Here is a 55,900-nt window from a genome sequence, read left to right on the forward strand (position 1 = left end):
TCTTCCCGACGCCTTCGGGCTGTCACTCGGCACGCTGTTCATGGGCGGCATCGCCATCGTCTGGTGCTTCGATACGCTACTGGCGCTGTGGATATCCTTTCCCAGCCGACGCAACTGGCGCCAGTCGTTCGCCTTCCGCTGGCGCGCCGGCGGCTATCGCCGGCAGTTCGATCTGCACCGCTCCGGCGGCGTCTGGCTATTCCCGCTGCTCATCACCCTTGCCGTCACCTCGGTGTCGATGAATCTGCGCGACGAAGTCATGCGCCCGCTGGTCAGCTGGTTTTCACCGCTGACACCGGCGCCAGCCTCCCTGCGCGTGCCCCCCGCAATCACCGACGAGCCACACCGCGACATCGGCATGCGCGCCGTCCTCGACATCGCCCGCCGTGAAGCCTTGGCGCGCGGCATCACCGCCCCCGCCGGCGGCATCTATCACGACCAGCAGCAGAACGTGTACGGCGTCGGCTTCTTCGCCGCCGGCGCCAGCCACGGCGATGGCGGCCTAGGCAATCCCTGGCTGAGCTTCGACGCGGCCAGCGGCCAGTTTCTCGGAGCGGACATTCCCGGCACAGGCACGCCGGGCGACATTTTCATGCAGGCGATGTTTCCCCTGCACTCAGGCCGAATCGCCGGCGTGCCCGGCCGCGCTCTGATCTCGGCGAGCGGCCTATTGATCGCCGGCCTGTGCCTGACCGGCCTCGTCATCTGGGCAAAAAAACGGCGCGCCCGCCACCTCTCCGGTCGCGAACGCGCTTCTCTGGTACGCCCCCTCGGCAAGCCGCGTGGTGTCTAGCAAGGGAAAGCCACCGCGGCGGCCCCAGCAAATCCGGGCCACCGCCCCGTCGCGCTTAGCGCATGCCGGGCATCATGCCTTTCATGCTGCGCATCATCTTGCCGATGCCGCCACGCGAAAACTGCTTCATCATCTTGCGCGTCTGCTCAAACTGCGTGAGTAGGCGGTTAACCTCCTGCACCTGCACACCGGCGCCGGCGGCAATGCGGCGCTTGCGCGAGGCCTTGATGAGATCGGGATGCGCGCGCTCCAGCGGCGTCATCGAATTGATGATGCCCTCGATGCGCGCCACCGCCTTGTCCGGCGCACCGGCGGGCATTTGCCCGGCCGCCTTGGCAAACTGCGCCGGCAGCTTGTCGATCATCGCCGTCAAGCCGCCCATCTGGCGCATCTGCGCCACCTGATCGCGGAAGTCAGAGAGATCGAAGTCCTTGCCGGACTTGAGCTTCTTGGCCAGCTGAACGGCTTTTTCCTGATCAACGCCCTTCTGCGCCTCTTCGATCAGCGACAGCACGTCGCCCATGCCGAGAATGCGCGACGCCATGCGTTCCGGATGGAAGGGTTCCAGGCCGCTGAGCTTTTCGCCGACGCCGGCGAACTTGATCGGCCGCCCCGTCACATGCCGCACCGACAGCGCCGCGCCACCGCGCGAATCGCCATCGAGCTTGGTCAGCACGACGCCGGTCAGCGGCAGCGCCTCGTTGAAGGCACGCGCGGTATTGACCGCGTCCTGACCGAGCATGGCGTCGACGACGAACAGCGTCTCAATCGGTTTCAGAGCCGCGTGCAGTTCGGCGATCTCGCGCATCATCGCCTCGTCGACGGCCAGACGACCGGCGGTATCGACGAGCAGCACTTCGTAATAGTGACGCTTGGCCCAGTCGAGCGCAGCACGGGCAATATCGAGCGGCGTGTCGCTGACCGAGGAGGGGAAGAAATCGACGCCCGCCTGCCCGGCGACGGTCTGCAACTGGGCGATAGCGGCGGGACGATAAACGTCGCACGACACGACCAGCACCTTCTTCTTCTGCGTTTCGCGCAGCAGCTTGGCCAGCTTGCCGACGGTGGTCGTCTTGCCGGCGCCCTGCAAGCCCGCCATCAGGACAATGGCCGGTGGCTGCGAGGCGAGATTCAAGCCTTCGTGCGCAGCGCCCATCAGGCGCGTCAACTCGGCGTGCACGACGCCAATCAGCGCCTGTCCCGGTGTCAGGGAACCGACCACCTCCTCGCCAACGGCCTTCTCGCGCACGGCGGCGATGAACTCCTTGACCACCGGCAGGGCAACATCCGCCTCCAGCAACGCCAACCGAACTTCGCGCAAAGCGTCGGCAATATTGTCTTCGGTGAGGCGTGCCTCGCCGCGTAGCGTTTTGACGACGCGACCGAGACGCTGTGTGAGGTTGTCGAGCATTTGGCTTCCGGCTTGGTGTAAACTTGAGCGATGAGCGACATTCTACTGCAACTTCCGTACCCCATCGTCGCGGCGCTCCTTTACGCCGTGCTGGGTTATCACTTCTGGAACACGCGCTGGCGGGAAACAGACAAGCCGCTGATCGCCCTCCCCATGCAACCGTGGGAACGTGGCGCCATCCTGGCGGTACTGCTCGTGCATGGCACCGGCCTCTACGTCGAGGTCTTCGGCACTGGCGGCATGCGTTTCTCCTTCAGCCTCGCACTCTCGCTGATGCTCTGGCTGGCGGTCCTGATTCACTGGCTGGAGAGCTTCCACGCGCGCATGGACGGTCTGCAACCCATGGTACTGCCGCTCGCCGCCGTCTGCGCCTTCCTGCCAGCAGTCTTCCCCGAGGTGCGCGAACTGGCGCACGCTCAGGCGCTCGGCTTCAAGCTGCACTTCCTCGCAGCGATGCTGGCGTACAGCCTCTTCACGCTCTCTGCCCTGCACGCGCTTTTCATCGGTTTTGCCGAACGCAAGCTGCATCGCCGCTCGACGACGCGCGGACTCGGCAGCCTGCCGCCGATCCTCACCATGGAAGCGATGCTCTTCCACATGATCGGCGTCGGCTTCGTCCTGTTGACGGTCGCCTTGGGCAGCGGCGTGTTCTTCTCCGAAGAGATTTTCGGCCGTGCGCTCGCCTTCGACCACAAGACGCTGTTCGGCTTCGCCTCCTGGGGCATCTTCGCGGCGCTGCTCGTCGGTCGTACCTTCTACGGCTGGCGCGGTCGTCTTGCCTTGCGCTGGACGGTCATCGGCTTCGTCATGCTGCTGCTCGCCTACGTCGGCAGCCGCTTTGTCGCCGACGTCATTCTCGGACAAAGCTAAAACCCCCACAGCGTCTGGACTGTGCACGCGGCTTGACAAGCGTCAACGGCCGTCGCGATACTCCAGACGCTGAATTTCCGGCACGTCCACCTCGACGGCCCGCCCAGGCCCCACGCCCTCCGTGCAAGACGAATTTCCGCTGTCGGTACAATTTGCCGCACTTGGCGTCCTGCTGATCCTTTCCGGCTTCTTCTCGATGTCGGAGACGGCGATGATGGCGGCCAACCGCTATCGTCTGCGCCATCTGGCCCAACAAGGCAATCGCGGTGCCGCGCAAGCCTTGCGACTGCTGGCCGATCTCGACCGTCTGCTGGGCGTCATCCTGCTTGGCAACAACCTCATCAACGCCGCCTCGGCCACACTCGTCAGCGTCATCACGATCAGCCTGTTCGGCGATGAAAAATGGGTGCTCGGCTTCAGCACGCTGGCCGTCACCTTCGCCATTCTGGTCGTCTCCGAAATCTCGCCGAAAGTCATCGGGGCCCGCTACGCCGACCGTCTGGCCATCGTCGTCGGCTACGTCCTGGCACCCATGCTGCGACTGGCCTACCCGGTCGTGTGGTTCGTCAATCTCTTCGTGCGCGCCCTGCTGGCGATGATGCGCCTGCCGGCGACGACCAACGAAGAAGCCAACCGTCTGACGACCGGCGAACTGCGCACCCTCGTCCTGGAATCGGGAAACCTCATCCCGCCCAAGCACAAAAGCCTGCTCGTCAATCTGTTTGAGCTTGAAGAGACGACCGTCGAAGACGTCATGACGCCGCGCGCCTCGATCGAAGCGATTGACCTCGATGCCCCGTGGGAAGAAGTCACCGCGCGTCTGGCGACGAGCTACCACACCCGTCTGGCGGTCTATCGCGGCGAACCGGACAACATCGTCGGCATCATTCACCTGCGCCGCCTGATCGGCCTGATGCACCGTGACGAACTGAACTCACAAACGCTCGCCGAGCACGTGCAAACCCCGTATTTCATCCCGGCCGGCACGCCGGTCGTTGCGCAGTTGCAGTTTTTCCAGGACAACCGGCGCCGCGCCGGGCTCGTCGTCGACGAATACGGCGAAGTCCTCGGCCTCGTCACCATGGAAGACATCGTCGAGGAAATCATTGGCGAATTCACGACAGCGCTGCCCGGTTCGACCGCCTCGCTCGCCTGGGGCGCCGACAACAGCGTGCTGGTCGAAGGCCGCCGCCCCTTGCGGGAACTCAACCGCAAGCTGGGTCTCGCATTGCCGCTCGACGGCCCGAAAACGCTCAACGGCCTGATCGTCGAGTATTTCCGCGACATACCGGAAGCCGGCATCGGCCTGAAGATTGCCGGCGTCGCCATTGAAATCGTCCAGACCGAAGACCGCAGCATCCGCGTGGCGCGCATTTTCCGGCCCAAAACCTGAGGCCGTGCGCGCCTTTACAAGCCTGCACGGCGCCGGCATGATCGCCCCCCGCGCCTTCAGGCGCGCGCGCCGCCCCTTCCGACTGACCAACATCCCCGCAGAAACGGCACCGCCGACTCGCCGCTGAGCGGGCACCGACATGATCACGGAACTCTTCCTCTTCGCCGACCCGACCCTCTTCGCCGCTGCCTGCGCGCTGCTCGGCCTGCTCGTCGGCAGCTTTCTCAATGTCGTCATCCACCGTCTGCCCCTGATGATGGAAAACGAGTGGCGGCAGCAATGCCACGAACTGAGCGGCGCCCCCGTGGCCGCCGTGAAACCGTTCAATCTGGCGACACCGCGCTCGCGCTGCCCGCACTGCGGACACACTCTGAGCGCCCGCGAGAACATCCCCATCCTGAGCTGGCTCGTGCTGCGCGGACGCTGCGCCGCCTGCGCCACGCCCATCCCGCTGCGCTACCCGCTGATCGAAGCAGCGAGCGGCGTCCTGTCGCTGCTGGCGGCGCTGCATTTCGGCCCAGGCATGCACGCCATGGCCGCCCTGGTGCTGATCTGGGCACTCATCGCGCTGGCCATGATCGACCTCGACACGCAGCTTCTGCCGGACGCCATCACCCTGCCATTGCTGTGGGCCGGATTGCTGTTCAACCTCAACGACACCTTCGTCTCCCTGCATTCGGCCGTGATCGGCGCGGCGGCTGGCTATCTGTCGCTGTGGTGCGTGTATTGGGCCTTCCGCCTGGCGACCGGCAAGGAAGGCATGGGCTACGGCGATTTCAAGCTGCTCGCCGCGCTGGGAGCATGGTTTGGCTGGATGATGCTACCCCTCATCGTTCTACTCTCCTCGGCGGTGGGCGCCGTCGTCGGCATCACGCTGATCCTCTTTGCCCGGCACCGCCGCGAGACACCGATCCCCTTTGGCCCCTATCTGGCCGCCGCAGGATTGATCGCGCTGTTCGGTGGCACGCAGCTGACACAGCTGTGGCTGACGCTTCTGTAGCAAAAAACCACCGCTGCCCTTGTAAAAACACCGTTCCGCCGCCACATGCCTAGGCACTCGCCCGCTGCGGCGGCTCAGACCCACGTTCCCATTCAGGTATAATTTTCCCCATTAGGAGGATAACGATGCCGATTTACCCTTATCGCTGCGAATCTTGCGGTTTCGAGAAGGACCATCTGCAAAAACTCAGTGATCCGCAGATTTCCGTCTGCCCGGAATGCGGCAGCCATTCCTACGCGCGGCAGCTGACCGCCGCTGGCTTCCAGCTCAAAGGCGGCGGCTGGTATGAAACCGACTTCAAGGGCGGCGGCTCCTCATCCGCCAGCAAGCCCGCCAAAGAAAGCCTGCCGCCCTGCGCCGGCGGAACGGGCGCCTGTGGGTGCGCCAACAACTGATGAAACGCTATTTCATTACCGGCCTGTTGATCTGGGTACCTCTGGCCATCACGGCCTGGGTGCTGTCGCTGATCGTCAGCACCATGGACCAGTCACTGCGACTGTTGCCGGAGTCTGTACATCCGCACTCGCTGGTCGGTTTTGATATTCCGGGTGCCGGCGCCCTGCTGACGCTTGCCGTCATCCTTCTCACCGGGCTTGTCACGGCCAATATCGTCGGACAAAAACTGGTGCGCTGGTGGGAGCTCCTGCTGGCACGCATCCCGGTGGTCAATTCGGTCTATAACAGCGTCAAGCAGGTTTCCGACACGCTGTTTTCATCGAATGGGCAAGCGTTTCGCAAGGCGCTGTTGGTCCAGTACCCGCGTGCCGGTTCGTGGACCATCGCCTTTCTGACGGGGCACCCCGGCGGTGATGTCGCCAATCACCTGACCGGGGATTGGGTCAGCGTTTATGTTCCCACCACGCCGAACCCGACCTCCGGCTTCTTCCTGATGATGCCCTCGGAAGATGTCATCGAACTCGACATGAGCGTCGACGAGGCACTCAAATACATCATTTCGATGGGCGTTGTCGCACCGCCTTCACCGCGTCTGCGCAAGAAAAACGCCCGTACGGCCATCGCCGATCCTGCGGCCTGATTCCTTCCAGGCCAACTCCTTAACGACTCCGACGCCCGCCAGGGCGTCCAACGCTAGCGCTATCACATCATGAGAACTCATTACTGCGGGCAACTCAATTCCGGACTCATCGGCCAGGAGGTCACCCTCTGTGGCTGGGTGCATCGCCGGCGCGACCACGGCGGGGTTGTCTTCCTCGACCTGCGCGACCGCGAAGGTCTGGCGCAGATCGTCTGCGACCCGGACCGTCCCGAGATGTTCGCCATCGCCGAGTCGTTGCGTAACGAGTTCTGCCTGAAAATCACCGGCCGCGTCCGCGCCCGCCCGGCAGGTACGCAAAACACCAATCTCGCCTCCGGCGAAATCGAAGTGCTGTGCCACGACATCGACGTGCTTAACGCCTCGGTGACGCCGCCCTTCCAGCTCGACGAAGAGAATCTCTCCGAAAACGTCCGCCTGACCAATCGCGTCATCGACCTGCGCCGCCCGCAGATGCAGAAGAACCTGCAACTGCGCTACAAGGTGGCGCGCGCCTTCCGCCGTTTCCTCGACGACGCTGGCTTCATCGACATCGAAACGCCGATGCTGACGAAGAGCACGCCGGAAGGCGCGCGCGACTATCTGGTCCCGTCGCGCGTGCATCCGGGACAGTTTTTCGCGCTGCCGCAATCGCCGCAACTGTTCAAGCAGCTGTTGATGGTCGCCGGCTTCGACCGCTACTACCAGATCGTCAAGTGCTTCCGCGACGAAGATTTGCGCGCCGACCGCCAGCCGGAGTTCACCCAGGTCGATATGGAAACCTCGTTCATGAGCGAGGACGAAATCACCGCGCTGATGGAAAAGCTGATCCGCCGCGTCTTCAAGGAAGCGATCGACGCCGACCTGCCCGATCCCTTCCCGCGCATGACCTACGCCGAAGCCATGCAGCGCTTTGGCTCGGACAAGCCCGATCTGCGCGTCACGCTCGAGCTGACCGAGGTGACCGATCTGGTGCGTGACGTGTCGTTCAAGGTCTTCGCCGGCGTCGCCAACAGCGAAGGCGGCCGCGTTGCCGCGCTGCGCATTCCCGGCGGCGCGACGCTGACGCGTGGCGAAATCGACGAATACACCAAGTTCGTCGCCATCTACGGCGCACGTGGCTTGGCCTACATCAAGGTCAACGACGCCAGCCAGCCGAACGAGACCGGCCTGCAGTCGCCGATCGTCAAGAACCTGCACGAAGCCGCCTTGCGCGGCATCCTCGAACGCACTGGCGCCGTTTCCGGCGACCTGATCTTTTTCGGTGCCGACAAAGCGAAGGTGGTCAACGACGCGCTCGGCGCCCTGCGCGTCAAGCTCGGCCACGAAAAGGGCTTCGTTAACGGCAAGGCCTGGGAGCCGCTGTGGGTCGTCGACTTCCCGATGTTCGACTACGACGAGGACGCCAAGCGCTGGGTCGCCTGCCACCACCCCTTCACCAGCCCGAAGGACGAGCACCTCGACCTGCTGACGAGCGATCCGGGCAAGTGCCTGGCCAAGGCCTACGACCTCGCGTTGAACGGCTGGGAGCTCGGCGGCGGCTCGGTGCGGATCCACCGCGCCGACGTGCAGGAGAAGGTGTTCGCCGCACTCGGCATCGGCGAGGAAGAAGCGCAGGCCAAGTTCGGCTTCCTGCTCGACGCGCTCAAGTACGGCGCGCCGCCACACGGTGGTCTCGCTTTCGGCCTCGACCGCATCGTCACCATGATGACCGGCGCCGAATCGATCCGCGACGTGATCGCCTTCCCGAAGACGCAGCGTGCGCAATGCCTGCTCACCGACGCGCCCTCGGGCGTCGACGAGAAGCAACTGCGCGAACTGCACATCCGCCTGCGCCAGAAGCTCGAGACACAGGTCGATGTGGCGAGCGAACCGGCGACGTCGCAAGGCGCCTGAACGCGCTGACACCACTGCAGCCACTCACTCGCCCCAACGCCCCGCCCGTGCCGTTCGCCTCTTTCCTCCGATTCGGCCAGCACGTGCGGGCGCTGTTGCTACTGGCGCTGGCCGCGTGTGTCTTCGGCTTTCCGGCGCAGGCGCGTGACAGTTTCAACGAACGCGCGTTTTTCGCCCCCCCCACCAGCGGCATCGGCACGGTGGCAGTGGCCGACCTGCCGCCGGAAGCCCGCGAAACGCTGCGCCTGATCCGGCGCGGCGGCCCTTTCCCCTTCGTGCGCAAAGACGGCAGCGTGTTCGGCAATTTTGAACACCGACTGCCCGCACAAGCGCGTGGCTACTATCGCGAGTTCACCGTCCCCACCCCCGGCGCCCGCGACCGGGGCGCCCGTCGCATCATCGCCGGCGGCGAACCGCAAGCGGCTCCTGGCGGCGAGTTCTACTACAGCGACGACCATTACCGCACTTTCCGCCGGATTCGCGAATGAGCGAACTGCCCTATTTTCGCGCCGCGCTCGCCCGTCCAGGCATTGCCGGCCTGCGCCGTCTGCCCGCTGCCGAATGGCCGACGCTGGCGGCCGCCGCCGAAGCGCTTGGCTTGGCCTGCGTCACCGTTGATCTCAGTGACTGCGACAACGCTACTGCGGCCTTGCGCGAACTCGGCAAGGCGCTCACCTTCCCCGACTGGTACGGTGCCAACTTCGACGCCCTGAGTGACTGTCTCGGCGACTTTGCCGACGAACCGGCGCGTGGCGCCGTTCTTTTGCTGCACGGCGACACGCGGCTGCGCACGGGCGATGCCGACGGTGCCGCGACCTTGCTGGAAGTCTTCGCTGCCGTCGCCGAAGCTCGCCAAAACAGCCTCGCCCCCCTGTGGATTTTCGTTCCGGCAGGCGACCTGCCCGACTTCCCATGAGCGACGTCAGCGCAGCACCGCGCTGGAAGCGGCCGGTCTCCGTCCTCGTCGTGATCCACACGCCGGATTTACAGGTCTTGCTGCTCGAACGCGCGAGCCATCCCGGCTACTGGCAATCGGTCACCGGCAGCCAGGAAGAAGGCGAAAGCCTCGCCGAAACAGCCAGGCGCGAAGTCGGCGAAGAAACAGGAATTGTCGTCGCGGCAAACAGTACCGCCATCGCTGACAGCGCTAGCGACACCGGTAGCTGCTACCTGCTCGACTGGCAGCAAAGCTCACGCTTCGAGATTTTCGCCGAATGGCGTCACCGCTACGCGCCAGGCGTGACGCACAACGAGGAACACGTCTACTCCCTCGAAATACCTGCGCCCTGCCCGGTCACGCTCGCCCCCGGCGAACATCTCGCCTACCGCTGGCTACCCTGGCAGGCCGCCGCCGCCGAGTGCTTCTCCTGGAGCAATCGCGACGCCATCCTCGCCCTGCCTGAACGCCTGCGCCGCACAACACCGGGTCGTTAAACGCCCCGGGCTGCGGGCTTGTCGGGAGACTCAGGCACTCGCCGCAAGGCGCGCATCGAGGCATTGCGGGCAGTAACAGGCGGCTTCCTCCGCCGTCGGCACGGCGACGCCGGGCGGCTTGTCCATGCACCAGCAGCGCGCGGCACCTTCGGCGAGACCGCAGCCGAACTCGCGGCCACAGGCCATGCAACGGTTGGTTTTGACGGCAGCGCCGGCATTGCCGGCAGCGCTTCCCACGACGGGTGTTGCCTCAACCATGATGGACTCCTCTCGATGCGTGCGATGAAGACGATGGCAGCCACGCTGCCGAATCACGCGGCACACCACCGCACAGACCCGGCGAACGGCGTACCCGCATGGCACATTGTGCCTGAAAGTAACATCGTCCACGCAGCAGACCGCCATGCACGGGGAGCGTTCCGCCAGCGCCGCCTCCCAGCCGACTCCCGCGGCCGTTTCTTTGCCTCGCCGCTGTCCGTCGCCGCTTTCCATCACTATTCGCCGCCGGGTAGAATCCGCCGTCCTCTGCTTCGGGCGCCGCTCTGCGGCGACCGATCTTTCTGCCACTTTTTGCCGCAGGATTCCCCGCCATGACCGATCGTCTCTCCGGACCGGATGTCGCCGCCGCCGTTCTGGCCGAAGCACTTCCTTACATCAAGCGTTTTCACGGCAAGACCATCGTCGTCAAATACGGCGGCAACGCCATGACCGACGAGCACCTGAAGCAATGTTTCGCGCGCGACGTGGTGCTGCTGTCGCTCGTCGGCATGAGCGTCGTCGTGGTGCACGGCGGCGGCCCGCAGATAGAGCACCTGCTTGCCCGCGTCGGCAAAACGGGCGAATTCATTCAGGGCATGCGCGTCACCGACGCCGAAACCATGGAAGTCGTTGAAATGGTCCTCGGCGGGCAGGTCAACAAAGATGTCGTGAACCTGATCAATCAGGCGGGTGGGCGTGCCGTTGGCCTGACCGGCAAGGATGGCGGGCTGATTCGCGCGAAGAAGCTGCTGCTCGACGATCGCGAACACCCCGGCCAGCAGATCGACGTCGGACAAGTCGGCGACATCACGCAGATCGATCCGTCGGTGATCGCGCACCTGCAAAACGGCGCGTTCATTCCGGTGATCGCCCCGGTGGGCGTCGGGCCAGCGGGGGAGACCTACAACATCAACGCTGACGTCGTCGCCGGCAAAATCGCCGAAGTGCTCAAGGCCGAAAAGCTGGTGCTGCTGACCAACACGCCGGGCGTACTCGACGACAAAGGCGAGTTGCTGACGGGCATCACGCCGCGCCAGATCGACGACATGATCGCCGACGGCACCCTCTCCGGCGGCATGCTGCCGAAGATCTCCTCAGCCCTGGACGCCGCGCGCAACGGCGTCAAGAGCGTGCATATCATCGACGGACGCGTCGAACACGCCCTCCTCCTCGAAATCCTCACCGACCACGGCGTCGGCACGATGATCAAGTCGCGTTGAATCGCGAAAACGTGACAGCCCGGCCGATGGACAGGCGCGCGAGCGCTCCCCCATCGGCGACACACCCCGCGCGAAGAGACAGGCAGCTCACCTGGCTCTTCGACCTCGACAACACGCTGCACAACGCCAGCGCGCACGTCTTCCCGCACATCAACCGCGCCATGACGGCGTATATCGTCGAGCACCTGGCGCTCGACCACGCGGGCGCCAGCCGCTTGCGCCAGCATTACTGGCAGCGCTACGGCGCCACCCTCCTCGGCCTGATCCGCCATCACGCGATCGATCCGGCGCATTTCCTGACGCTCACGCACCAGTTCGACGACCTTGGCAGCCTGCTGGTCACCGAACGCGGGCTGCGCGACACCCTGCGCCGGTTACCGGGGCGCAAGATCGTCTTCTCCAACGGCCCGGCCACCTACGCCGAAGCGGTGTTGCGCTTGAGCGGCCTGTACGACTGCTTCGACGCCGTCTATGCCATCGAGCAGATGCGTTTCATCCCGAAACCGGCGCCTGCGGCGTTCTACCGCGTCCTGCACGCCGAGCGCCTCGATCCCCGTCGCTGCATCATGGTCGAGGACAGCGCCGCCAATCTGGCGACCGCCAAACGGCTCGGCATGAAAACAGTGTGGGTAAGCACCAGCTTGCGCCGCCCGCCGCATGTCGACGTCCGCGTGCGTTCGGTACTCGATTTGCCCCACCGATGCTGGCCGCTATAATCGCGCATCACAAAAACGAGTAAACACGGGGAAGAAGCCATGCCAAAGCCGGGCGAACGCCGTCTGCAAATCCTGCAAACGCTGGCCGAAATGCTGGAAACGCCGAAGGGCGAAAAGATCACCACGGCTGCGCTGGCCGCCCGCCTCGAGTGTTCTGAAGCCGCGCTGTACCGCCACTTCGCCAGCAAGGCGCAGATGTTCGATGGCCTCATCGAATTCATCGAGTCGAGCCTTTTCGGCGTCATCAACCAGATAGCCGGCGAAGAGACGCAGGGTTTGCGGCAGGTCGAGCACATCCTCGCCCTGTTGCTCGGCTTCGCACAGCGCAATCGCGGCATGACGCGCGTTCTGATCGGCGACGCCCTCGTCAATGAAAACGAGCGCCTGCAGGCGCGCATCAACCAGCTGCTGGAACGCGTCGAAGCGGCCATCAAGCAGTCGTTGCGCGTCGCCGCAACGCAGGAAGAACTGGCGACCGACGCCGATTTTGCCGGGCTCGCCAATGTGTTGCTGTGCTACGTGCTGGGTCGCTGGCAGCTTTACGCCAAAAGCGGCTTCACGCGCGAACCGCTGACCGCCTGGGCGCAGCAATGGACAATGCTTTATTTCGCCTGCCTGAGCCAAGGCAAAGAAGCGCTCGGCCCGTCCGCTGCCAACTAATGCCGGCAACGCCGCCAGACGCGCGGCGCAAGAAGCACGCGGCGGGAAAAACTGCAATATCCCGCCGCACAAAATAATCGAACGGCGTACAATACTGCGCTTTCGTCCCCGACGAAGCTCGTAGCCTCCCCCGATGCACACCCCTCTCTTCGTGACCGCAGCCCTTGCTGGCTGCCGCGGTCTGCTTGCCGCACACGCCCCTGACTGTGCGCCACTCCCGCCATCGGCGGCTGGCGCCAGCCTCCACTCTTCTTCATCCTTTCGCACTCACGCCGCCCCGTGTCGGGTATCCGGCAGCCACTGCCAGGAGACCGAACGTTGAATCGCGAAACAAGCCGTGACCCGCAACGCATGCCGTTCATCGACGCGCTCAAAGCCGTCGGTTCGCAACTGATCGTTCTGCACCACCTCGCCTTCTACGGCCCGATGTCTGATCGCGCCTACGAACTGGTGCCGGGAATGATCGACTGGCTGTACGGCAACGCCCGTATCGCCGTGCAGGTATTCCTCGTCGTTGGCGGTTTCCTCGCCGCGCGCAGCCTCGCGCCGGAAGGGCGCCTGCGTACGGCAACGCCGCTGGCGCTGCTGAGCCGCCGTTACCTCAAGCTCGTCATCCCCTACCTCGCCGCCATCGGCATCGCCATCGTCTGTGCCGCCGTCGCGCGCAGCTGGATGGACCATGACTCCATCCCCGATGCGCCGACCGCCGCCCAGTTCGCTGCCCATGCCCTGCTGTTGCACGGTGTGCTGAACATCGACTCGCTCTCGGCCGGCGTCTGGTATGTCGCCATCGACTTCCAGCTGTTCGCGCTCCTGCTGGCGCTGCTCTGGCTCGGACAACACTTCGCCGGCACCCACCATGGCAGCAGCCGTCAGAACCAGGAAAAGGTCATCGGCGCCGCCCTCGTCGCCGCCCTCGCTGCCGCCTCGCTCTACGTCTTCAACCTCGACGCCGACTGGGACGACTGGGGCATCTACTTTTTCGGCGCTTACGGGCTGGGCGCGCTCACCTACTGGCTCTCGGCACGTCCTCGCGCACTGCTCTGGCTCGCCGCGCTGGCGGCGCTGGTCGGCATGGCGCTTGTCGTCGAATTCCGCTCGCGCATCGCCGTCGCCCTCACCGTGGCGCTGGCACTCGGTATCGCACGCCACACCGGCGGCCTCGAAAACTGGCCCGGCAAGGGGATCGGTGGCGCGCTGGCTTCGTATTTCGGCAAGATTTCCTACTCGGTTTTCCTGCTGAATTTCCCGGTCGCCCTCGTCATCAACGCCGCCTTCTCGCGTCTGGGCATCGACGATCCGGCGCTCAACATCGGCGGCATGATCATCGCGTGGATCGCCTGCAACATCGCCGGTGCGCTCTTCTTCCACTTCGTCGAGAGCCGCACGCGCGAATGGCAGGAACGCATCAGCCAGCCGGTCTCGGCTGTTTTTCGCCTGATCGTTCGCTAAGGCGCCCGCGCCGCGCTTAGCGCTGGCGACACCACTGGCAACACAAAAAAAGCCCCGTGCCGAAACATCGCACGGGGCTTTTTCATGCGCCCGCCACACCGGATTCCCCGTGCGGCGAGCACTTCAGGGGACGACGCTTACTTGCCCTTCTTCAGCCACTCGGCAGCGTCAAGCGCGAAGTAGGTGAGGATGCCATCGGCACCGGCGCGCTTGAAGCCAAGCAGGCTTTCCAGAACACAGGCTTTTTCGTCGAGCCAGCCGTTTTGCACCGCAGCCTTGAGCATCGCGAATTCGCCGCTGACCTGATAGGCGTAGGTCGGCACCTTGAACTCATCCTTCACGCGACGGACGATGTCGAGGTAAGGCATACCGGGCTTGACCATCACCATGTCGGCACCTTCTTCGAGGTCGAGCGCGACTTCGCGCAGCGCCTCATTGGAGTTACCCGGGTCCATCTGGTAGGTGTACTTGTTGCCCTTGCCCAGATTGCCGGCGGTGCACAGCGCATCGCGGAAAGGACCGTAGAAGCTCGACGCATACTTGGCCGAGTAGGCCATGATGCGCGTGTAGATGCGGCCATCGCCATCCAGCTCGGCGCGAACGCGGGCAATACGCCCGTCCATCATGTCCGACGGCGCCACCACATCGGCACCCGCCCGCGCGTGCGCCAGGGCCTGCTTGGCCAGTACTTCGAGCGTTTCGTCGTTGAGCACGTAGCCTTTGGGGTCATCGGCGGCAATCAGACCGTCCTGCCCGTGGCTGGTGTAGGGGTCGAGCGCGACGTCGGTGATGATGCCAAGCTCCGGAAATTCCTTTTTCAGACGGGCGACGGCACGCGGCATCAGGCCATCGGGGTTCCACGCCTCCTCGGCACCAGGCGATTTCAGCGCTTTATCGATCACCGGGAACAGCGCCAGCGCCGGCACGCCCAGCGTCAGGGCACGTTCGGCCGTCTTCAACAGACGATCGATGCTTTGACGCTCGACGCCCGGCATCGACGCCACCGTTTCCGTACGGTCATGCCCGTCCAGCACGAATACCGGGTAAATCAGGTCGTCGGGGGTGAGCACCGACTCGCGCATCAAGCGGCGCGAAAAGTCATCGCGGCGCATGCGGCGCATGCGCGTTACGGGAAAGCCACCAGTCGTAGTCATGGATAGTCCTGCCATTCAGTTACCAAGGTTAAACACACCGGCCGCAACAATTTTCGCCGTAGCCGGAACTTTCTGTCCCCCGAACATCTCAGAGCAAGCAGATGGCTTCTGCCATCTCCCGCTTCACCTCCCTGAGCGGGTGCCTTAACCCCATTAAGGCTGTTTCGCCCCCGGCACACCCTTCGCCGGGGGCTTTTTATTGGTCGGCTGAAAGCTCCACTCGGCGTCATCCAAGGCGCGACGAAGCGGGGCTACAACCGTCGATCTGTCTATTTTTCGCTAGCGTCCGTGTTGCTATCCGCCGCGATTGGCGTCTTGGCATCGTTCGCCTTGTTCGTAACGTTGGCAACGTTCGTCCCGTTCGTCTCGTTGGTCGCATCCGCAGCGACAGAGACGAGCGATTCTGGCGTCGACTGCGCCTGCCGGGCCAGCTCGGCACGCCGTTCCTGACGCGCACTCGGCAAGGCACTGGCGGCTGCACGCGCGCTCCAGCCCTTGGCCGTACGATTGCGCGGCCGCGCCTTTTTCTCTGTGCGTGGTGCCGCTGGCGGCGCCGGTGTCGCCTGGACATCCAGGCCCATCCAAGCGCCGAGAACTTTTTTCGCGGCGTCGACACCAATTTTCTTCAAACTGGAAAACAACTGAACGGAGCAGCGCTGTGCAAAATCTTCGTCGCCCAAGGCCCGCACGGATTCGCGCATTGCCTGCAGCGCGCGCATCTGCTCGGCGCGCGTCAGCTTGTCAACCTTGGTCATGAGCACATGCACCGGCTTACCCGTCTGCGCGAACCACGCCAGCATCTGCTCGTCGAGCTCGGTCAGCAGGCTGCGACAGTCGACGATCAGCACCAGTCCGCGCAGCGGCTCGCGAAAGCGCAGGTAAGGCGCCAGCAGCGCGTCCCACTGCGAGCGAATATCGCCCGGCGCCTTGGCAAACCCGTACCCGGGCAGGTCGACGAGGTAGCGCCCTTCACTGAGGCTGAAGAAGTTCAGATGCTGCGTCCGCCCCGGCGTCTTCGAGACGTAAGCGAGGCGCGTGTGATTGGCGAGCGTGTTGATCGCCGAGGATTTTCCGGCATTGGAACGCCCGGCAAAGGCAACTTCTCCGCAAGAATCAACGGGCAGGTCGCCAAGTCGCGCGACGGTCGTATGGAAAACCGCCTTCTGGAACAGTGGCATGGGAAATCGGCGTAGTTCGCCCGGAAAGCAAAGTGTTATAGAATACCAGCTTTGCAGCTCCCGTTCTCCGGCCTCAGATTCGTCAATAGGAGTTTGAACATGATTCGTACCACGGCGCTCGCGGTTCTCCTGGCCGCCACCCTCCCCGTATTCGCGAGCGAAGCCGCAAATACGAAAGTCGACCTCGAAAAGGCCAAGCAGATCGCCAGCAGTGTCTGTGTCGCATGCCACGGTGCCGACGGCAATGCACCGACGACGGCGTTCCCGATCCTCGCCGGCCAAGGTGCCGACTACATCACCAAGCAGCTCGGCAATTTCAAGACCATGGTCCGCAACAATCCGATCATGTTCGGCATGGCGGCATCGCTCAGCGATGACGACATGAAGAGTCTCGGTGTCTATTTCAGCCGTCAGGAACACAAGGCCAACGCCTCCAAGGACGAAGCACTTGCCGCTGAAGGCCGTACCCTGTGGCGTCGTGGCGATTTCGCCAAGGGCATCCCTGCCTGTGCCAGCTGCCACGGCCCCGCCGGCGCCGGCCTGCCCGCCCAGTTCCCGCGTCTTGCGGGCCAGTACGCCGAGTACACCGAAGCGCAGTTGAATACCTTCCGTAGTGGTGAGCGCGCCAACGATCCGGCCGCCATGATGCGGACGATCGCTGCCAAGCTGTCCGACCGGCAAATCAAGGCAGTCGCCGACTACGCTGCCGGCCTGCACTGAGTCAGCGCACTCGCAAAGAAAAAGGGCGGTCTCGACCGCCCTTTTTTCGTTAACCGGGTACTCGTAACGGAGCAAACCCGCCGCGCGCCGCCGAAGTCTCTCCGAAGTCCCACAGACAGCCAAGCTGAGCCAGCCCAGGCGACGCAACTCGTAGCCACGCGAAATTCCTGCGCCGCTGTCGGCAACGCCACGCAGTACCGTGGTTGCTCCTGACGCTACCACTTCAGCGCCGCGTCTTCACTCCGCCCCGTGCGTACGCGGTGGAACGAAGCGGACGATGGCGCGACCATCCTCCGCACGACGCGACTCAGCGCGCCAGGCGTGGCCGTAAATCACTTCCAGAGTGATCGGCAAACGCCCTTCCTGCATCGATCCCGCGCACGCCGCCGTGAAACGCTCGAATTCGCGACGTCCCATCAGCCCGCGCCGCCGGGAACGTAACGCACAGCCGCCGCCGGCGCGCAGATCGGCGAGCGCAGCGGAAAGCGACGGATAAGTCAGCGTCAGCGTTTCCATGTTCATCACCGGATCGGCGAAACCGCTCTCGACCAGCATGTCGCCGAGGTCGTGCATGTCGACAAAGCGATGCGTATGCGCATGAGGATCGGGGCGTGCTCGGCCTTCGCTACCTTCGCCGCCGTACGCCGTCGCAAACGCGGCGCGCAGTTCTTTCAGCGAGTCGGGGCCGAGCGTCGAGAACATCAACAAACCGCCCGTTTCGAGGAGGCGATGCGCTTCAGCAAAGACGCTGCGCGGCTCGGCCAACCAGTGCAGCATGAGATTCGACCAGATAAAGCCGAAGCTGGCGGAAGAGAGCGGCAGTGCGGCGGCATCGGCCGCCAGCAAGGGCGCGCGCGCGCGTCGCAAGAAGGGCAACAGCCAGCTGTGGGAGCGTTGCTGGCGCTGGGCTTCGCGCAACATCGCCGGCGACAGATCGGCACCGAGCACCGCTGCGCCAGGGTAGCGCTCATGCAAGGCAACGAGGTCGGCGCCGCTGCCACAGCCCAGATCGAGGATGCGCCGCGGCGCGATGCGCACCGGGTCGAGGTGCTCGAAGAGGCGGCGCGCGATCTCGCGCTGCACCACCGAGAGGGAGGCATAAGTGCCTGCCGCACGCGCGAAATTCGCCTGCACGCGCCGCCGATCGATGGCGGCGCGGTCGGTGCCTGACTCAGGCGCGCGCGTCATTGCCACGGCTCGCCCGACGTCACCCGCCGAGCAACCGCTTGGCGAAAGCGCTCAGATAGCGCGCAGACCAAGCTTGGCGAACAACGCCTGATCGCGCTCGGCGTCGGCGTTCTCGGTGGTGAGCAGGTTTTCGCCGTAGAAGATCGAATTGGCGCCGGCGAAGAAGCACATCGCCTGCAGCTCTTCCGACATGTTCTGGCGGCCGGCCGACAGGCGCACGAAGCTCTTCGGCATGGCGATGCGCGCCGCAGCGATGGTGCGCACGAACTCGAAAGGATCCAGCGGCGGTGCGTTTTCCAGCGGCGTGCCGGGAATCGGCGTCAGGTGGTTGATCGGCACCGACTCGGGCGGCGGTTCCATCGCCGCGAGCTGCGCGATCAGCGCCGCGCGGTCGCGGCGCGACTCGCCCATGCCGACGATGCCACCGGAGCAGACCTTGAGCCCCGCGCCACGCACGCGGCCGAGCGTCTCGACGCGGTCGGTCTGCTTGTGCGTGGTAACGATGTTCGTGTAGTGCTCAGCCGAGGTGTCGAGGTTGTGGTTGTAGTAGTCGAGACCGGCGTCCTTCAGCGCCTCGGCCTGACCGTCCTTCAACATGCCCAAGGTGACGCAGGTTTCCAGACCAAGCGCCTTCACCGCGCTGACCATCTCGGCGACCTTGACGAGATCGGAGTCCTTCGGGCCGCGCCAGGCGGCGCCCATGCAGAAGCGCGACGCGCCTTGCTCCTTGGCGGCAGTGGCGGCAGCAACGACTTGCTCGACCGACAGGAGCGACTCACGCGGCTTCTCACCTTCGTGATGCGCCGACTGCGAACAGTAGCCACAGTTCTCGCCACAGCCGCCGGTCTTCACCGACAGCAGCGCCGAACGCTGCACTTCGTTGGCATCGAAATGGGCGCGATGCGTCGTATGGGCGCGATGCAGCAGATCCATCAAGGGCAGCGCGAACAGCGCCTCCACCTCGGCCACCGTCATTGGCGCGGCCGACGCGTTGCTGGTCGTGGCGTGCGCGACGCCCTCGACCGGATGGGAATGCCCCGCCGCAGAGGCGAGGTTGGCAGCAGCGGTAAGATCGTTCATGAAAGCGCCTGATCGTAAAAGCAAAGAGGCCGAATTATGAACCATTCTCCCCGACCATGGCGATGACCAAGGAGAATGCGGACCGTGAGCGCCTTCGCTCAGACCGTATCGAAGTAGTCGTCGCCCAGATCGTCGGCGGCAAAATCGCTCGTCGAACGATCCTCGCTCTCGGCGCGGGCAATAGCGTCATCGCCGTAGTAATTGTTGACGACGACATTTTCGGTCGAAGGCCCCGGCAGCGTGGCGGAGTTACCCGAGCCGAAAAAGCCGGATCCGGCATTGTGCCCGCCCATCAAGTGTTCGATGCCCTGAAAGAGGAAGGAGCCGGCCACCACGCCCGCCGCGGTGGTCGCCACCGAACCCAGCACGCCACTGCCCCAGGACGAGGCCGCCGTCGCGGCGGGAGCGGCAGGCGCCGCAGCGGCATGGGCCGGCGCCGCAGCCACCGCCGGAGCAGGCGCCGCAGCGCGGCCCCAGGCGTTGCCACTCAAAAAGCTGCTACCGGCACCGCTGGCGGCGCGGCCTGATTCCAGACGCTCGTTGGCACTGGCGAGTTCGCGTTGCAAACGCTGATTCTCGGCTTGCGCCGCCTGCACCGCCTGCTCCAGCAGAAACGCGCGCTGCACCAGCAGATACGCCGCATCCGGCTGCCGCGCGCACGCCTCCCGAATCAGCGCCGCGGCCTCGGTATCCTTGGCCCCTGCTTGCGCCTGCGTCAGCTGCTGAAGAAAACGGCTGAGCTGTTCGTGTTCCTGAGCATTCATGAAGCACCTCCTGGAAGAATAAACAACACTGCACACGGAGCCGCATCTTGGACCCAAGGCCTTTCGCGGCATGTTCAGGCATTGCGACAGAGTGTATGTATTTGTTTCGCCCCGCGCTGCTGCGTGGGGCGTGTATCCGGCGCAGGCGCGGCGGCGCGCGCATGCGAGGCAGCGAAGTTGCCCGCCATACGCCCGGCTAGGGCGCACACGTCTCCGGATCGCTGGCATAGGCCGCCAGACCGCGCTCGCCCAAGCGCGCGAGATAGCAGGCGTAATGGCGCTCCCAGGCGTATGCACGATCGTCGGCGAGCAGCCCCGGCAGGTTGGTCAGATCGATTTCGGCCACCTGAATGGCATCGCCGCCCGTCGCCTGCAACAAGCCGTCGAGCAACAGCAAATCCGACAGGAGATACGCCGCGTGTTCCGGCGCGATGCCGGCCAGCGCCGCACTCGCCTCGACACTCAAAGCGGACAGATGGTCGATCGCCGCGCGGATGCGCGCTTGCGACAACTGCGGCGCCGGATTCCCATCCAGCCGGGTCAGCGCCGGCAAAACGCCACGCGTGACGGGCCGACTGATCGCCGTCATCGTTGCCCCCTCGGGCAAGGCCGCGCGCACGCCGGCAAGCCGCTTCGCCAAAGCCTCCCTCGCCAGAGCCAGAGACGCCGGTAACATCGGTTGCAGATGGCAGGCCTCGTCAGCGGGAGCCCCCGCCAACTCGCACAGCTGGCGATACCAGACCTTCTGCCCCAGTGTGTCGACAAACGACGTACTGGCGCCGGCAATTTGCAGGCTGCCGCCGCCGATATCGAGCACATGCGAAGTCTGCAAGCGGTCACCGAGCAGTTGGCGGGCAGCGACGTAGCCGTAGGCGCCTTCCTGAAGCGGTGGAATGACCAGCACGGCGACGCCGCTCGCTGTGTGAATCTCGGCGAGCATCGACACCAGCGCGACCGGCTCGTGCGCCAGGGCGAAACGCCAGGCCGAAAAACCGCCCCCGACGCGGGCACACTCCGAGGCGAACGCTGCCTGACGCGGCAAGGCGTTCAGGGCAGCGATGGTCGGCACGAGCGTGTCCCGCACACCGCGACCGCTCCACTGCGGCGAGAGGTAGTCGATATCGGCACGCGCCGTCGCCGCGCTATTCGACGCGCCCGCCCGAATGCCGGAAGACCCCATGTCGAAGGCCACGCGACAGTCGCCGGCGTGAGCCAATCCGCCCCCGACGAGGCAGACGCCAAGGCTCGCCCGCTGCAAGACCCGGCACAGCGCCGCACGAGACGCCAAGCGACGCGCCCGAAGGCGCCACCACGACAGCCGCAGGGGACGCATACGCCGGCTAGAGATGCAAATAGCCGACGACGCCGACGACAAGCCCAAGGCCGGTCGCTCCGTACACGCTCACCAGCATCCAGCGCTTGCGTGTCAGCAGGGTGATGGCAGAGAGTGCAATGGCGATCTGCAAGAGCGTCGTCGCCAGCGCCCAGCGTTCATGGACGTGCATCTCGACTTCGCTCTTCTCGTCGGCTTCCTTGGCGGCGGCCTCGAGGCGGTCGGCCTCGACCTTGATCTCTTCTTTTTCTTTCTTGTAGCGATCAACGGCCTGACGGAATTTCTCCTGCGCCTCGCCACTCGTCAGCGTCACCGACAGCTCGGCGAGATTCTGCTTGTTGCTCTTGGCCTGATAGTAGTTCCACTGATTCGAGGCCGACGTCTTCTGGATCGCCGCCTCGTTCTTGTAGAGCAGCGCGGCGTTCTGCGAATGGCCGCCCATGTAGCCAAAAATGGCGCCAATCGTCGACAACACCGCCGTCAGCACCGCCAGACGCGACGTGAAATTGTCGCCGCCGTGCTGGGCAACGTGTTCGACCTCATGATCATGCGGACCGTGAACGTGAAAACCATGTTCGGACATCTGTATATTCTCCTTGGGTCAAGCGGCGACGCCGATGGTGCGGATAGTTCGAATGGTGCGGCTGATTCGCCTACCGCGACTATTGCGGATATCGCACACCGCACACACTGCGTATCGCCTTCAATGGCAGGGGCGAATTCTAATGAAAAACGCGCGCCGGCCGGCGCGCCTTTTTGTACCGCTCGTCGCGGGCAAAGCCTGTGCGCCCGACACCGCTAGAATGCGAGCAACAGCCCCTTGCCCCCCGCGCGCCTTTCGACCTCGGATGCCCACGCACGTCTTTCCCCCTCGCCGCACACCGCCCGCGCCCGTGCGTGTCCGCCGCCCCGCAGTCCTGCGCGGCCAGATTCGCAGCACCTGCGCCTTAGGCGCCGCGCTGCTCTGTCTCGTCGCCCAGCCGGCGCTTGCGCAGAGCGACCGATGCAGCGAATTACCGCCGCCCTCCGTCACCATCAAGCACTTCGACGAGCCGGTGACGTTCAACACCCGCTTTAGCTACAAGGAACTGACGCATCTGGGCGCTGCCGCGGTGCGACCGGGGCAGCAGGTGCTTGGCCTGACGCGCGGCAAGGCCGTCGTGCAGTTTGCCAGCGAGATGCCGACCTATCGCGATCCGACACAGCGCTGGGAGTGCTTCAGCCCGCAGATCACCCTGACCATCGGCTTCAGCCCGATGACCGTTTATGTCGCCAAGGAATTCCCCGAAGGCAGCTGCGCCTACCAGGAAATCTACGCGCACGAGCAGCGCCACGTAAAAACCTATCAGGCCCATCTGGCGAGCATGGAAATCAGCCTCGGCGAGACGCTGCGCCGCCGCTTCGCCACCGGCCGGCCCTGGCGAGGCGAACAGGGGGAAGCGCGCGCGCAGCTGCTGCGCGAAATCCAGGAACGCTGGACGCCTTACGTCCAGCGCGAATTCACGCGCGGCGACGCCGCACAGGCGCTGCTCGACACGCCCGAAGAATACGAGCGTGTCGCCTCCAGCTGCGACGGCGAAATCCGCAAACGCCTGCGTTAACGCTCCGCTGCGGGCGCCCGGAAGCGCAGGCTGTAATCGAGCGCCGCCGTGCCGTTCGCCGGCACCTCCAGTGTCCACACCGCAAGCTGCGCCGATTCCCGGCCGCCTGGACGGCTTTGCTGCACGATTTCAGCATCGCCGGGCACGCTCTCCTGCACACGCACCGTCACCGCCTCATCGCGCGCATTGCGGAGCTCGTAATGTACGGTAGCCTCGATCTTCCCCTCGGCCAGCGTGCGGAACGCCGCCTGCCGGCGTTCCGCGTTCAGATCGAAGGCTTCGCCGAGCCTGACGCGCACCGTCTCGTTCTTCGCCGTATGCGCCAGACGATCCTCGCCGACGAACTGCGCCGCGCCCTGCCGATCGCGCGCATAAACGCGCACCACCCCGGCCGGCAGCGGCACGCCCAGATCGCCGCCGCGATTGGCGAACTCGATGAAGACAGCGGGCTTGAGCTTTTCGACGCCTGAGCCGGCGCGCCCGCGAAAGATCGCTTCGCTCCCCGCGAGCACGTACTCGCGGCGCACGGGAACCGCCGCCGCCGACAGCAGGGCCAGCTGCTTCGTCTGGTTGTCAGCAATCGAGGTCGGCCGCGCGATGCGGTAGAGGTGGTAATCGAGCAGCGACTCCTCCACTGCGTCGGCCTTGGCGCGCGCGCCGGCCGCCATCATCACGGCGCGCAGCGGCGCCATCTCGCGCACACGGTTTGGCGTTCCCGCCACCAGCTGCAACTGCACGTCCTCGTAGGCCGCGCCGCTGCTATTGGTCAGCGTCACCCAGCCGGCAAGATCCATGTGCCGGGCGTCGGCCGACAGATTGGCGACATAATCGGCGTGCCAGCCAAGCCCGCCGGTGAGATAGGAAAGCTCCAGCGAGCGTGCCCCTCCCGCTGTATCCAGCAGCATGGTCAGCGTCGGTCGGTCACGCAAACTCGGCGGCACCGCATCGAAAAGCAGGCGCCCCGGCACGCCGGTCTCGACACGGTCGGCAAAGCGCAGCACGACGCCGTTGTTGGCCGACAGCACCGTCGCCCGCTCACGGCTCTCGTCTGCGGCCGCGCGCGGCGTACGCAGCACCGTCACCTCCCGGCCGACGTATTTCTCGAGCAGTTTTTCCGGCGTCAGCAGATCGAAGTCGAAATTCTGCTCAAGCACGCTCAGACGAGCACCATCGACCGCCTGCAAGGCCGCCGTTTCCGGGCGAATCTGTCCGGAAACCTCCCGCCAGGCGAGACGCACGACGCCCGCCGGCAGACTGACGCGACGGCGTTCGCGCACCAGCGCCAGATCGTCGTTGTAGACGGTGATCGCCGTCGCCTCGCGCTCGCTGGCGGCCGCCACGCGCTCGCCCGACGCTTCGCCGGCGACGCTCTGCGCACTGGCGCCACTTGCCAAGAGCATGCCGATTGCCAACAATCCTCTCATCCGCATCGTCCTGCCTCCTTTGATTAGCTGCGTCAGCATACCCTGCCCGATGCCGACTCGAACGTCCGCCCCGTCGCGGCTGCGCCGCGCACTGAACACGCTCCTGGCACAAGACTGTCTGCTCTGCGGTGCCAGTAGCGGCGCACAAGTGCTCTGTGCGAACTGCGCCGGCAGACTGCCCGCCTTGCCGCCGTGTCTGTGCCCGCAATGCGCCTTGCCAACGCTGCGTGGCGAGCGCTGCGGACGTTGCCTGACGCGCGCGCCGGCATTTGATGCCACCCGCGCCGTGCTGCCCTACGCCTTCCCGGTCGACGCCCTGATCCAGTCATTCAAGTACGGCCACCGGCTCGCGCCGGCGCGCTATTTTGGCGAACGTCTGGCAGAGCGGGCCAGCGGCCTGTGCGTGGACCTCGTCATCCCCTTGCCGCTGCATGAGACGCGCTTGCGCCAACGTGGCTTCAATCATGCCCTCGAACTGGCGCGGCCACTCGCCGCCCACCACGGCTGGACGCTCGACGCGCACAGCTGCACCCGTATCCGGGCGACGGCGCCGCAAGCCACACTGACGGCCGACGAGCGCGCTGGCAACCTGCGACAGGCCTTTCACTGCGCACGCGATCTGAGCGGTCTGCATATCGCGCTGGTGGACGACGTGCTGACCAGCGGCGCCTCGCTCCACGAATGCGCACGCACGCTCAAACTGCACGGCGCCGCCCGCGTCACGGCGCTGGTCGTTGCCCGCGCCTTGCCAGCGGAAGACGGACTCAGCGCAGCTTCTGCTCGATCAGCGTCAGCAGATCCGGCGTAAGCGTGCCGCTCGCGCGGGCGCGCTGCCAGGCGTCACGCGCCTCCGCCGCATGGCCGTCGGCATCGAGCGCCAACCCAAGACCGAGCCACCAGCGCCCTTCCGCCGGCGCCAGACGCGTCGCCTGCGCGTAGCGTTCAACGGCCTCGTGCGCGCGGCCCATCCGCAGCAGCACATGACCGGCGAAGCCCTGATAGTCGGCATTGCCCGACGCGGCGGGCAGGGAGCGCTGCAAGGCGCGCCAGGCCGCCGGCAGATCGCCGCGCTCGACCTTCAGACGCGCCAGACTCATCGCCCACTGCACGTTCGCCGGCGCCAGTTGCAACCCCTCGTCGAGCAAGTCGGCCGCCTCGTCAAAGCGCCGCGCTTCCAGCAGCAGCCGCAACAACAGCTGGCGCGACGCCGTATGCGTCGCATCGATCGCCAGCGCGTTGCGTAACTCCTCTGCCGCGTCACCCGTCCGGCCCGCATTCAAGGAGCCGAGCGCACGGCGGTAGGTCGCCTCGGCGCGTTCCGACGGCGAAGCGGGCACCGGCGACTTGTCGATGGCCGCCCCGCTCGTCCGCGCCGCCGGGGCCGGGCTGGCGCCATCGGCACCAACCACCACCCGCCGCGTCTCCGGCAGCGCCGGCGTCGGCAGAGCCGGCGAGACTTTCAGTGGCTCGGCTTTTTTGGCAACGGCCTCCGGCGTGGAAACGCTGACGCCGCCCTGCGCCAAGGCAAGCGGCACGGCGGGTTTCTGGGCAAGCACAGCAGCGGCGGGCGGCTGTGCGGCGGCCGGCGCGGCCTTCGTTGGCACAGCAGGCGGCGGCGACGAAGCGGCGGCAACGCCCTTCGGCGACACAGCAGGAGATGCAGAGGCGGGAGAGGCAGAATGCGGCGCAACAGGAGAGGCCGCCACCGTCGTACGCGGCAGGGTGGCCGCCGGCGGCGCAGCCGCCCCCGCCGTGATCGGCGCCGGAGCGGTGACGGCCGGCGCGACAGGGTTCTTGGCCAGCGTAGCCGTCGCGTTTGTCGGCGAGACGGGTGCTGCCGCTGCGGCTATCGCCACACTCGCACCGGGTGCCGCGGGCGGATTGGCCGCCGGGGCGGCACCCGACGCCACGGTCGGGGCGGACGTCGGCGCGGCAGCGGGGGCTGCAGCCGGTGCCGGGACAGCGCCGGCGATGGCGCCGGCACTGACGCGCGAGGCGTCTCCCGCTGAGCGATTGAGCGTCCAGAAAGCGCCCGCCGCCAGCGCGACGCCCACGGCAGCGAGCGGCCACCAGGACGTCATCTGCCGGCGCGGTGCCGGCGGCAGGGGACGCACGTCCTCCGGCAAGCCGCGCCGTGCGCCATCGGCGCCTTCGCGCGCCTCGATATCCTGCAACATGCGATTGATCAGGCTCATCGCGTTTCCTTAAGGTTGGCCGGCATGGCGCGCTACCACCAGCCGGGATGCCGTGCGCCCTGGGTGTCGGCGGCGGCCATGCGCACGTGCCGACGCTCGACGCGTTGCTGGCCTTCGCCGAACACCGCCAGCAGGCACTTGTGCGCGAGGATGTTGACGAGACGCGGCGCGCCGCCGCTGGCGCGATGCAGTGCACGCAGCGCCGCTGGCGAAAACGGCAGCTCGCCGCGATAGCCCGCGACGCGCAGGCGATGCGCGAGATAGGCCGGCAATTCGCTCTTGCCAATGGCGGACAGGCGGTAGTGAAAGGCGATGCGCTGCAACAACTGGCGCATGTCGTTGCGCGCCAGCGTCGCGTCGAGTTCGGGCTGTGCGAACAAGGCGATGTGCAACAGTTTGCGCCGCTCGGTTTCGAGATTGGAGAGTAGCCGCAGCGCCTCCAGCGTCGCCACCGGCATGGCCTGCGCTTCGTCGATGCAGACCAGTACGCGCTTGCCCTGCCGGGCGAAATCGAGCAGGGCACGGTTGATCCGCCGCAACAGGTGGTAGGCGTCGAGATCGGCGAAATCGCTCATGCCGAGTTCTTCGGCCAGCGCACGCAGAAGTGTGTCGGCGTCGATGGCCGGATTGGGCAGATAGGCCGTCACCCATTGCTTGCCGAGCGTTTGCAGCAAGCGGCGGCAGAGCAGGGTCTTGCCCGTCCCCACCTCGCCGATGATCTTGACGAAGCCCTCGCCGCCGTCGAGCGCCATCAACAAGGTGTTGAGCGCCTCCTGGTGCGACTGCAGGGCGCAGATGAAGCTGGTATCCGGCGTCAGGCGGAAGGGCTGATCGCGCAGCCCGAAGTGGCTCTGGTACACCGTCCCTCCCGTCCCCGCCTCAGCGCGGGCGCAGCTGGCGCGGATCGAGTTCTTGCAGGCGGTTCTGCGTCTCGCTGAGGTCGTCCTTCCAGCTCGATTCGTTCTGGATCAGCGTCGGCTTGATGAGGATGACCAGCTCGCGCTTGGTCAGCGAAGACGAACGCTGGCCGAAGAGCAGGCCAACACCGGGCAGACCGCTGGCGCCCGGCAGACCGCTGCGGTCGCTCGACTGGTCCTGCTTCATCAGGCCGCCGATGGCGACGATGTTGCCGTCCTGCACGCGGACGATGCTGTCCGTCTCGTTGATCGCGCTGGTCGCCAGCGGCAACGTGAAGTTGCCGAGGGTACCGAGGTTGATCGTCTTTTGCTGCTCGGCGACGACGCTGACCGAGGGATGCACGTGCAGGATGATGTTGTTGTTGTCGTCGATCTGCGGCGTCACGTCGAGGGCGATACCGGAGAAGAACGGTTGCAGCGTGATCGACGGCGACGACACCGTGCTGGTGCCGACCGAGGTCGTCGTCGTGCTGACGTTGGTGACGTAGAGCTGATCGGTACCAACCTTGAGCACGGCCTTCTGGTTATTGATGGTGGCGATGCGCGGGCTGGACAAGACCTGCACGCCGCCCTGCGATTCCAGGAAGTTCAGCAAGGCCGCGAAATTGTTGGTTTGCAGCGCCAGACCGAAGAAGCCCTGCCCCAGCGCGGTCGCCGACGCGGCGCCGGCCACCCCCGGCGTCACCGAAACGCCAACCGGCCCGGTAATGGCCCCCGTCGTCGACAGCGACGCGCCAGCGCCGACCATGCCGAGTCCGTAGCGGTTGTCGCGGCCACCGAAAGCGCTCCAGTTCACGCCGGACTGGAAGGCTTCGCTCAGCGACACCTCGATGATTTTGGCTTCCAGCATCACCTGCCGCTCGACGATCATCTGCGTTGCCCGCAGGTAGTTTTCGACCTCGCGCAACTCGGCCGGCATCGCCTTCACCAGAATGACGCCGGAGGCCGGGCTGACGATGACGTTACGGCCATCGGCGTTGCCGACGATGGCATTGAGTGCCTGCGTCAGATCGCGCCAGAAATCGCTGTCCTGCGTGGTCAGGATGCGGCTGCTCTGCACCATGCCGCCCGAGGTCGTCGTCGGCGTCGTTCCCGTCGTCGTCGGCTGCGCCACCGGCGTCGGCGTGGAGGTGTTGTTGTTACCGGTCGTCGAACCGTTGCTGATCGAGCTCGACGTCACACGCACGTCGGACTGCCCTTGCCGTTTGCCGGCGAGGTAATTCACCTGAAAGATGCGCGTCTGGATGGCGTTCGACTGAATGTAGATGCGCGTGCCTTGCGTCTTGAACTCGTAGCCATACATCTCGCGGATCGTCTCCAGCGCTTCGCGCAGCGTGACGTTCTTGAGATTGACGGTAATCGTGCCGCTGACGTCCGGCGCCACCAGCATGCTGTAGCGGGTACCGCTGACCAGCGCCATGAAGACCTGCGCCGCCGGCGCATTGCTCACCGCCAGATCGAAGCGCGGCTCAACCGGCGCCGCCGTCGGCGCGTCGAGTTGCAGCGGCGGCAACATGGCTTGCGCGACCGCATCGTCGCCGCCCCGCGCCTTGCTCGCCGATGCGCTGGACAGCTCGCCGCCAATCCGGTCGAAAGTGGCACTCGGTGCTTTCAAAGGCGTGGCGCAGCCCGAGACGACGAGCGCCGTCAAGGGCACAAGCAGGGTGAGCACATGCAGTGCATTCGATTGCAGCTTCATTGGTTACCTTTTTTCAACATGCCTTGAGTCGCTTTCCGGGTCTCACCGGTCGGCGTCTTTACCGCCTCCGGCGTCAGCAGCAGACGCAGCGTACCGCCCTCGCCCCGCAGCACCACCTCGCGCTCACTGACGCGCACGAGACGGCTGCCGTTCCACACCTCGCCCAACCGCACCCATTGTCCGCTAATCAGCGCCGCAGGTTTTCCCTGACGCGGCAGCATCACCGATTGCAGCGCCGGCCCGCTATCGGCCTCGGCCGCGCCGCTGTCGGTCGCCACACTCGCCGGAGGACGCGTCGGATCGGCGAGGGCCGGCAGGCTCTGCGCTGTTGCTGTCAGCGTCGTCGACAGCAACAGCGTCGCCAGCGCGCATTGCGCAAGCTGGCCCACGCGTATGGAGCGTTTGGAAAAACTCAGACGATCAGCCATGCGCGATCCAGACTCAGGGTATATACGGTCAGCGTCAATACCAGCCTTGGCTGCTTTTCGGCCGCGAGCGACACCTCGCTCCACAGCAGCTTGGCGGGCGATTTCTCGACGCGCGCGAGGTAAGCCGCCAGATCCTGGTAGCTGCCCTCGAGACGGATTTCAACACCATGCTTGAAGAGCCCGGCCACCGGTGCCGCCTCCTTGGCGGCGCCCGAATCGACGCTGGCGGGTTTGCTCGCGTCTTTCGCCACCTCGGCGTTGCCCTCCGGCGCCGTCGTCCGCGACGCGGCTTTCGCCTCGGCAACGGCGCTGACGGGCAGCGTGCGCAGGCTGAGCAGACGAAGGCTGCTGTTGCGGCCGATCAGATCCTCCAGCAGACGCGACATGTTCTGCGGCGGCACCAGGGAACTCTCTAAAGTCGCAAAGCGGGCGTTCAGTTCGCTCAAACGCTGGCTGGCCGCTTCGAGCTGTGCGCGTGCGGCAACGTCGGGGTCGCGCGCGGGCGACTGCAATTCCACCAACTGCGCCTGCACGGCGGCGAGACGCTCGCGTTGCTCGACGATGGCGCTCTTGCCGTTGCTGGCGGCGCGCAATTGCGGCTCGAGCAGAACAACCCAGCCGAGCAGGAGAATGCCGCCGACAACGCCGGCAAAGATCAAGGCGCGTTCGCGCGCGGAGTACGCCTCGAAGCGGGCGGAGACGGGGGCCGAAAACCGGAGCCACCAGGCGTTCATTGCCGTCCTCCCGTTGTTGCCGGTGCGCCGGCAGTCGTTACGGGTACCCCCGCGGCATTGACAGCATTCAGCAGACTGGCCGCCGTCACCGGCACGACGGCGCCGGCAGCATCGGCTTTGGCGGGCGGCGCCACCGGGGCGGTGGCAGCCGACGCGGCCTGCGGTGTGCCCGCCCCGGCCCCACCGTTGATCGTGCTGTCTTCGCCGCCAACGGCGTTGGCCGAACGCAGCGAAAACTCGACGTAGCGGATCGGCCGCGATGCCGCCGCGCTGGCGCCGGCACTGGCCGCAGAGGACGCCTCCGGCCGTGCCGGATCGGGTTCGACGCGGCGCATGGTGAGCGTCGCAAACTGCCGGCCACGGAAGATCGGTTCGCGCGCCAATCCCTGCACATAGGAGGGCAAAACCGCCGGATCGAGCACGGCGCCGCGCAGTTCGATTTCTTCACCGCCAGCGCTGACCGAAAAACCGGTGAGCCAAAGGTCCGCCCGCGTCTGCCGCGAAAATCCGAGCATGAAGTCGGAGAAACCGTGCGTATTGCCGATGCGCCCCGAATCGAGCACATCCATCACCGCCTGCCGGGTTTCCAGTCGGGCATTGACTTGCGCCAACTGCCCGGCCAGTGCTGGCGAGACGCGCCGCTCGGCGAGCGATTTTTCGAGCGCCGACAGACGCGTCTGATCGCGCGCGAGTTCGCCTTGCAGGGAGCTTAGCTCGACGGCGGTATGCGCCGCGTCAAAGCGGAAATAAACCGCCAGCGACGCCACCAGCGCCAGCGACACGGCGGTGGCGATGCCGAGCGTGCGGGCCGTGGCCCACTCGCGGCGAGGGCGCAGCCGCGCTTCGTAAAGATTGATTTCCTGCGTCACGCGGCAACCTCGTCAGAACGCAGGGCGGCACCGATGGCGAGCAGGCTGGCCGCTTGCCGGCTGCGCTCGCGCAATTCAGGTACCGACGGAAAATCCATGACCGTCGCCAGATCCATGTCGACCACCGGCACGTAGAGGTTCTCCGCCAGAAAACCGCGCAACTCCTCGACGGGCGGGGAAACCGCGAGCAGCAGCTTCGAGACCGAGATGAAGCTGAACTGACGGTCGAAATTATCGAGGCTGCGCTGCAACTCCAGCGCCAGACGCTCGCGCGCCTTGTCGCGGCGGGCGACATCGTCGTCGGCCAGTTGCAGGGCGGCGATCTCGACGCGGCGCACGGCGATCAGCTCGCCGCGATACGTCAGCGTCAGGCGTCCGCCATTTTCGTCGAGGTGCAGGAAGGCCAGCCCCCGGTTTTCGTCCTCAAAGAGCGCCGCGATGTTGCGCTGCGCGAGTTCGGGAATGTCGATGCTCGCCAGCGTCACGTTCGCATCCTCGAACGGCAGCGCGCAGGCACGCACAGCGGATTCGGCGGCGGCGGCGACAAAAATGCTGGCCTGACGACCGCCCCCCTCCAGCGGAATGTCGAGAACGTCGACGCACGCCGTATCTACCGGGAAATCGACCAGCCCCTTCAAGCCCCAGCGCGCCGCTTCCCTGCGTTCGGCTACCGGCACATTCGGCGCATCGACCTGCGTCAGCGTGTAGTGGCCAAGCGGCAGCAGAGTCGTACAGGCGTACGCCTTCAGCCCATGCGAAGCGCGCAGGCGCTCCAGAGCTCGTTTTTCGTCTTCTTCAACGCGGAAAGATTCCAGCAAGCGAATTTCCGGTCGCGCACCGGAGTGGCGTACACCATGGGCCAGAACCACTCGCCCCCCCTGTACCACCACCGCCAGCCAGCCCGGCTGACGCCGGACTCGGGATAACGGCAACATTCCTGTTCTCATCCTTATATTCAGGGCGAAGCGTACTTTCTAACGTGCTAAATCACAAGGGATTCCGTTGCAGCAGAGCCATACGACATGACACATCAGTAGGTCTCCCGGCGATAGATCAGCGGCGTCTTGCGCACACCAAAGGTCGCCCGCGCCGTCGGTACGTTGCCAAACCAGGGCACATTACCGGCCGTCGCGCTCGACACCGTCGGAGAGACGCAGGTCTGACCGCTGGCCGCCGCGCCCGTATTGACCGTCAGCGCCACCGAACCGCTATTGCCAGCCCCCGGCGCTTTAAGGCGTAGCGGGAATTTTCCGTTGGCGGCGGTTTGCGCTGTGGCCGGGACGAAGTAGGTTTCGCAAGCCGAAAGATTCTGCTGATAGCCCGACAGGGCGATGCTCGACCCCGCCAGCGATGTGCAAACGTCGTCGCGGTTGGTAACGTAATAGCCGCCCGCGTTCCAGTACTGCGCCTCCAGGGTGAGCGGCAGATCGAGTAACTCCGATCCATACGCGTTGGCGAGCCAGAGACGCCCCGAGCGGATATGCGCATTGCCCTCGGCGAAGCCGGCGGAGCTCACCGCATCGTTGTCGGTCGCGCGCACGCTGATGGTTCGGGGCGCCGTCGGCGTGGTGCTGAAGGTGTAGGTCGGCGTGTTGACGCTGGCGAATCCCTGCCCGGCCCCCGCCGCGCCGGCAAAGGCAGTGCCAGGAATGCTGCCGGTCGCGCCAAAGCCGCCAGGCGAGGGCGATCCGGAGCCGTCGCTGAGCGTGACACCGTTGGCGAACGCGTTGGCGTAGTTGAGGGTGTTGGCCGAGGTCGCATTCAGCGCGTCGATACGCACCGTAAAAGGCTGCCCGGAGTAGGTAAATGGAGCGGCACTGCAGCCCTCGATCGTCGTCGTCTTGAAATGATCGGGGATGAAGCGCCCGAGCGACACGGCAGCGGTGTTACCGATATGGCAACCGTACTGACCGGCCGCGTTGACGCTGACCGCGAGGTTGGCGTTGCCCGTCGTGTCGGTGACGCAATCTCCCTGCGCGCTATCGACGGCAGTGAACGAATCGTCGAGGAAAGCACCCGGCGCGAGGTAGAGGTAGCCGACCTCGCTGTACGTGGCGCTCACGGCCGCCGCGTTAGCGATCAGCGAAGTCGGTGTCAGCGTGCCGACGGTGCCGCCGCTTTGCTGCGTGGTCGCTTGCGTGCTGATCTGGGCGGAAAGTTTGGTGCCATCCTGCAAGAGCGACCCCGCGTACGCGTCGCTGGCGCTGGTCGACGTGATGGCTTGCAGACTGAAGACGGCCCCCGCCTTGATGACAGGCGAGGCCGTCGCCGACGGCGCGGCGGCAGACGCCGAGGTCATCAGACTGACGGCGCCCGGCCGCACGGCAAACTGGTCCGTCGAGCAGGCGGGCGCTTGCGAGGTAAAGCTGCCGCAGGTCCCGTCTGTGCACTCCTTCACCCGGCAGCGCAGCTTTGCGTACGCACGGCTGACCGAAAACGCGCCGGTACGCGTGCGCCCCGCCGCACTGGAGGGATTGCCCGAGACAAAGGCCACCGTTTGCGCGGCGACCGGATTGGCGTAGGCCGAGCATGTTGCCGCCGGCGTCGTGTCGTCGAAGAGCTCAACCTTGACGTACTTGGAACTGCCGCCCGCCGCGACGTAGTTCGATTCCAGCGTGCCGTCGCTCTTCAGCGCAGCGATGTCGATGGCGAAATCGGCGCCGGCGAGCTTGGTGTACAGCGGATGACGCGCGGTCGCCACCCACGGCACGTTGGCGCCGGTTTCGAGGCAATCGAACGCGCCGGCGTTGGCGGAGTTGCCCGGATCGGTGACATACGGCGCACAAATGCGCAGGTTGGCGATTTCGCGATAGTTATTGCTGGTCCCGGTCGAACCGGCGAAGGAAACCAGCCAGTTCTGCGGCACCGCCGCCTGCCCGCTGCCGCTCGCCAGCACATCGAACTTCGGAATCAGCGTCGTGTAGTTGCTACCGCCGCCCGATACATCGCGCTCGACCGTCACGTAGGCATTGACGTTGTTGGTGTGGTCGATGGTGATGCGAAAGTGCTGCGACGTCGCCGACGTGTTCGAACTCCGCCAGAGCGGCGTCGTCAGGGTGCCGGTACTCGCGAGCAGCGCATAGCCGTTCAGGCCGCTGCCACTGCCGCGCACGGCGACCGCATTGGCGCGAAAGCCTGCCGAACTGTTGGCCCCGCTCGGCGCCGACCAGCCCGCCGGGTAACCCGGCCGCCCTTCGGTGTTGTTGGAGAAATTGCCATATTCGTCGAGACCAACCGCCAGCCAGCCACCGGCAAAGCCATTCACCGAACCATCGCGCGAGGCATAGCCGAGCGAGCCGCCAAAGCCCCCCGGCTGCGGTGCGACGCTGGCGTCGGAAAAGACCACCGACAGACCATCGGCGCCACTGCCGCCGTACACGTAATAGTCGAAGTCGACGACGATCTTGTTGCCGGCGCCGGGGAACCACTTTTTCAGCTGCAACATGGTCGATTCGTTGCCGGCATTGGTCGTCATGCGGATGCGCGGCGAGCCGCTGACGTTCGCCACGGCAGGCGTAAAGCCACCGCTGATCGACAGGGCATTCCACAGCGAACTATTGAGCGTGCCACTGGCAAAACTGTCGACGATGCAAGTGTTGCTCGACCCCTGGCAGGCCGACGGCATGCTCTGCCCACTGTTGTTACTGACGCAACTCGTCCCGCAAGTACCGCCGGAGAGGCAGCAGACACCGCCGACCGAGGCCGCCCAGCCAAGGTAAATACTCTTCGAGCTACTCGCTGTGACGCATTTGCCAACCGTTGCCGACGACGAATACAGGATGACATTGCCGCCCGTACTGGTCACGCTGCCCAGTACCTGATCGCCACTCCCGAGCGAAATATCGCTCGCCGCCAGCACGTTGCCACCCACGCTCGCGCCGGAGGAGTTGATCTGCACCTGGCCCGCCGTGCTCGTCACATTGGCGCCAACGGTCGCTCCGCTCTCGAGCAGTACGGAACTGTAGGCATTGACGTTGCCGGAGACCGTCGTCCCCGAACTGCGCAGGGCAATCCAGCTTCCGCTGCTGACGACATCGCCACTCACGGAATTGCCACTGCTCAGGTTGATCGAGCCCGCCGCGTTGATCGAGCCCGTCACCGTATCCCCTGAGCCCAGCGAAACATAGCCCGAGGTCGCCACCAGATTACCGATGTAGTCGCTCCCCCCGCTATCCGAAATCGACGACGCCGTGATCGAGCCCGTCACGCTCGAGTACCACTGCGTCGAAAAATAACCACCCGCCGTGATGTCGCCGATGACGTTGCTGTTGTAGCCGAGCGAGATATTCCCCGTCGCCGACAACGCTGCGTTGACGTTGGCGTAGTTGTTTCCGGCGATGGTGTCAGCGGTGATGACAAAACCACTGGCCGTGCTACCGGTATTGATTTCGTTGCCGTTGAGCCAGAGCGTGCCGGAAACCGCCAGCGTCGTATTGGGGTTGCGGACACTGATGCTGTCGTTCCAGTCCAGACTGAGACCAAAGGGGCAGGTGTAGCGGGTACTGCTGGACTGGTAGCACAAACTGGGCAACTTACCCGGCAAAACGTAGTTGGTCGCCTGCGCGGCAAGCGGCGCGAACAGGACGAGGGCCAGCAGGGCGCCACGCACGCGCTGGCGCAGCCAGACGCCCAGACGCACCGTGCAGCGGATCGCGGCACACGACGCAGTCGCCGCGCGGCGCAGGGGAAAGGTGTCGGGAGTCAAGGGCATCGCGGATCAGCAATCAAAGGGAGCGGCGGTGATGGTCGAATCGCGGCATTTCTCGACGCGCACGCGGGCTTCGCGCTCGATGGTCAGCGGCTGGCTCGCCGTGGCGCGGGCCGTTGCGGTGATCTCGAACACGCGCAGCGTCTTGCCACCCTCGGCATATGTCGTCGTCGCGCCGGGATACGGCGTGCAGCGCACCGATACCTGGTAGTCGGAGATCGTCGTGAGCACCGTCGGATTGGTTGCAAAGCAACTCGGCAGGGCGGCCGAATCGCCGTTGGGGTCGAGCTGAAAAAGGCCCCACTCGACGCCGGCCTGTGCCGCCTGCAGGGCCCGACTTCCTTGCACGTCCTGCGCGGCGGTCGTATTCGACGAACTGACGACTTGCGCCATGATCGCCGCCAGCGCCGCGAACAACAGCAGCAGAAAGATTGCCGAGATGATCGACACACCCCGCTGCGCGCGCCGGCGACCGACAAGGCGACGTCTCGGCGCAGCCGGCGACCGTGACGGGAGCATTGATGACAGCAGCGGCGGAGGCGACAGCGGCGACGACGTTCTCATGGCGTATTCACCACATCGACCTGATGCAGGAGGGTAATGCTCTCGTTGTTGCGCGTCAGCGTCACGCGCATCGACACCAGACCATTGCGCTGCAAGGCACCCGGCGCGTAGTTGAAGGTGCATGCGCTGACGCCGGCGACCACGACCGCCGAGCGCTCGGCCGTGCATCCGGCGTAGACGGGCAGACTGCCAAAGGCGCTGGGCTGCGTCGCCGCGAAGCCGTAGCACCAGTGCCGCCGAAGGGTGCCGAGATCGGGATTGGCGGCGTTGGGGGCGCATTCGAGCGTCACCGGGCCGCCGACGATATGAAAGCGATTCTGCGGCGAAGCAAAGGGAAACTGCGCGGCGCCAACGGCGTACGAGAGATTCGACAGCGTGCCGGTTTTGGTCAGCGCCCGCCGGGTGCTCGACGTCGCCGTACTGGAGTAGACGTCGGCGCCGGGGATGCCGAGGTTGAACACCACCAGCTGATCGCCGGCAGTCACCTGCACCGGCGGCCCGAAAACATCGAAGGAATTGTCGGTAGTAGACGTGAAATCGGCGGGATCGTCGCTGGCGCCGCCCCCCGGCTGCGCGCGGTAGCGGCCGGCGTCCTTCACCGGCACGAATTCGAGCATATTGCCGCCGGCGGAAAGACGCACGCTGTTGGGCAGCGCGGCCTGCAACTCACGCGCCATGCGCCGCAAGGCGGTATCGGCGGCGTCGGCAAGATCGGCGCGATTGGCGACATCGCTGTAACTGCTGATCTGCGTACGCGTAAACATGCCGACCAGCGCCAGCAAGATGCCGCTAATGGCGATGACGACGACCATTTCGATCAGCGTCACCCCACCCTGCCAGCGACGGAGGGCGAGCATTCTGCCGGCAGCCGTGCGGCGGCGAATCAGGCGGGCAGGATCAGAAGGCGCGCGGAGCATAGCGGAAGCGATACGTACTCAGACTGTAGTCGTCCTGGCCGGCATGCGACACCGTCACCGTGACCCGCAGGGCGGCACCCGCGTCGGCAAGGCCGAAATCGCCGCCCGCCCGCGCCACGGCGACGCTGGCGGTGTATCCCGCCATGGCGAAATTGCCGGTGATGTCGTCGATATTGAGTTTGCTGAAGCCGCCGTAATCGGCGACGTTGTTGAACTGCGGCGCGTTATAGCGCGTCTCGTTGGTAGGCGAAGGCGTCGAGAGGGCGCCGCCGCCCTTGTCCTGCGAGGCAGCGGCACCGCCCGTGCACTGCGCGGTCGAGCTTGCCGTCGCCGCGTTGACATCGGCGGGGTCGCAATAGGTGAACGGCTGATCGGCGGCCTCGCGCAGCACCGACTCGGCAATCGCCATCATCTGCTTGCGCACCATCGGATCGGCGCTGCCCCGCGTCAGCGAAGCAATGACCGACACCAAGCCGACGACGCCGACGCTGACGATCACCATAAAAATGATCAATTCGATAAGCGACAGCCCGCGCTGCCGGACACGCGGCGCACCGGGCAGGGCGGACTCAGTGCACATAGCCCGTCCCGTCCTCGATCGTGATGGCGAGATTCGCCGGCAAGCCCTGCACGGTGATGCTCTGCGCCGCACTGGCGTCGCCGAAAGGATTGAAGCTCAACCCGCTCGCGGGATAGGACGAAAAGGCCGCCGTGCCGTTCGCCGACACGAGCAAGGGGCTGCCGCCGGGTCCGGGCAAGGGAACACCTGCCGCGCAATCGGCGTCGCCAAAATTGGCGGCGATGCGGGCGGAGAGGGAATTCGCGGTAAAGGTGACGCAGACCAGTCGCCGGGCGGCGACGGCCGATTTTTGCGCATAGCGCAGGGCCGCCAGCGTTTCGTCGCGCAAGCCGCGCTCCTCGAAACCCGTACGACCGGTAAAGCGGGGTAAAACCAGCGCCGCGAGAATGCCGACGATGACCAGCGTGACAACGAGTTCAACCAGCGTGAAGCCGCGCGCGCGAGTGAAAAACGAGAACCCGGACGAACGACCGGGTTCTCGTCTGACGCGCGGCACCTGCCGAAAAAAAGGCGCGCGAATGGCTAACCCCTTTTTCTGGCGGGACGATTAGCAACCGCTCGCGGTCGTCGTGTACGTCGGAGGCACGGTGGTCGAAGTCGCCGCTGCATAAACAACACCGCACGTGGAAGCATCCGGCGTAGCGCCCACCTTGTAAGCGATTCCCGGATGCGCCGTAGCCGTATCCGCGACCAACTTGTTGCCGTCAAGGTCCATCACCTTGACAAGATCACTAGACGTAGCAGCAAAACCGTAGGCGAGGTTAACCGTTGCAGCACCAATCGTCAGAGAAGACGTCGCACTCGATGTGGAGCCCGCAGCAGCAGCCTTGGCGTAAATCAACGAATTGGCGGAGCGCATAGAACCCTCGGTCGCTTGCACAACCGAGGTGCGCGCGTCCTTGCTCAAGTCCAGAAATTTCGGCAGCGCCGTCGCAGCGAGAATGCCCAAAATGGCAATGACAACGATCAACTCAATCAGAGTGAAACCCTTTTGACTACTACTCATGATGCCCTCCTTGTAAAAAAACTCAGCAACCGGAAACCGTCAAACCACTAATCGTCGCGGCGATGTTGGGGCCTGTCGGCTGGGTGTAATTGAAGAAACACGTCGCGGCGTTGGTCGCCCCGACGACGCTGAACGTGGCAACGCCGCTAGCGGCGGTGTAGGTGTAGCCCTCGGCTTCGGTCTGCGCCTGCGTCGGCGTAAACGTGCCGGTGAGCCCCGCCGCCGAGAGGATGCCGGCAGCGCCGCCGTAAGGCGTCACCGCCGGATAGCCGTAGGCCATGGTGATCAGGCCGTTTTCGGAACAGACCGTACCGCTCGCGCCGATGTTGTTGTCGGCCTTGCTGCCGCCACCGGCGCAGTTGTCGGTGTCAGCCACACCGGCGCGCGACAGGGTCGTCGCGTGCACCAGCGCCGTCGCCGCCGCGACGCTGCCGCGCGCCGCTTGCAGCTTGGCGATGCGCGCGTCACGTTGCAGGTTGATGAAGCGGGGCAAGGCGACGGCCGCGAGAATACCGAGAATGATGACGACGACGATAAGCTCGATCAGCGTAAAGCCGTGCTGCCGTCCTGATCGCGTGGGGTGGGTCATGGAAGTCTCTTTCGTGATGATCGAAGGTCGTGCGGAAGGGTGAAATCGTTGGCGGCGGGAAAGGCGTCAGTATCGCACGCTCAGGGGGGGCCATCGTCGAGTCGCAGCAGGCCAACGCCCGCCAGGCGGGCCGCAGCGCCCGTCGCCTCGACACCGCGCACGAGGCGAAAACGCGCCTCGTTGCCGCGCCGGTAGCGATACACCAACTCGCCGCGACTGCGGTTGAAATACCAGACGCCGGTAGTCGACGCGGCGGGCGGCACGGCCAGTTCGCCAAGATAGGCGTCCGGCTGTCGCTGCACCCAGCGCAGGGGATTGTCGCTGGCCGGCAAGGCGCCGCCGACCAGTTCGTGATGCGCCAGATAGTCGAGCAATTCGACACGCAGCGCCGCGACCTCCGTCTGCACGGCAGCCTCCTCGATCTGCACACGCGTTCGTTCGAGCGCCGGAAAGAGAAACGCCAGCAAGATGACGACGATGAGGATGAACACGGCCAGTTCGTATTTGCGGCGGTCGCTGGCGGGCATGGGGCGTCTCCATCAGCGTTTGAGGGCGACGCGGCCCAGATCCCACATCGGCAGGAAGACGCCGAGCGCCAGAATCAGCACGAGCACGCCGAGGACGACGATGAGGATCGGCTCGATCTGCTGGCCGAGCGTCTTCAGTTCGTATTCGACCTCCTGCTGATACATCTGACCGACTTCTTCCATCATGTCGTCGATGGCGCCCGACTCCTCGCCAACGGCGATCATCTGCAACACCACCGGCGTAAAAACACCGACGCCCGCGGCCGCGCGCAGCACGCTTTCGCCGCGTTCGACACCCTCGCGCATGCCCTCGACGCGGCGGGCAATGAACGCGTTATCGACGGTCTGCGCCGAATTCGACAAGGCCTGCATCACCGGCACGCCGCTCTTGGCACCCAGCGCGAAGCTGCGGGAAAAACGCGCCAGCGCGGCCTTGCGCAAGATCTTGCCGGCAATCGGCAGGCGCAGCGAGATGCGATCCCAGGTGTAACGCCCGCCCACCGTGGCCCGCCAGCGGACGAAAGCGATACCACCGCCGATCACCGCCGCCAGCTGGATCGGCCAGGTCCGCACCATGAAGTCGGAGAAGCCGAGCAAGAGCCGCGTCATCAGCGGCAACTGCTCGCCAAAGCCCTGAAAAACCTTGGCAAACGACGGGATGACGAAAATGTTGATGACGACAATCGCCACCGCCATGGCGATGAGCACGAACATCGGGTAGCGCAGCGCCGATTTCACCTGCTCGCGCATGTAGCGCTCGAACTCAAGGTGCTGGAAGAGGCGCAGGAAAATCTCGTCGAGCAGGCCGGTCGCTTCGCCGACACGCACCATCGACAGATAAAAGGGCGAGAACACGCGCGGATGCCGCCCCATCGACGCCGACAGTTCACGCCCGGCCTCCAGGCTTTCGCGCAGGTCGAGAATCACCGCGCGCACGGCCGGATTGGTCGCCGAATCCTGCAAACCGGAGAGCGCGCGCATGATCGGTACGCCAGCCTTGAGCAGCGTGTGCAGCTGGCGCGAGAAGAGCATCAGATCGATCTGGGTGACTTTCGGCCCAAACAGCCCGCCGCCGCTCGCCGCCGCCTTCTTCGCGCGTGTCGGGCGGATGTCGACCGGCGTCAGCCCCTGCCCGAGGAGAATGTCGGCAATGGCGCCGGCATTGGCGCCGTCGAGCACACCCTCGACCAGCTGGCCACCGGCGTTGCGTCCTTTGTAGGCAAAAGCGGGCATGGATCGTCAGCTCGGCAGGCGCACAGGTTCAGTCATCGAACTGGTTGGTGACGCGCATCGCCTCGTCGATGGTCGTGCGCCCGGCGCAGGCCAGTCGCACGGCATCGCGGCGCAAGGTGTGCCCGGCCATCTGCCGCCGCGCCGCCTGCACAAAAACACCCACTTCGTCGCTGTTGATCGCCTCGACGAGCTCGTTGCTCATTTCGAGCATCTCGTAGATGCCGGTACGCCCCTGAAAGCCGGTGTTGCCGCAGTGCGAGCAACCTCGTCCGTACCGGAAAGTCTGCGCGTCGACGGTGTCGCCCAGCTCGCTGCGCAGCCATTCGCGCTCGTGCGGCGCCGGCTGATAGGGGGCCGCGCAGTTGTCGCAGACCAGCCGCAACAGGCGTTGCGCCAGCACCATCTGCAAGGACAAGGCGACCATGTAGCGCGGCACGCCCATGTCAAGCAGACGAATCGGCGTCGATACGACGTCGTTGGTGTGCAGGGTCGACAGCACCATATGCCCGGTAATGGCCGCCCGCATGCCGATCTCGGCGGTGGTGTCGTCGCGCATTTCGCCGACGAGGACGATATCGGGGTCCTGCCGCAAGGCCGAGCGCAGAACGCGCTCGAAGCCAAGATCGATCTTGTCGTTGATCTGCACCTGATTGATGCCGGGCAGCCGGTATTCCACCGGGTCTTCGACGGTGATGATCTTCTTCTCGTCGGTATTGAGTTCGGCCAGGGCGGCGTAAAGCGTCGTCGTCTTGCCGCTGCCGGTCGGCCCGGTGACGAGCACCATGCCATTCTGCCGCCGGATCGCCCGACGCAGCCCGGCGAGCACCTCGGGCGGCAAACCAAGCCGATCCAGACCGAGCAGCCCGGTATTCTGGTTGAGCAGACGCATCACCACCGATTCGCCGTACTGCGTGGGCATCGTCGATATCCGCACATCGACCGGCGCGTTGCGCACCTTGATGACGAAACGGCCATCCTGCGGCAGACGCTTCTCGGAGATATCGAGGCCGGAGACCAGCTTCAGGCGCAGCGCCATCGCCGACGCGATCTTGGCGTCGGCCTCGGTCTGCAAATGCAGCACACCGTCGATACGAAAACGGATGCGCAGTGAATGCTCCTGCGGCTCGATGTGCACGTCGGAAGCGCGCAGGCGCAGCGCTTCGTCGAACACAGTCTGCAACAGTTTGACGACCGGCGCTTCCTCGGCACCGCTGCCGGTACCGAACATGTCGCCGAATTCGACGGGCGTATCGCCCAGTTCGGCAGTCAGCTCTTTTGCCAGCCCGGAGATTTCCTCCGTGCGCTGATAGACGCGGTCGATCAGCGCCAGCAGCTGCGTTTCGGTGACGACGGCCAGATCGATCTCGCGCCGCAGGATACGCGCCACCTCGTCGTAGGCCTGCAAATCGGTCGGATCGGCGAGCCCGACGCGCAGGCGACCGTCGTTTTCGGCGAGCACAATGGCGCGAAAACGCCGCGCCTGCGACTCGGGCAGCAAGCGCACCAGATCGGCGGAGGGATTGAAATTCTTGAAATCGACGAAGGGGATGCGCAGCTGCCGGGCGAGCGCCTGCGAAATCGCTTCTTCCGTGACGAACGCGCTATCAACGACAATACGACCGAGCTTGCGACCGCTGCGCTTTTGCTCATCGAGGGCGAAACGCAATTGTTCGCTGGTGAGCAGACCCTGTTGCATCAACAGGTCGCCTAAGCGAATCTTTTCCGGCCGCGCCATCCACAAGCTCCAGTGACTTTATAAATACCCTCGCCAACGGTCTGATTCTAACCGAATCGACCCGGCGGCCGGTTTGTTTAACATGTTTTTACGGAAAGCGTCCCGTGTTTGCCGTCGTTCTCTACCAGCCCGAAATCCCGCCCAACACCGGCAACGTCATTCGCTTGTGCGCCAATACCGGCGCCGACCTGCATCTCGTCGAACCTCTCGGTTTTCGCTGGGACGACCGCCAGTTAAAACGCGCCGGACTCGACTACCACGAATTCGCGCGCGTCTTCCGGCACGCCGACTGGGCGACGGCAAAAGCCGCGCTGGCCGGGCGCAGACTCTTCGCCCTCAGCACCAAGGGCGAGCGACGCCCCGATGAAATCGCCTTCCTGCCGGAGGATGTTTTCGTCTTCGGCCGCGAAACGAGCGGTCTGCCGGAGGAAGTCGTCGCCGAATTCGCCGCAGAACACCGCCTGCGGCTCCCCATGCGCCCCGGTCAGCGCAGCCTCAATCTCTCCAATGCCGTCGCCGTGACGGTGTTTGAGGCCTGGCGCCAACAGGGCTTTAGCGGCGGCTGTTGAATCAGGCGCTTTCGTCCTTGGGGTCGCGCGTAAGCAGTTGCTCGACCGCCGCCGAGGCCGGGATGCCGGCATGCAAAATGGCATCAACAGCTTGCGTGATCGGCATTTCGATGCCCATCTCACTGGCGCGGCGCGCCACCTCGCGGGCGGTACCGACGCCTTCGGCGACGTGGCCCAACTCCTCGAGAATCTGCGGTAGCGTCTTGCCGGCCGCCAGCGCCAGACCGACCCGGCGGTTGCGCGACAAATCGCCCGTACAGGTGAGAATGAGGTCGCCCATGCCAGCGAGCCCCATGAAGGTTTGCCGTTGGCCGCCGACGGCCAGGCCAAAGCGCGCCATTTCCGCCAGTCCGCGCGTCACCAGTGCCGCCCGGGCGTTATGTCCAAGACCCAGACCGTCGCAAATGCCGGCGGCGATGGCCATGACGTTCTTGACGGCACCGCCGATTTCGACACCCTTGAGGTCGTCGCTGGCGTAGATGCGCAGACGCGGACAGTGCAGCGCATGCGCGATGCGGCGGGCGAATTCGATATCCGCCGAGGCGAGCGTCACCGCCGTCGGCAGACCCTGTGCCACTTCTTCGGCAAAGCTCGGACCGGACAAGGCGCCGCAGACAAAATCGCCCCCCAGTTCTTCGGCGACGATCTGATGCGGCAACTTGCCGCTCGCCGCTTCCAGCCCCTTGCAGACCCACACCAGCGGCGGCACCGGGCCAAGCGCCCTTACACTCGCCAGAGTCGCCCGAAAGCCGACAAGCGGCGCGGCGATGACCAGCAACTCGGCACCAGCCACCGCCTCGCGCAGATCGCTGGCGAGCGCCAGCGCATCGGGCAGACGATGCCCCGGCAAAAAGCGGCGATTCTCGCGGCACTCGCGCATCTCGGCGACGAGATCCGCTTCACGCGCCCAGAGGGTGACGGAATGACGACCAGCAAACGCGACCGCCAGCGCCGTTCCCCAGGCGCCTGCGGAAACCACAGTGATATTCATCGACAACACGACTTCCTGTTAAAGACCCCAGACCTGATTGGCGCGCACGAAACCACTCTGCCCGTCGACGTGCCGCACCTTCGCCCAACCGCCCGGCACGAGTTCGACGAAATCGAGCAGCACGCCTTTTTCGGCGTCGAAGACCAGCGGCGACGACTCGTCGGCCGCCTGACGGACGCTGGCGCGGCTGGCGGTGACGATCAGGGTGCGCTGATCCGACAGACTCTTCTTATCGATCCACGCCAGCCCGCCGGCGGCATCGCGCACCTTGATCCAGCCATCGAGCACGACGACCGCCTCGACCGGCGTACCGCGACGGATGACGAACAGCGGCACGCCTTTCTGCGACGGCGAATCGTAGAGCACCGTGGGCGTGTCGACGCTGCGGTAATCGACGGCAAACGACGGCGCCGCCGCGGCAAGCAGGAGAAATAGAGCCAGTGGGCGGTGCAGTCGCATGCGCGCGCTCCCGAAGAGAGACTTACTGGACGGTTGCCTCGGCGGGGGCGCTGGCCGCCGCGTTTTGCTGTTCGAGGCGCTGGAAGTACAGCGTTTCAAAATTGACCGGTTGCAGCAGCACCGGCGCAAACCCGGCGCGGATCACGGCGTCGGAAATGACTTCGCGCGCATACGGGAAGAGGATGTTCGGGCAGGCAATCGAGAGCAGCGGATCGAGATCGCCCTGCGGCACGTTGCGTACGCGGAAGATGCCGGCCTGGCCCGCTTCGACGAGGAACACGACTTTTTCGCCGAGGCGGGCGGTAACGGTCACCGTCAGCGTGACTTCGAAGACTTCTTCATTCAGCGGCTGCGCGGCGCTTTGCATCTGAATGGTGATCTCGGGCGATTCCTGCTCAAGAAAGATGGCCGGCGCGTTCGGCACTTCGACCGACAAATCCTTGATGTACAGCTTCTCGATCGAAAAAACGGGGGATTCCTGTTCGCTCATGGTGGGGTCTCGTGGTGAAAGGGGAGTAATAAAGGAAAGGCGGAAGGTCAGTTGCCCGCCAGCAAGGGCAGCAGGCCGCCGGCGCGGTCGAGCGCCACCAACTCGTCACAACCGCCCACATGCGTTTCGCCAATGAAGATCTGCGGCACGGTACGCATACCGCCGCTACGCTGCAACATTTCATCGCGCCGCGCCGGATCGAGATCGACGCGAATCTTCTCGATCTCGGTGACACCCCGTTGCCGCAACAACTGTTCGGCACGGATGCAATACGGACAGACGCCGGTGGCGTACATCAGAACCTTGGCGGTGCTCATTTGCGCGCGCCTTTCCTGATCGGCAACCCGCCCTGCACCCAGGCGTCGATACCGCCGTCGAGGCTATGCACCTTGGTAAAACCGGCCTTGGTCAGCTGCGCACAGGCTGTCGCCGAACGCGCGCCGGACTGGCAGATGAGGATGAGCGGGCGCTCCTTGAATTTTTCAAGCTCCGTCAGACGATCCTTGATCTGCCCGGCGGGGATGTTGCGCGAGTCGGCAACGTGGCCGGCGGTGAATTCGGCCGGCTCACGCACGTCGATGGTCAGCGCGTCCTCACGGTTGATCAGCAAGGTCGCCTGCGTCGGCGAAAGCCCCTTGCCGCCGGGACGGCGGATGAAGGTCGCCAGCAACATGGCACCGCTGGTGACAGCAATGGCAACGAGAAGAAGGTTTTGTTGAATGAATTCCAAGCGGGGCTCCAAGTACGACAGTCGTGCGGGGTTGGAAACTTACCATGCCGTTTGCCCGAAAAGCGCAGCCAGCGCACGACGGCAATGCGCAAACGCGCAAAAACACGGGCATCGCCAACAGGCGGCAGATCGGCACACGAAAACTCGCCGCGCTCTCCGGCCCTCCAGCATCGCCGACGCGCATTGCACGCCGGTGACGTGAAGCGAAGATGGCGGCCCGGAAAGTGCGCCCGAAAGGACCGGCCAAGGCGCATGCGGCTCGTGAAAGGCGTCAATCCATTATAAAATAATTCCCCCTGCGCCGTATGTGACGCCCGCACGGCTGATTTCTGGCACAAAAGCCGCAGCCCGCCGCGTCGCCGACGCCTCCACTGCTCACTCAGACCCCCACTCTTTCCGCCCACATGAAGAAGATCGTATTGCTGCGCCATGGTGAATCCACCTGGAACAAGGAAAACCGCTTCACCGGCTGGACCGACGTCGACCTCACCGAACGCGGCCTCGCCGAAGCGAAAGCCGCCGGCCAACTGATGAAGGACGCCGGCTTTGCCTTCGATCTGGCCTTCAGCTCGGTACTCAAGCGCGCCATGCGCACGCTGTGGATCGCCCTCGACGAGATGGACCGCCTGTGGATTCCGGTGCACCGCTCCTGGCGCCTCAACGAACGCCATTACGGCGGACTGCAAGGACTCAACAAGGCGGAAACCGCCGCCAAGTACGGCGACGCGCAAGTCCTCGAATGGCGCCGCAGCTACGATGTTCCGCCGCCCGCACTGGCGCTCGACGACGAGCGCCACCCCCGTTTCGACGCACGCTACGCACCGGCCTACAGCGGTCTCTCCGCCGAAGAGCTGCCGCGCACCGAATGCCTGAAAGACACCGTCGCCCGCTTCGTCCCCTACTGGCTCGAAACCATCGCCCCGGAGGTCAAGGCCGGACGCAGCGTCATCATTGCCGCCCACGGCAACAGCCTGCGCGCACTGGTGAAATACCTCGACAACATCTCCGACGACGACATCGTCAATCTCAACATCCCGACCGGCATCCCGCTGGTGTACGAACTGGATGACGATCTCAAGCCGATCCGCAGCTACTACCTCGGCGATCAGGAGGCGGCACAAGCAGCCGCGGCCGCCGTTGCCAATCAGGCACGCAGCGCCTGAGCGTCCTGCCGTCGCCGTCAGCGGCGCGCGGCGGCAGAGCGCCTGCCCCTCCGCCCTGCACCGCGCCCGTCTGCGGCTCGTCGGCCTCACCCTCTGCGGCCTTTTGAGCAGCGGCGCGGCGCTGGCGGCGAATGCCAACGCGCACGCCAAGGACACCCCGCCCGTCCGCGAGGTCGCCGACAAGCGTAACGACCTCAAGGATCTGCGCGGACAGATCGAGGCGATGCGCAAGGATCTCGCCAACGCGGAAGGTTCGCGCGCCGACGCCGCCGACCAACTGAAGGACGTCGAGCGCGAAATCTCCATCATGCAGCGCGATCTGCGTGATCTCGCCACGCAGCGTAGCGATCTGCAAGCGGCGCTGGCCCGCCTCGCCACGCAGTCGCGCGACATGGAATCGCGCGTCTCCGGGCAACAGCAGCAACTCGAACAACTGATCCGCCACCACTACCTGCAAGGCGACCCGGACGTAATGCGCCTGCTCCTCAACGGCGACGATCCGAACCAGATTGCCCGCGACCTGCACTACCTCGCCGCCGTCGGCCACGCACGCGGCGAGTTGGTACACGAAATCGAAAACGCCCTCGCGCAAAAACAGGCCCTCGCCGCCGATACGCGCGAACGCGCCGCCGAACTGGCGCAAGTCGAAGCCCAGCAAAAAGCCAAAAGCGAAGCCCTCGTGCAGCGCCGCGAACAACGGCGAGCCGCCCTCGAAAAGATTTCCGCGCGTATCAGCGCCCAACGCAAGGAGATCGGCGCCAAGGAACGCGACGAGCGCCGGCTGACGCAACTGGTCGACCGGCTGGCGAAAATCATCGCCGCCCGCCCCGCCCCCCGGCGCGAAGCGCCCCCCGCCGAAAAACCCGCAGAACGCTCGCCGGAGCGCAACACCCCGCGCGAAGAGCGCGGCCGCCCGACACCGGCGAAACCGGAGACGCGCCCGACAGAGATCGTGAACGAACGTACGCCGCAAGCGCAGGATTCCGGCAGCTTCGCCCGCCTGAAAGGCGACCTGCGGCTGCCGGTGCGCGGCACCATCAGCAACCGCTTTGGCAGCGCGCGGCCTGAAGGCGGCACATGGAAAGGACTCTTCGTGCGCGCGGCAGCAGGCAGCGAAGTCCGCGCCATTGCCAGCGGGCGCGTCGTCTTTGCCGACTGGATGCGCGGCTTCGGCAATCTCCTCATCGTCGACCACAGCGACGGCTATCTGTCGATCTATGGCAACAATGACGCATTGCTGAAACAGGTTGGCGATAACGTACGCGGCGGCGATGCCATCGCGGCCGTGGGCGACAGCGGTGGCAACCCGGAATCGGGTTTATACTTCGAACTCCGCCACCAGGGGCAACCGCTGGATCCGTTGAAGTGGGTCAGCGTCAGATAACACGCGGCATTGGAGTGCTACAGATGGGCAATTGGAAAAAGGCCGGACTCATTTGCGCCGGGTTTGTCGGCGGTGCGGCAGTCAGTCTCGCGGTGACGGTATTTGCCGACAAGGACGTGCGGACGGGCCTGCCGATCGAGGACTTGCGCACCTTCGCCGAAGTCTTCAACGCGATCAAGCAAGGTTACGTCGAGCCGGTCGACGACAAGACGCTGATCAGCAACGCCATCAGCGGCATGGTTTCCAACCTCGACCCGCACTCCGCCTACCTCGACGCCGATGCCTTCAAGGAGTTGCAGGTCGGCACGCAGGGCGAATTCGGCGGTCTTGGCATCGAAGTCGGCATGGAGGATGGCCTCGTCAAGGTCGTCTCGCCGATTGAAGACACGCCGGCCTACCGTGCCGGCATCAAGAGCGGCGACCTCATCTACAAGCTCGACGACACGCTGGTCAAGGGCCTGACCCTCTCCGACGCCGTCAAGCGCATGCGCGGCAAGCCGAAGACGCCGATCAAGCTCGGCATCCTGCGCAAGGGTGAAAGCAAGCCGCTCGAACTCACGCTGCTGCGCGAAGTGATCAAGGTGCAGAGCGTCAAGTCCAAGCTCGTCGAACCAGGCTTTGGCTACCTGCGCATCACCTCCTTCCAGGAAAACACCGTCGCCTCGCTCGCCAAGCACATCGGCGACCTTTACAAGCAAGGCCCGCTCAAGGGCATCGTCCTCGACCTGCGCAACGATCCGGGCGGCCTCCTGAACGGCGCCGTCGGGGTCTCCGCTGCCTTCCTGCCGCCGAAGACGCTCGTCACCTCGACCGATGGCCGAACCGAAGACGCCAAGCACAAGTTCTTCACGACGCCGGAGGACTACCTGCGCAGCACAGGCGAAGATCCGCTGCGTGGCCTGCCGGAAGAAGTCCGCAAGACGCCGATGGTCGTGCTGGTCAATGGTGGTTCCGCCTCGGCCTCGGAAATCGTCGCCGGCGCGCTGCAGGACCACAAGCGCGCGGTCATTCTCGGCACGCAGACTTTCGGCAAGGGCTCGGTGCAGACCGTCATGCCGCTGCCCGGCAACACCGCCATCAAGCTGACGACGGCGCGTTACTACACGCCGTCGGGCCGCTCGATCCAGGCCAAGGGCATCGTTCCCGACATCGTTGTTGAAGATCCGGCCGCTGGCGATACCTCGCAGAACCTGCGCGAAGCCAATCTCGAGCGCCACCTCATCAACGACAAGGACAAGGACGCGCCGCAAGCCAAGGAAGCGCCGAAAGCGCAAAACAAGGCCGCACCAGCCAAGCCGAAGAACGAGGGTGACGACGCCGCCGAGCCGCCACTGCGCGAACTGGCCTCGAAGAACGACTACGTTCTCAACCAGGCGCTCAACCTGCTCAAGGGCCTGCAGATCCTGCAGCCCCGTCCGTAGTCAAGGCGCGCACAGCATGCGACGGCAGCAGGCGGTCGCCCGGCCAGAGCCGCCGATCCGCAAGGAACGGAGTGTGCTGTTCGCGCGTTTCCCGCCGCAGCAGGCGACGCAGGCCAGCGACTGGCTGCTTGACGAGGTGCGCATCGATGCGGCGGCCGACGAAGTGCGGCGCGCCGTCGACATCGCCTACGATCTGCGGCAACACACCTTGCAGGAAATCGAATCGGGCCTCGAAGATCGTGGCTTCCACCTCGACAGCACCCTGCTGACGAAACTGCGGCGGGCGCTGATCTACTACGTCGAAGAAACGCAGCTGCACAATCTCGACGCCCCGGAGACCGCCCAGAAGCGTTCGCAGAACGAGGCGTATACACAAGCCTGGTCGCAAAGCCTGCACGGCGACCACGACGACACCCCACCGGAATGGCGCAGTTACCGCTAGAGCCGGCGGCGCACGTCAACCTGCGGGACGACGATCTGCTGCGCTACAGCCGGCATGTGCTGCTCGACGAGATCGGCATCGAAGGCCAGCAACGCCTGCTCGCCGCGCGCATGCTCATCGTCGGCGCCGGTGGCCTGGGCTCGCCTGCCGCGCTGTATCTGGCGAGCGCCGGTGTCGGGCATCTCGTTCTTGCTGATGGCGACACGGTCGATCTCTCCAATCTGCAGCGCCAGATACTGCATCGCGCCGACCGCGTCGGCGTGGCGAAGGCCATCTCCGGGCAGCAGACGCTCGCCGATATCAATCCGCACATCGTCGTCGACGCCATCGCCAGCCGACTGGAGGGCGAGGCGCTCGCCGAGCAGGTTGCGGCGGCCGATGTCGTACTCGATTGCTGCGACAACTTCGCCACGCGGCAGGCCATCAATCGCGCCTGCGTCCGCCATCGGACGCCGCTCGTCTCAGGCGCGGCGATCCGCTTCTCCGGCCAGCTTGCCGTTTTCGACCGACGTGACGAAGACGCGCCCTGCTACGAATGCCTGTTCCCGGAAGGCGACGAGGTAAATCCGCCGCGCTGCGCGACGACAGGCGTCTTCGCCCCGCTCACCGGCGTCATCGGCGCTCTGCAGGCAGCCGAAGCGCTGCGCCTCGTCATCGGCTGCGGCGATGCCGCCACCGGGCGTTTGCTGCGCTACGACGCGCTGCGTCTGCAATGGCGCGAATCACGTCTCATCCGCGACCCTGGCTGCCCTGTCTGCGGCCATTAACGCCACCAAACGCACACTGCAGGCCACTTCCGGCCACCCAAGCCCCCCGAAGCACTGCGGCCTTCAGGCGCTGCGCGCGACGATGCGCAGATCGTCGCCGACCTGACGCACGTCGCGAATCTTCAACAGGGGACGCTGCGTAAGATCGCCCAAAGGCGGCAACGCAAACATGCCCTGTGCTGTCGTCCCGAGGAGACACGGCGCGAGGTAAAAGAGGAATTCGTCGACCAGTCCGGCCGACACCAGCGCCCCGGCAAGCCCTTGCCCCGCCTCGACATGCACCTCGTTGACGCCGCGCCGAGCGAGTTCGGCGAGCAGCGCGGCGAGATCGACCTTTCCCGCCACGCCCGGCACGACGAGCACTTCGGCGGCACGCGCTTCGAGCGCCGCCGCGCGCGACGGCTCGCGCTCGGCGCAGGCAAAGAGGATCTGTCCCGACGCCAGGAGACGCGCATGTGTGGGCGTGCGCAACTGGCTGTCGACGATGACTTTCAGCGGCTGACGCGGCAACAGGGAGCCATCGTCTGCGCGCGCCGAAAGTTGCGGATCATCGGCCAGCACGGTACCGCTCGCCGACAGAATCGCGCAGGCACGCGCCCGCCAACGCTGCCCGTCGGTACGCGCCGCCGCGCCGGTAATCCACTGGCTGCGACCGTCGGCCAGCGCCGTGCGGCCATCGAGACTGCCGGCCATTTTCAGCCTTACCCACGGACGCGCGCGCGTCAGCCGCGAGATGAAACCAATGTTCAATTCGCGCCCCTCGTCGGCGAGCAAACCCGTTTCGACACGGATGCCGGCAGCGCGCAGCAGAGCGATACCGCGTCCGGCGACGCGCGGATCGGGATCGTCGAGCGCAACAACGACGCGACCGACACCGGCGGCGCGCAAGGCCTCGGCGCAGGGCGGCGTACGCCCGTAGTGGGCACAAGGTTCGAGGGTGACATAGACCTCCGCACCGCGCGCCGCCTCGCCGGCAGCGGCCAGCGCAAAGACCTCGGCATGCGGCTGCCCGGCGCGTTCGTGCCAACCTTCGCCGACGACGCGCCCGTCACAGACGATGACGCAACCGACGCGCGGATTGGGCGTTGTCGACGCGAGGCCGCGTGCCGCAAGACGCAGCGCGCGCGCCATGAACTCATGATCGGCGGCGGAAAACATGGCGGTGACTTCCGATAAATGGGCGCGCCGGAGCGCGCTTCAGCGCGGCCAATGACGCCACGTTCGCGGACTACGAACGGTGGCGGCTGGAAACTTCGCGAATGACATCGGAGAACTCGTCGACGTCTTCAAAGTTGCGATACACGGAGGCGAAGCGGACGTACGCCACCTTGTCGAGCTTCTTCAGCTCGCGCATGACCATTTCGCCGATCTTGCCGGAAGGGACTTCGCGCTCACCGAGAATCAGCAACTGATCCTCGATGCGGGCGATGGCGGCGTCGACCGCTTCGGTGGTGACTGGCCGCTTGCGCAAGGACAGCCACAGGCTGGCGGAGAGCTTCTCGCGGCTGTAATCGACGCGCGAGCCGTTTTTCTTGACCACCTGCGGCAGGTGGATTTCGGCACGCTCGTAGGTCGTGAAACGCTTGTCGCAGGTCAGGCAACGACGACGGCGGCGAACGATGTCGCCGTCATCGTTGATACGCGTATCGACAACGGTCGTCTCACTGGCGGCGCAGAAGGGACACTTCATCGGGGTGTCGCGCCGCCGTCAGGCAGACTCACGCGCCGTAGACGGGGAACTTGCGGCACAGCGCCGCCACGTCGGCACGCACCCGCGCCAGAACGGCTTCATCGTGCGGCGCATCGAGCACGTCGGCGATGAGGTGGGCGACTTGCTCCGCTTCGATTTCGGTGAAACCACGCGTCGTCATTGCCGGCGATCCGATCCGGATACCGGAGGTGACAAACGGCTTTTGCGGATCGTTCGGAATCGAGTTCTTGTTCACCGTGATGTGCGCGGCCCCCAGAACGGCTTCGGCTTCCTTGCCGGTGATGTTCTTGGCACGCAGATCGAGCAGGAAAACGTGCGACTCGGTGCGACCGGAAACGATGCGCAGACCGCGCTCTTCGGACAGCACGCGCGCCATGACGCGAGCGTTGGCCAGCACTTGTTCCTGATAGTTACGGAACTTCGGCGTGGCGGCTTCCTTGAAGGCAACGGCCTTGCCGGCGATGACGTGCATCAGCGGTCCGCCTTGCAGCCCCGGGAAAATCGCCGAATTGATGGCCTTTTCGTGCTCCGCCTTCATCAGGATGACGCCGCCGCGTGGACCGCGCAGCGTCTTGTGCGTCGTCGTCGTGACGACGTCGGCGTGCGGCACCGGATTCGGGTAGCCGCCCGCCGCAATCAGGCCGGCGTAGTGCGCCATGTCGACCCAGAAAATCGCGCCGATTTCCTTGGCGATCTTGGCGAAGCGTTCGAAATCGATGCGCAGTGCGTAGGCCGAGGCACCAGCGATGATGATTTTCGGCTTGTGCTCACGCGCCAGCGCTTCCATGCGCGGGTAGTCGATTTCTTCCTTGTCGTTCAGGCCGTAGGCGACGACGTTGAACCACTTGCCGGACATGTTGAGCGGCATGCCGTGCGTCAGGTGGCCGCCTTCGGCGAGGCTCATGCCCATGATCGTGTCGCCGGGCTTGGCGAAGGCCAACAGCACGGCCTGGTTGGCCTGCGAGCCAGAATTCGGCTGCACGTTGGCGGCTTCGGCGCCGAAGAGCTTCTTCACGCGATCGATCGCCAGCTGCTCGACGACGTCGACGTATTCACAGCCGCCGTAGTAACGCTTGCCGGGATAGCCTTCCGCGTACTTGTTGGTCAGCTGCGAGCCTTGCGCCTGCATGACGGCGGCGCTGACGTAGTTTTCGGAAGCAATCAGCTCGATATGCTCTTCCTGGCGACGGTTCTCGTTCTCGATCTCACGCCAGAGTTCGGCATCAACAGTTGCCAGGGTGTCTTTTGCGGAAAACATCGTGCGCCTCTCAAGCCCTTGAAAAGGGGGCGATTGTAGCATGCGGCCACGCCGTCTCAATGGCGCGCGGGCGTCACGAAGTTACATCAGCTCGTCGCGCCCTGCGTCGGCCAGATGGCGGACGTCGCCCCACTCGGTGATACGCCAGCCGTCGGCGTCGCGCACGACCCGGTTGATTCCGGTATTGGGAATGAGGAAATCGCGGCGCGTATCGAGCGGCAGCCGGCGTACGAAGCGATTGACGAGATCCAGCACGCCGCCGTGCGTCACCACCAGAATCCGCTGTCCGACATGGGCATCCGCCAGCGTCTGCAAGGCGGCGGCGATGCGTGCGAAATGCGCGGACAGACTCTCGCCGTCGCCGGGCGGCACCGTCTCGGGGTCGCGCCGCTCGACCGCCGCGTACTCCAGCGGGAAACGCTCGCGCGCCTGCGTGCGCGTCAGCCCCTCAAACAGGCCGTAACGCCGCTCCCGGAACGCCGGCAGCAGACGCACCTCGTGATCGGTAGCGGCGCCGATGCACTCGGCGGTCTGCCGGGCGCGCGCCAGATCGCTGCTGTACAGCGCGTCCCAAGACTCTGTGGCCAGACGGCGGCCAACGGCGGCCGCCTGTTTCAGACCGACGGCGTTGAGTTCGATATCGAGATTGCCCTGAATGCGGTCACCGACGTTCCAGTCGGTTTCGCCGTGGCGCACCAGACAGATCCGTGTTGCCGCCTCCGCATTCACATTCGCCGCCCCGTCCCGCACCACTGATTCCCCCGTCACCACGTCAGACTCCACCCTGCAACGCCGGCCACTCGCACGGGCTTGACCTGCCGCCTGACGCACCAAAAAATGCGCTGGCGGGCGCATTTGTCATACTGCACCGGACAAAAGATTTGGTCAGGCCCGAGAACTTCATGCAAGACGAAGGGACGAAAGCAAGACTGAATCGCCGGAGGCAGGGCCGACACACGCGACGACATGACCGCATTAGCGCAGGACAGCCGGCATAAGAAGACCGGCATAGTACAACAAACCCGGAGACACGCTCAGTGGAAGCACTGCTCACCTTTTCGCGTCTGATTGACGCACTGACTGAACGCATCGGCAAGGCAACGACATGGCTGGTCATGATCGTCGCCCTCATCAGCGCCGGCAACGCCAGCATGCGTTACTCGATCAACTGGAGCTCGAACGCGCTGCTCGAAATCCAGTGGTACCTCTTCTCGGCGATCTTTCTGCTCTGTGCCG

General features: G+C 65.2%; 60 protein-coding genes (2 of these 60 only partly in view). 24 read left to right on the forward strand and 36 right to left on the reverse strand.

Annotated features, from left to right (window positions below; translation table 11 throughout):
- Positions 1–793, forward strand: partial view of a PepSY-associated TM helix domain-containing protein gene (locus GHK24_RS02520; protein WP_153468422.1) — the 3' portion only. 437 nt of this gene lie to the left of the window's left edge; the window shows 793 of its 1,230 coding nt (coding positions 438–1,230); the start codon falls outside the window, past its left edge; the stop codon is at positions 791–793.
- A 55-nt stretch (positions 794–848) separates the two neighbouring features.
- Here the strand turns inward: GHK24_RS02520 and ffh are convergent, their stop codons facing one another.
- Positions 849–2,204: a signal recognition particle protein gene (gene ffh / locus GHK24_RS02525; RefSeq protein WP_153468425.1), complete on the reverse strand. Its 1,356-nt coding sequence runs from the start codon at positions 2,202–2,204 to the stop codon at positions 849–851.
- 30 nt (positions 2,205–2,234) lie between these two features.
- Between ffh and GHK24_RS02530 the strand changes: the two genes are divergently transcribed.
- The 9 genes from GHK24_RS02530 (at position 2,235) to nudB (ending at position 9,830) form a co-directional block, all read left to right on the forward strand.
- A complete protein-coding gene (locus GHK24_RS02530) occupies positions 2,235–3,074 on the forward strand; it encodes a cytochrome C assembly family protein (protein ID WP_153468428.1) in 840 nt (279 codons plus the stop codon).
- A 121-nt stretch (positions 3,075–3,195) separates the two neighbouring features.
- Positions 3,196–4,467 (forward strand): HlyC/CorC family transporter, encoded by a 1,272-nt coding sequence (locus GHK24_RS02535; protein ID WP_340642708.1) that lies wholly within the window; start codon positions 3,196–3,198, stop codon positions 4,465–4,467.
- Positions 4,468–4,606: 139 nt separating this feature from the next.
- Positions 4,607–5,467 carry a prepilin peptidase gene (locus GHK24_RS02540; protein WP_153468431.1) on the forward strand — a complete coding sequence of 287 codons (861 nt, stop codon included), beginning with the start codon at positions 4,607–4,609 and terminating at the stop codon, positions 5,465–5,467.
- A gap of 125 nt (positions 5,468–5,592) precedes the next feature.
- Positions 5,593–5,862: an FmdB family zinc ribbon protein gene (locus GHK24_RS02545; protein WP_153468434.1), complete on the forward strand. Its 270-nt coding sequence runs from the start codon at positions 5,593–5,595 to the stop codon at positions 5,860–5,862.
- Complete coding sequence (locus GHK24_RS02550) at positions 5,862–6,503, forward strand: DUF502 domain-containing protein (protein ID WP_153468437.1); 642 nt, start codon at positions 5,862–5,864, stop codon at positions 6,501–6,503. The genes GHK24_RS02545 and GHK24_RS02550 overlap by 1 nt, the downstream gene beginning before the upstream one ends.
- 69 nt (positions 6,504–6,572) lie before the next feature.
- Complete coding sequence (gene aspS / locus GHK24_RS02555) at positions 6,573–8,396, forward strand: aspartate--tRNA ligase (RefSeq protein ID WP_153468440.1); 1,824 nt, start codon at positions 6,573–6,575, stop codon at positions 8,394–8,396.
- 47 nt (positions 8,397–8,443) lie between these two features.
- Positions 8,444–8,884, forward strand: a complete 441-nt coding sequence (locus GHK24_RS02560; RefSeq protein WP_194286361.1) for a ribonuclease domain-containing protein — start codon at positions 8,444–8,446, stop codon at positions 8,882–8,884.
- Positions 8,881–9,312: a barstar family protein gene (locus GHK24_RS02565; protein ID WP_153468445.1), complete on the forward strand. Its 432-nt coding sequence runs from the start codon at positions 8,881–8,883 to the stop codon at positions 9,310–9,312. The genes GHK24_RS02560 and GHK24_RS02565 overlap by 4 nt, the downstream gene beginning before the upstream one ends.
- The gene (gene nudB / locus GHK24_RS02570; RefSeq protein WP_153468448.1) at positions 9,309–9,830 is read left to right on the forward strand and encodes a dihydroneopterin triphosphate diphosphatase; all 522 of its coding nucleotides are present in this window, start codon (positions 9,309–9,311) and stop codon (positions 9,828–9,830) included. The genes GHK24_RS02565 and nudB overlap by 4 nt, the downstream gene beginning before the upstream one ends.
- Positions 9,831–9,860: 30 nt before the next feature.
- Here the strand turns inward: nudB and GHK24_RS02575 are convergent, their stop codons facing one another.
- Positions 9,861–10,088, reverse strand: coding sequence for a cysteine-rich CWC family protein (locus GHK24_RS02575; RefSeq protein ID WP_209022530.1), 228 nt, complete (start codon positions 10,086–10,088; stop codon positions 9,861–9,863).
- 332 nt (positions 10,089–10,420) lie between these two features.
- Here GHK24_RS02575 and argB point away from each other — a divergent pair, with 332 nt between their 5' ends.
- The 4 genes from argB (at position 10,421) to GHK24_RS02595 (ending at position 14,136) form a co-directional block, all read left to right on the forward strand.
- Positions 10,421–11,308 (forward strand): acetylglutamate kinase, encoded by an 888-nt coding sequence (argB, locus tag GHK24_RS02580; protein ID WP_153468451.1) that lies wholly within the window; start codon positions 10,421–10,423, stop codon positions 11,306–11,308.
- A 26-nt stretch (positions 11,309–11,334) separates the two neighbouring features.
- Entirely contained in the window at positions 11,335–12,024 is a 690-nt protein-coding gene (locus GHK24_RS02585) for a pyrimidine 5'-nucleotidase (RefSeq protein ID WP_153468454.1), read from the forward strand.
- Positions 12,025–12,063: 39 nt separating this feature from the next.
- On the forward strand, positions 12,064–12,684 hold the full coding sequence (slmA, locus tag GHK24_RS02590; protein ID WP_153468457.1) for a nucleoid occlusion factor SlmA: 621 nt from the start codon (positions 12,064–12,066) through the stop codon (positions 12,682–12,684).
- A 318-nt stretch (positions 12,685–13,002) separates the two neighbouring features.
- On the forward strand, positions 13,003–14,136 hold the full coding sequence (locus GHK24_RS02595; protein ID WP_228384485.1) for an acyltransferase family protein: 1,134 nt from the start codon (positions 13,003–13,005) through the stop codon (positions 14,134–14,136).
- Between the two features lie 137 nt (positions 14,137–14,273).
- On the opposite strand, the gene hemB is transcribed toward GHK24_RS02595, so the two are convergent.
- The gene (gene hemB / locus GHK24_RS02600) at positions 14,274–15,290 is read right to left on the reverse strand and encodes a porphobilinogen synthase (RefSeq protein ID WP_153468460.1); all 1,017 of its coding nucleotides are present in this window, start codon (positions 15,288–15,290) and stop codon (positions 14,274–14,276) included.
- 269 nt (positions 15,291–15,559) lie between these two features.
- Positions 15,560–16,468: a ribosome biogenesis GTP-binding protein YihA/YsxC gene (gene yihA, locus GHK24_RS02605; RefSeq protein ID WP_153468463.1), complete on the reverse strand. Its 909-nt coding sequence runs from the start codon at positions 16,466–16,468 to the stop codon at positions 15,560–15,562.
- A 99-nt stretch (positions 16,469–16,567) separates the two neighbouring features.
- Here yihA and GHK24_RS02610 point away from each other — a divergent pair, with 99 nt between their 5' ends.
- Complete coding sequence (locus GHK24_RS02610; RefSeq protein WP_153468466.1) at positions 16,568–17,188, forward strand: c-type cytochrome; 621 nt, start codon at positions 16,568–16,570, stop codon at positions 17,186–17,188.
- Positions 17,189–17,425: 237 nt separating this feature from the next.
- Here the strand turns inward: GHK24_RS02610 and GHK24_RS02615 are convergent, their stop codons facing one another.
- The 5 genes from GHK24_RS02615 to GHK24_RS02635 all read right to left on the reverse strand — a co-directional run bounded on the left by GHK24_RS02615 (position 17,426) and on the right by GHK24_RS02635 (position 22,136).
- Positions 17,426–18,376, reverse strand: a complete 951-nt coding sequence (locus tag GHK24_RS02615; RefSeq protein WP_153468469.1) for a methyltransferase domain-containing protein — start codon at positions 18,374–18,376, stop codon at positions 17,426–17,428.
- Positions 18,377–18,427: 51 nt separating this feature from the next.
- Positions 18,428–19,351, reverse strand: a complete 924-nt coding sequence (gene bioB / locus GHK24_RS02620) for a biotin synthase BioB (protein ID WP_228384515.1) — start codon at positions 19,349–19,351, stop codon at positions 18,428–18,430.
- A gap of 203 nt (positions 19,352–19,554) precedes the next feature.
- Positions 19,555–20,220, reverse strand: coding sequence for a DUF2076 domain-containing protein (locus GHK24_RS02625; protein ID WP_194286356.1), 666 nt, complete (start codon positions 20,218–20,220; stop codon positions 19,555–19,557).
- A gap of 196 nt (positions 20,221–20,416) precedes the next feature.
- A complete protein-coding gene (locus tag GHK24_RS02630) occupies positions 20,417–21,508 on the reverse strand; it encodes a Ppx/GppA phosphatase family protein (protein WP_194286357.1) in 1,092 nt (363 codons plus the stop codon).
- 52 nt (positions 21,509–21,560) lie between these two features.
- Positions 21,561–22,136 carry a DUF4337 domain-containing protein gene (locus GHK24_RS02635; RefSeq protein ID WP_153468481.1) on the reverse strand — a complete coding sequence of 192 codons (576 nt, stop codon included), beginning with the start codon at positions 22,134–22,136 and terminating at the stop codon, positions 21,561–21,563.
- 310 nt (positions 22,137–22,446) lie between these two features.
- On the opposite strand from GHK24_RS02635, the gene GHK24_RS02640 reads away from it, so the two are divergent.
- A complete protein-coding gene (locus tag GHK24_RS02640) occupies positions 22,447–23,154 on the forward strand; it encodes a hypothetical protein (RefSeq protein WP_153468484.1) in 708 nt (235 codons plus the stop codon).
- Here GHK24_RS02640 and GHK24_RS02645 read toward each other — a convergent pair.
- A complete protein-coding gene (locus GHK24_RS02645; RefSeq protein WP_153468487.1) occupies positions 23,151–24,584 on the reverse strand; it encodes a DUF4139 domain-containing protein in 1,434 nt (477 codons plus the stop codon). The two genes, GHK24_RS02640 and GHK24_RS02645, sit on opposite strands and share 4 nt — an antisense overlap.
- Before the next feature lie 43 nt (positions 24,585–24,627).
- On the opposite strand from GHK24_RS02645, the gene GHK24_RS02650 reads away from it, so the two are divergent.
- Entirely contained in the window at positions 24,628–25,386 is a 759-nt protein-coding gene (locus tag GHK24_RS02650) for a ComF family protein (protein ID WP_153468490.1), read from the forward strand.
- On the opposite strand, the gene GHK24_RS13755 is transcribed toward GHK24_RS02650, so the two are convergent.
- The 17 genes from GHK24_RS13755 to GHK24_RS02735 form a co-directional block, all read right to left on the reverse strand.
- On the reverse strand, positions 25,343–26,773 hold the full coding sequence (locus GHK24_RS13755; protein ID WP_153468493.1) for a tetratricopeptide repeat protein: 1,431 nt from the start codon (positions 26,771–26,773) through the stop codon (positions 25,343–25,345). The two genes, GHK24_RS02650 and GHK24_RS13755, sit on opposite strands and share 44 nt — an antisense overlap.
- A 32-nt stretch (positions 26,774–26,805) precedes the next feature.
- Positions 26,806–27,633, reverse strand: coding sequence for an AAA family ATPase (locus GHK24_RS02660; protein ID WP_167680801.1), 828 nt, complete (start codon positions 27,631–27,633; stop codon positions 26,806–26,808).
- A 19-nt stretch (positions 27,634–27,652) separates the two neighbouring features.
- The gene (gene mshL / locus GHK24_RS02665; RefSeq protein WP_153468496.1) at positions 27,653–29,389 is read right to left on the reverse strand and encodes a pilus (MSHA type) biogenesis protein MshL; all 1,737 of its coding nucleotides are present in this window, start codon (positions 29,387–29,389) and stop codon (positions 27,653–27,655) included.
- A complete protein-coding gene (locus tag GHK24_RS02670) occupies positions 29,386–29,817 on the reverse strand; it encodes an MSHA biogenesis protein MshK (RefSeq protein WP_153468499.1) in 432 nt (143 codons plus the stop codon). Before GHK24_RS02670 ends, mshL begins: the two co-directional genes overlap by 4 nt.
- Complete coding sequence (gspM, locus tag GHK24_RS02675) at positions 29,802–30,551, reverse strand: type II secretion system protein GspM (protein ID WP_153468502.1); 750 nt, start codon at positions 30,549–30,551, stop codon at positions 29,802–29,804. Before gspM ends, GHK24_RS02670 begins: the two co-directional genes overlap by 16 nt.
- Positions 30,548–31,420, reverse strand: coding sequence for a PilN domain-containing protein (locus GHK24_RS02680; RefSeq protein ID WP_153468505.1), 873 nt, complete (start codon positions 31,418–31,420; stop codon positions 30,548–30,550). Before GHK24_RS02680 ends, gspM begins: the two co-directional genes overlap by 4 nt.
- On the reverse strand, positions 31,417–32,355 hold the full coding sequence (locus tag GHK24_RS02685) for an agglutinin biogenesis protein MshI (protein ID WP_153468509.1): 939 nt from the start codon (positions 32,353–32,355) through the stop codon (positions 31,417–31,419). The genes GHK24_RS02680 and GHK24_RS02685 overlap by 4 nt, the downstream gene beginning before the upstream one ends.
- Positions 32,356–32,450: 95 nt before the next feature.
- Entirely contained in the window at positions 32,451–36,131 is a 3,681-nt protein-coding gene (locus GHK24_RS02690; RefSeq protein WP_153468512.1) for a DUF6701 domain-containing protein, read from the reverse strand.
- A 6-nt stretch (positions 36,132–36,137) separates the two neighbouring features.
- Positions 36,138–36,578, reverse strand: a complete 441-nt coding sequence (locus GHK24_RS02695) for a hypothetical protein (protein WP_153468514.1) — start codon at positions 36,576–36,578, stop codon at positions 36,138–36,140.
- 110 nt (positions 36,579–36,688) lie between these two features.
- Positions 36,689–37,549 (reverse strand): PulJ/GspJ family protein, encoded by an 861-nt coding sequence (locus tag GHK24_RS02700; RefSeq protein ID WP_194286358.1) that lies wholly within the window; start codon positions 37,547–37,549, stop codon positions 36,689–36,691.
- Between the two features lie 40 nt (positions 37,550–37,589).
- Entirely contained in the window at positions 37,590–38,189 is a 600-nt protein-coding gene (locus GHK24_RS02705; protein ID WP_153468521.1) for a prepilin-type N-terminal cleavage/methylation domain-containing protein, read from the reverse strand.
- Positions 38,179–38,685, reverse strand: coding sequence for a pilus assembly FimT family protein (locus tag GHK24_RS02710; protein ID WP_277986398.1), 507 nt, complete (start codon positions 38,683–38,685; stop codon positions 38,179–38,181). Before GHK24_RS02710 ends, GHK24_RS02705 begins: the two co-directional genes overlap by 11 nt.
- 51 nt (positions 38,686–38,736) lie before the next feature.
- On the reverse strand, positions 38,737–39,195 hold the full coding sequence (locus GHK24_RS13760) for a type II secretion system protein (RefSeq protein WP_153468524.1): 459 nt from the start codon (positions 39,193–39,195) through the stop codon (positions 38,737–38,739).
- Positions 39,196–39,217: 22 nt separating this feature from the next.
- Entirely contained in the window at positions 39,218–39,784 is a 567-nt protein-coding gene (locus tag GHK24_RS13765) for a prepilin-type N-terminal cleavage/methylation domain-containing protein (RefSeq protein WP_153468527.1), read from the reverse strand.
- Between the two features lie 80 nt (positions 39,785–39,864).
- A complete protein-coding gene (locus GHK24_RS02725; protein WP_153468530.1) occupies positions 39,865–40,311 on the reverse strand; it encodes a hypothetical protein in 447 nt (148 codons plus the stop codon).
- 12 nt (positions 40,312–40,323) lie between these two features.
- Positions 40,324–41,544, reverse strand: coding sequence for a type II secretion system F family protein (locus GHK24_RS02730; protein WP_153468533.1), 1,221 nt, complete (start codon positions 41,542–41,544; stop codon positions 40,324–40,326).
- Positions 41,545–41,572: 28 nt separating this feature from the next.
- Positions 41,573–43,279 carry a GspE/PulE family protein gene (locus tag GHK24_RS02735; RefSeq protein ID WP_153468537.1) on the reverse strand — a complete coding sequence of 569 codons (1,707 nt, stop codon included), beginning with the start codon at positions 43,277–43,279 and terminating at the stop codon, positions 41,573–41,575.
- Between the two features lie 104 nt (positions 43,280–43,383).
- Here GHK24_RS02735 and GHK24_RS02740 point away from each other — a divergent pair, with 104 nt between their 5' ends.
- Positions 43,384–43,848: a TrmH family RNA methyltransferase gene (locus tag GHK24_RS02740; RefSeq protein WP_167680808.1), complete on the forward strand. Its 465-nt coding sequence runs from the start codon at positions 43,384–43,386 to the stop codon at positions 43,846–43,848.
- A gap of 1 nt (position 43,849) precedes the next feature.
- On the opposite strand, the gene GHK24_RS02745 is transcribed toward GHK24_RS02740, so the two are convergent.
- From GHK24_RS02745 to GHK24_RS02765, 5 genes are read right to left on the reverse strand one after another with little or no spacing between them, the layout of a single operon-like run.
- Positions 43,850–44,839 carry an NAD(P)H-dependent glycerol-3-phosphate dehydrogenase gene (locus GHK24_RS02745; protein ID WP_153468543.1) on the reverse strand — a complete coding sequence of 330 codons (990 nt, stop codon included), beginning with the start codon at positions 44,837–44,839 and terminating at the stop codon, positions 43,850–43,852.
- 18 nt (positions 44,840–44,857) lie between these two features.
- On the reverse strand, positions 44,858–45,298 hold the full coding sequence (locus GHK24_RS02750; RefSeq protein WP_153468546.1) for an SH3 domain-containing protein: 441 nt from the start codon (positions 45,296–45,298) through the stop codon (positions 44,858–44,860).
- 22 nt (positions 45,299–45,320) lie between these two features.
- Positions 45,321–45,788: a protein-export chaperone SecB gene (gene secB, locus GHK24_RS02755; protein ID WP_153468549.1), complete on the reverse strand. Its 468-nt coding sequence runs from the start codon at positions 45,786–45,788 to the stop codon at positions 45,321–45,323.
- Positions 45,789–45,835: 47 nt separating this feature from the next.
- The gene (gene grxC / locus GHK24_RS02760) at positions 45,836–46,105 is read right to left on the reverse strand and encodes a glutaredoxin 3 (RefSeq protein ID WP_153468552.1); all 270 of its coding nucleotides are present in this window, start codon (positions 46,103–46,105) and stop codon (positions 45,836–45,838) included.
- Positions 46,102–46,518, reverse strand: a complete 417-nt coding sequence (locus tag GHK24_RS02765) for a rhodanese-like domain-containing protein (RefSeq protein ID WP_153468555.1) — start codon at positions 46,516–46,518, stop codon at positions 46,102–46,104. The genes grxC and GHK24_RS02765 overlap by 4 nt, the downstream gene beginning before the upstream one ends.
- A gap of 404 nt (positions 46,519–46,922) precedes the next feature.
- Here GHK24_RS02765 and gpmA point away from each other — a divergent pair, with 404 nt between their 5' ends.
- From gpmA to GHK24_RS02790, 5 genes are read left to right on the forward strand one after another with little or no spacing between them, the layout of a single operon-like run.
- On the forward strand, positions 46,923–47,681 hold the full coding sequence (gene gpmA, locus GHK24_RS02770; protein WP_153468558.1) for a 2,3-diphosphoglycerate-dependent phosphoglycerate mutase: 759 nt from the start codon (positions 46,923–46,925) through the stop codon (positions 47,679–47,681).
- The gene (locus tag GHK24_RS02775) at positions 47,656–49,065 is read left to right on the forward strand and encodes a murein hydrolase activator EnvC family protein (protein ID WP_228384487.1); all 1,410 of its coding nucleotides are present in this window, start codon (positions 47,656–47,658) and stop codon (positions 49,063–49,065) included. The genes gpmA and GHK24_RS02775 overlap by 26 nt, the downstream gene beginning before the upstream one ends.
- 23 nt (positions 49,066–49,088) lie before the next feature.
- Complete coding sequence (locus tag GHK24_RS02780; RefSeq protein WP_153468564.1) at positions 49,089–50,486, forward strand: S41 family peptidase; 1,398 nt, start codon at positions 49,089–49,091, stop codon at positions 50,484–50,486.
- 16 nt (positions 50,487–50,502) lie between these two features.
- A complete protein-coding gene (locus GHK24_RS02785) occupies positions 50,503–50,928 on the forward strand; it encodes a hypothetical protein (protein WP_153468568.1) in 426 nt (141 codons plus the stop codon).
- A 20-nt stretch (positions 50,929–50,948) separates the two neighbouring features.
- Positions 50,949–51,695, forward strand: a complete 747-nt coding sequence (locus tag GHK24_RS02790; protein ID WP_153468870.1) for a HesA/MoeB/ThiF family protein — start codon at positions 50,949–50,951, stop codon at positions 51,693–51,695.
- A 63-nt stretch (positions 51,696–51,758) separates the two neighbouring features.
- Here the strand turns inward: GHK24_RS02790 and ribD are convergent, their stop codons facing one another.
- The 4 genes from ribD to GHK24_RS02810 form a co-directional block, all read right to left on the reverse strand.
- A complete protein-coding gene (gene ribD, locus GHK24_RS02795) occupies positions 51,759–52,853 on the reverse strand; it encodes a bifunctional diaminohydroxyphosphoribosylaminopyrimidine deaminase/5-amino-6-(5-phosphoribosylamino)uracil reductase RibD (RefSeq protein WP_153468570.1) in 1,095 nt (364 codons plus the stop codon).
- A 70-nt stretch (positions 52,854–52,923) separates the two neighbouring features.
- Entirely contained in the window at positions 52,924–53,385 is a 462-nt protein-coding gene (gene nrdR / locus GHK24_RS02800) for a transcriptional regulator NrdR (RefSeq protein ID WP_153468573.1), read from the reverse strand.
- A 28-nt stretch (positions 53,386–53,413) separates the two neighbouring features.
- A complete protein-coding gene (glyA, locus tag GHK24_RS02805) occupies positions 53,414–54,664 on the reverse strand; it encodes a serine hydroxymethyltransferase (protein WP_153468576.1) in 1,251 nt (416 codons plus the stop codon).
- A gap of 81 nt (positions 54,665–54,745) precedes the next feature.
- Positions 54,746–55,360 (reverse strand): histidine phosphatase family protein, encoded by a 615-nt coding sequence (locus GHK24_RS02810; protein WP_340666078.1) that lies wholly within the window; start codon positions 55,358–55,360, stop codon positions 54,746–54,748.
- Between the two features lie 341 nt (positions 55,361–55,701).
- Here GHK24_RS02810 and GHK24_RS02815 point away from each other — a divergent pair, with 341 nt between their 5' ends.
- On the forward strand, positions 55,702–55,900 hold the 5' portion of the coding sequence (locus tag GHK24_RS02815; RefSeq protein ID WP_167680815.1) for a TRAP transporter small permease subunit. 392 nt of this gene lie beyond the right edge of the window; the window shows 199 of its 591 coding nt (coding positions 1–199); its start codon is at positions 55,702–55,704; its stop codon lies beyond the right edge, outside the window.

Origin of the sequence: Rhodocyclus gracilis (assembly GCF_009617575.1) — a bacterium.
GTDB classification, from domain to species: domain Bacteria; phylum Pseudomonadota; class Gammaproteobacteria; order Burkholderiales; family Rhodocyclaceae; genus Rhodocyclus; species Rhodocyclus gracilis.

Excerpts from the sequence above, each read along its gene's own strand:
- ffh (WP_153468425.1), bottom strand. The coding sequence starts at position 2,204 with ATGCTCGACAACCTCACACAGCGTCTCGGTCGCGTCGTCAAAACGCTA.
- aspS (WP_153468440.1), top strand. The coding sequence starts at position 6,573 with ATGAGAACTCATTACTGCGGGCAACTCAATTCCGGACTCATCGGCCAG.
- hemB (WP_153468460.1), bottom strand. The coding sequence starts at position 15,290 with ATGACTACGACTGGTGGCTTTCCCGTAACGCGCATGCGCCGCATGCGC.
- grxC (WP_153468552.1), bottom strand. The coding sequence starts at position 46,105 with ATGAGCACCGCCAAGGTTCTGATGTACGCCACCGGCGTCTGTCCGTAT.
- GHK24_RS13755 (WP_153468493.1), bottom strand. The coding sequence starts at position 26,773 with ATGAGCCTGATCAATCGCATGTTGCAGGATATCGAGGCGCGCGAAGGC.
- secB (WP_153468549.1), bottom strand. The coding sequence starts at position 45,788 with ATGAGCGAACAGGAATCCCCCGTTTTTTCGATCGAGAAGCTGTACATC.
- slmA (WP_153468457.1), top strand. The coding sequence starts at position 12,064 with ATGCCAAAGCCGGGCGAACGCCGTCTGCAAATCCTGCAAACGCTGGCC.
- GHK24_RS02785 (WP_153468568.1), top strand. The coding sequence starts at position 50,503 with ATGCGACGGCAGCAGGCGGTCGCCCGGCCAGAGCCGCCGATCCGCAAG.
- argB (WP_153468451.1), top strand. The coding sequence starts at position 10,421 with ATGACCGATCGTCTCTCCGGACCGGATGTCGCCGCCGCCGTTCTGGCC.
- GHK24_RS02730 (WP_153468533.1), bottom strand. The coding sequence starts at position 41,544 with ATGCCCGCTTTTGCCTACAAAGGACGCAACGCCGGTGGCCAGCTGGTC.
- GHK24_RS02735 (WP_153468537.1), bottom strand. The coding sequence starts at position 43,279 with ATGGCGCGGCCGGAAAAGATTCGCTTAGGCGACCTGTTGATGCAACAG.
- GHK24_RS02700 (WP_194286358.1), bottom strand. The coding sequence starts at position 37,549 with ATGCTCGCCCTCCGTCGCTGGCAGGGTGGGGTGACGCTGATCGAAATG.
- GHK24_RS02670 (WP_153468499.1), bottom strand. The coding sequence starts at position 29,817 with ATGGCTGATCGTCTGAGTTTTTCCAAACGCTCCATACGCGTGGGCCAG.
- bioB (WP_228384515.1), bottom strand. The coding sequence starts at position 19,351 with ATGACGGTGGCCGAGGTGGAGGCGCTGTTCGCGCTGCCCTTGATGGAT.
- gspM (WP_153468502.1), bottom strand. The coding sequence starts at position 30,551 with ATGAACGCCTGGTGGCTCCGGTTTTCGGCCCCCGTCTCCGCCCGCTTC.
- GHK24_RS02610 (WP_153468466.1), top strand. The coding sequence starts at position 16,568 with ATGATTCGTACCACGGCGCTCGCGGTTCTCCTGGCCGCCACCCTCCCC.
- yihA (WP_153468463.1), bottom strand. The coding sequence starts at position 16,468 with ATGCCACTGTTCCAGAAGGCGGTTTTCCATACGACCGTCGCGCGACTT.
- mshL (WP_153468496.1), bottom strand. The coding sequence starts at position 29,389 with ATGAAGCTGCAATCGAATGCACTGCATGTGCTCACCCTGCTTGTGCCC.
- GHK24_RS02645 (WP_153468487.1), bottom strand. The coding sequence starts at position 24,584 with ATGCGGATGAGAGGATTGTTGGCAATCGGCATGCTCTTGGCAAGTGGC.
- GHK24_RS02530 (WP_153468428.1), top strand. The coding sequence starts at position 2,235 with ATGAGCGACATTCTACTGCAACTTCCGTACCCCATCGTCGCGGCGCTC.
- GHK24_RS02565 (WP_153468445.1), top strand. The coding sequence starts at position 8,881 with ATGAGCGAACTGCCCTATTTTCGCGCCGCGCTCGCCCGTCCAGGCATT.
- GHK24_RS02650 (WP_153468490.1), top strand. The coding sequence starts at position 24,628 with ATGCCGACTCGAACGTCCGCCCCGTCGCGGCTGCGCCGCGCACTGAAC.
- nrdR (WP_153468573.1), bottom strand. The coding sequence starts at position 53,385 with ATGAAGTGTCCCTTCTGCGCCGCCAGTGAGACGACCGTTGTCGATACG.
- GHK24_RS13760 (WP_153468524.1), bottom strand. The coding sequence starts at position 39,195 with ATGAGTAGTAGTCAAAAGGGTTTCACTCTGATTGAGTTGATCGTTGTC.
- GHK24_RS02550 (WP_153468437.1), top strand. The coding sequence starts at position 5,862 with ATGAAACGCTATTTCATTACCGGCCTGTTGATCTGGGTACCTCTGGCC.
- ribD (WP_153468570.1), bottom strand. The coding sequence starts at position 52,853 with ATGTTTTCCGCCGCCGATCATGAGTTCATGGCGCGCGCGCTGCGTCTT.
- GHK24_RS02685 (WP_153468509.1), bottom strand. The coding sequence starts at position 32,355 with ATGTTGCCGTTATCCCGAGTCCGGCGTCAGCCGGGCTGGCTGGCGGTG.
- GHK24_RS02575 (WP_209022530.1), bottom strand. The coding sequence starts at position 10,088 with ATGGTTGAGGCAACACCCGTCGTGGGAAGCGCTGCCGGCAATGCCGGC.
- GHK24_RS02745 (WP_153468543.1), bottom strand. The coding sequence starts at position 44,839 with ATGAATATCACTGTGGTTTCCGCAGGCGCCTGGGGAACGGCGCTGGCG.
- glyA (WP_153468576.1), bottom strand. The coding sequence starts at position 54,664 with ATGTTTTCCGCAAAAGACACCCTGGCAACTGTTGATGCCGAACTCTGG.
- GHK24_RS02725 (WP_153468530.1), bottom strand. The coding sequence starts at position 40,311 with ATGCCCGCCAGCGACCGCCGCAAATACGAACTGGCCGTGTTCATCCTC.
- GHK24_RS02540 (WP_153468431.1), top strand. The coding sequence starts at position 4,607 with ATGATCACGGAACTCTTCCTCTTCGCCGACCCGACCCTCTTCGCCGCT.
- GHK24_RS02705 (WP_153468521.1), bottom strand. The coding sequence starts at position 38,189 with ATGTGCACTGAGTCCGCCCTGCCCGGTGCGCCGCGTGTCCGGCAGCGC.
- GHK24_RS13765 (WP_153468527.1), bottom strand. The coding sequence starts at position 39,784 with ATGACCCACCCCACGCGATCAGGACGGCAGCACGGCTTTACGCTGATC.
- nudB (WP_153468448.1), top strand. The coding sequence starts at position 9,309 with ATGAGCGACGTCAGCGCAGCACCGCGCTGGAAGCGGCCGGTCTCCGTC.
- GHK24_RS02780 (WP_153468564.1), top strand. The coding sequence starts at position 49,089 with ATGGGCAATTGGAAAAAGGCCGGACTCATTTGCGCCGGGTTTGTCGGC.
- GHK24_RS02615 (WP_153468469.1), bottom strand. The coding sequence starts at position 18,376 with ATGACGCGCGCGCCTGAGTCAGGCACCGACCGCGCCGCCATCGATCGG.
- GHK24_RS02585 (WP_153468454.1), top strand. The coding sequence starts at position 11,335 with ATGGACAGGCGCGCGAGCGCTCCCCCATCGGCGACACACCCCGCGCGA.
- GHK24_RS02545 (WP_153468434.1), top strand. The coding sequence starts at position 5,593 with ATGCCGATTTACCCTTATCGCTGCGAATCTTGCGGTTTCGAGAAGGAC.
- GHK24_RS02690 (WP_153468512.1), bottom strand. The coding sequence starts at position 36,131 with ATGCCCTTGACTCCCGACACCTTTCCCCTGCGCCGCGCGGCGACTGCG.
- GHK24_RS02750 (WP_153468546.1), bottom strand. The coding sequence starts at position 45,298 with ATGCGACTGCACCGCCCACTGGCTCTATTTCTCCTGCTTGCCGCGGCG.
- GHK24_RS02625 (WP_194286356.1), bottom strand. The coding sequence starts at position 20,220 with ATGAATGCTCAGGAACACGAACAGCTCAGCCGTTTTCTTCAGCAGCTG.
- gpmA (WP_153468558.1), top strand. The coding sequence starts at position 46,923 with ATGAAGAAGATCGTATTGCTGCGCCATGGTGAATCCACCTGGAACAAG.
- GHK24_RS02635 (WP_153468481.1), bottom strand. The coding sequence starts at position 22,136 with ATGTCCGAACATGGTTTTCACGTTCACGGTCCGCATGATCATGAGGTC.